The sequence below is a fragment of the Cupriavidus necator N-1 genome (assembly GCF_000219215.1).
In the GTDB taxonomy this organism is placed as follows: Bacteria; Pseudomonadota; Gammaproteobacteria; order Burkholderiales; family Burkholderiaceae; genus Cupriavidus; species Cupriavidus necator.
Genome location: NC_015723.1, coordinates 793337 through 849212 on the forward strand (window position 1 = coordinate 793337; position 55876 = coordinate 849212).

The following is a 55876-nucleotide window of genomic DNA, read 5'->3' on the forward strand; positions in this document are numbered from 1 at the left end:
GCCTGCGTTATAGGTGGTGATCTGCGGCGACTGGCCCGCCGCGCGCAGCCGTTGCGGCAGCCGCTGCGAGACCATGCCGGCATTGCCCTCCACCGTGGGGAATTGCGCCGCGCGCTCGATCTGGTACAGCGCGCGCGCTTCGTCAATGGCAAGCGTGGCCATGCGCAGGTCGCGGTTGTTGGCCAGCGCCAGTTCGATCAGCTGCCGCAGTTGCGGGTCGATGAAAACATCGCGCCATCCCAGGTCCGCGGCCGAAGGGCCGGCGGGTTGGGCCGGCTGACCCGGCTGTGCCGCACTGGCCTGCGGGGTGCGGTAGGCAGCGCCCTCCGGCCACGCCGACGGGACCGGCGCGTCGGGGCGCTGGTATTGCGGTTCGAGCGAGCAGGCCGCAAGGGCCAGCACGAGCGCGGCGGGCAGCAGCAGGCGCGGCGGGGGCAGGGTACGGGGGCGTGGCAAGCTTCGCATGGATGGTTCCGGAGAGTGGGGATTGTTATCTGGCATGGTTCAGCCCAGCAGCGCGCGCCGCACAAAGCGCGACAGCGCCAGCTTGGGCCGCCCCTGCCGGGCGATGTTGTGTGCGGGATCGGTGAACAGCAGCCGGATCAGCGCGTGGCGCGCCGCCATGCCGGCGTTCAGGGCGATGCCCAGCAATTGCCCGTCGCGGCGCACCACGCGGCACGGGATCCAGCCGGTCTGCTCCAGCCACAGCGCGCCCTCGGTGCCGGCGGGGATGGCCGGCGCCAGCGGCGTGGTGACGGCAACGCCGTTGCAGGACAGGTCCCTGGTGGTCACGCGGTATTCCTTGCCATCCACGCGCAGCAGCGCTGCCGCGCGGTGCGGGAAGCGCTCTTCCTTGCGCGGGCGCGGCAGTTCCACGCAGACCAGCAGCGAGGCCAGGTACAGCATCAGCGCCACCCCGGTCCAGATCGTGTTGAAGGCGAGCCCTTGCGCATCGGGGTCCACCACCAGGGCGCGGCCCAGTCCCAGCGCGGAGAAACCCAGCAACCCCGCGTACAGCGCAACGAACTTGCCGTGGATCACCAGCTTGGAGCGGTCCAGCCCCTTGTTTGTCACCTTGAATGGCCGCCCGAATGGCTTGAACATCGCGCTCACCAGCGATGCGGTGACGGCCAGCGCCGCCACGATCTGCGTGACTTCGGTGAAGATCGGCAGCGCGCGCTGGCCGGTGATCCAGATGCTGTACGCCCAGTACGCCACCAGCGCCGGCAGGCCGTAGGCGAGGAACTGCAGCGGCTCGCCGTACAGCGTGGAGACGCCGAGGTACCAGTACAGCAGCGGCCCTGCCAGCAGCATCAGCGTGAACGGCCGCGACAGCCAGTGCAGCAGGCCGTGCACGTAGTGCAGCCGCTGCATCCCGGTGTAGCCGCGCCCGCGCAGTGGCCCGTCCGCGGTCAGCGCCACCTGGATCGTGCCCAGCCCCCAGCGGCTGCGCTGGCTGATGTACTCGGGCAGGCCTTCGGCGGACAGCCCCACGCTCAGGCGCTCATTGAGCCAGCGCGTGAGATAGCCGTGCGGCAGCAGCCGGTAGGTCAGGTGGATGTCCTCGGTCACCGTGCCGGTGGGAAAGCCGCCGATCAGGTCGATCAGATCGCGCCGCACCACGAACGAGGTGCCGATGCAGAACGCCGCGCCCCAGGCGTCCTTGGCTGGCTGCATCACGTCGAAGAAGGCGCGTTGCTCATCGACCCAGCATTCGGTGGCGCGCAGGTTGTACTGGATCGGATCCGCGTTGTAATAGAACTGGGGCGTCTGCACTACGCCCACGCGCGCATCGCTGAACAGGCCCACGGTTCGCAGCAGGATATTGCGATGCGGCGCGAAGTCGGCGTCCAGCACCAGGATGTAGGGCGCGCCGCCGGCCGCGGCGCTGTGGCGCAGGCCGTTGTTGAGATTGCCGGCCTTGGCGTGGGCATTGTCCGGGCGCGTTACGTAGTGCGCGCCGACGCGTTCGCAGAACTCGCGCAGCCAGTCGCGGCGGGTGTCGTCCAGCACCCAGACGCGGAAGTCCGGGTAGTCGATCGCCAGCGCCGAGACAATGGTCTTCTCCAGGATGTCCAAGCCTTCGTTGTAGGTGGCAATGAAGATGTCCACCGGCGGCACCTGCTTGGCGCGGCGCAAGGCGGCCTCGCCCGCGTCGGCGTCGGGGGTGTGGTTGCTGGTGCGCGCCAGCACCACGATCGACAGCAGCGTATAGGCCAGCGTCATGCATTCGAAGGTAAAGAACACATGGGCCCACACGCTGGCGAAGGTCATCTGCCAGTCCGGCAGTGTTTCGCGGATGCGCCAGGTCAGGTACACCACCAGCAGCAAGGCGGCGACGCCGCCGAACAGCACGCGGTCCGCCGGCCGGTCATGCCGGCACAGCATCGAGAGCAGCACCATCGCCAGCAGCACGCCGCCGTTGATGACCAGCAGCGTCTGGTTTTCCAGGAAGAGGGCGAACATCGTCAGTCCTTGGTGGTGTTGGTGCTTGCATTGGCCGGCGCGGCCGCAATGGCCGGCGGCGGGCAGGATGGTTCCAGGCATCCGCCCGGACGGAAGGGGTTCCAGCGCGCCGCGGCCAGCACGGCCCATGCGGTGGCGCCCAGGTGGGGCAGGTGGAAGTAGTGGAAGTCCTCCGTGGTCGAGGTGGGCCCGATCGACAGCCCGGTGCTGATGCGTGCCTCGGGCGTGGCGTAGAGCATCCCGGACGGCGCCCGCTGCGACAGCAGCAGCTGCCACAGTGGCTGCGACTGTTGCGCCTGCCCGGCGGCCTGCAGCACCAGCGCGGCCTGCCCGGTGCCTTCGGTCCAGATGCCGTCGGGGCCGCCCTTGAAGCCGTAGCCTGCGCCGGCGCGGTGCTTGGCCTCCACCCACGCCAGGTTGCGGCGCCAGTCCTGCGGCGGGTCCGGGATCGCGATCAGCGGCCACAGCACCGCATCCAGCGCGGACGGGCCGGCGTTTGGCACGCGCCCATCGTCGCGCGTGCCGATGATGAAGCGGCCCTCGCGCGCCTGCCACATGGCGCCGACAAAGCCGCGCGAGCGCGCCGCGCCATCGCGCCAGCGCGGATCGTTGCGCTGGCTGGCGAGCCAACTGAAGGCGGCATAGGTATCGACGTTGTGCTCGGTCGATTTCCACCCCTGGCGGGTCTGCTTCGGCTCATGGCCGAAGAAGCCGCCGATATAGCCGGCGGGCGCGCCCGTGTCGGGCACGGTGGCATGCACCCAGCCCATCAGCGCGGCGGCGCCATCCAGGTAGCGTGGATCGCGCGTGGCGTCATGCACGGCCAGCAGCAGCAGCGCGGCCCAGGCCACGTTGCCGGTGGCGGTGCCGGCCTGGTAGGCATCTTCAAACCAGCGCTTGCTGGGTTCGTCCCACCAGCCTGGCAGCGGCACCGGGCCAGCCGGCAGCGGGCCGGCGCGGTAGGCGTTGCGCAGGCGCGCATCGCGGAAGTGGCGGTCCTGGCGGGTCGCCTGCAGCACGGCGTCGGCAATGCGGCGCGCTTCGGCGGGGCGCTTGCAGGCCACCAGCGCGATGCCGGCCAGCGCGTTGTCGTAGACGAAGGCGGCATTGCGCAGCGCCGGGGCCAGCGGCTCGCCGCCCGGCGCGGGTTCATAGCTGGCGAGGAAGACGGGGCCGTTGCCGCTTTCACGGCTGACGCGCTCGGCCAGCGTCTTGCAGCCGTCGGCCAGCAGTGTCTGCTGGGCAGGCTCGGCAGCGCGCGCCGCGCATGGCGCCAGCGCGAGCATGGCGGGAAGCAGCGCGCCGGCAACCAGGCGGGGCAGGCGTGCGGTCGGGATCGGCAGTCGCATCCGGGTCTCCTTTGCCTGCGTCGGCGGTTATATCAGCGATGCCCGCAGCTGGCCCAGCCAGCTCTGGTTCAGCGTCACGCGCGCCCAGCGGCCCATGCCGCAATGGCCGGATTGGCTTGGCCCTGCCGCTGCCCCTGCCGCTGCCCGTGTTGCAGTCCCTGAGGCAGCAGCCTTGCCCGGCACGTTGTCCAGCGGGCGGTCGAGCTTGGCGATCACATAGATCTCGTTCTTCTCGATCGGCGGGAATGGCACGAAGTAACGCGCCTGGTCGCCGTCCGGCGCGCGCGGCAGCACCTCTGCCACCGATGCCGGCAACGCCGTGGGCACGCCGTCGACATGCACGTTCAGCCGTGCACCGGGCAGCAGGTTGTCGCTGAGGCTGCGCGGGAACACCGCCACCACGCGCGTCTGCGCGCAGTTGCTGGCGCGCGCCAGGGTGGCGCCGGCGGCCACGCGCATGCCAGGCTGCGCGATCAGGTCTTCGATGGTGCCGGGTTCGGTCGAGCGGATCTCCAGGTTCGAGAGCCGGTCGAGGCGTTCCTGTTCCGTGGCGATCATCTCGTCGACCGACTTGCCATAGGCCTCCAGTTGTTCCAGCTCTGCCGTCAGCTGTGCCGATTCCGCGCTCAGTACCTGGCGCCGCTGGGCCAGCGTGGCACTGGGGCCGTCGGTGGACGAGGCATAGACCTTATTGCGCGCGGCCTCGCTCACGCCGACGGCGTTATCCAGCTCGGCCTTGGCCGCAGCTTTGGCATTGGAGAGCATCGACAGCTGGTAGCGCGAGGCATTGGTGTAGGCCTCGCTGACCGCGCCGGCCCACTGCATGCTCTGGTTGCGGTTGACCACTTCCTGCTGCTGGTCTTCCTGTGCCTTGGCCGATGCCAGGCGCGCCTCCAGCGCGCGTACGCGCGCACCGTGCTCGCGTTGCGCAGCGCTGTTGTAGCGCTGCAGGTCCTGCTCGGTGGCGGCCATCAGCCGGCGGTTGCTTTCCAGCCGCGCCTTGGCAGAGTCATACCGCTGCTGGTTGTCGAGCTTCTTGCCGGTCAGGTCGACCAGCAGCGAACGGTCGATGTTCGGGTTCTGCACGATCATCAGCGCCTGGTTGGCCGAGAACGGCTGGTCCGCGGCCACCATCTGCTTCATCACGATGCCTTCCACGGGAGACGTCACCAGGCTAACCGGGCTGTTCACCACGGCCCGCTCCGACGAGCGCGTAAACACATTTGGAAACATGATTGTCAGTACGGCCCAGATGATGAACAGCACCACGCCGTAGCCCGCCATGCGCGGCACGATGTGCCACAGCGGCACCGGAACGGGCTGCGGGCGTTGCACCAGGCCGTCGCCGTGGGGCTGGCGCAGCGGTGCCGGTGTCAGCGGGTGTTGTCTGGGTGGCGGATTATTGCGCTGGTCGGCCATGGTGTTGTTCTCCGGCAAGCAAAGTCAAAAAAGCGTCCCAGCCGGCATGCACAGGGTGCAGGTCGGATGAGCGAAATTCCAGGCAAGCAGGTAGCGTTGCGCAAGGGCTGTCGCGCGGTGCCCGGCTTGCATGTCCCCAATTCAGTTTGTTGTCTGCAGCACGCGCGATGTGGCCAGGCCGTATCGGCGCACCTTGCAATTGGGCCGACAAGCAGCCCGTGGATTAGCCCGGCTTCATCCGGGCAGAATTGAACAATGGCCAGTCAATGACCAAGAAGTGGCAGCCCGCTGACGCAAAGATTCATGCACTCAGGCCGCCGCGTGTGAGTTAAAGGCTAGTCAGTTGCCCCGTCCCTTGCTGTAAAAATGTGTAAGGGGAGGCTGTAGCACTGCTTAACACGGCGGTAACATGGCATGCGATGAACGACGAATGCAGCACACATTGACGGGGTTTTGACCAGGTGCGCGGCAAGCCTTGGCGTTTAGCAGGCTGCTGAAGTACTCACCATGGAAGCGGCGGAGCTTCCCCCAAAAGGGCTGGTGTGTTCGCTACATTTCACATCCGGAAGCCGGGCTTCACTGCGTCGTTTTTTTTCCGCGTTTTGGCGCTCATTTCCGGCCTCATTACCGCGATTACTGCAACCGCGGACGGATTTGTCCCAGCGAGCGCATGCGCACGAGGTTGTAGGCAGCCATGCTCAGCACAAACATCTGGTCGACCTTCTTGAGTCCGCGCACCATCACCTGACGCATGCGGCCAACGGTCTTGATCCATCCAAAGCCTTGCTCGATCAGCTTGCGCTTCTGCTGCGAGACGGCATAACCGGCGCTGCAAGCAATGGCATCAGGAACGGCCGAGCACCGCCCCGAGGTGTTCTGTGCCACGTGGGGAGTCACCTTCATTTCCAGGCACGCCTGGATGAACTCCTGCGCGTCGTAGCCCTTGTCCGCGCCGACAGTCACTTCCACATTCGGGTCTTCAGTTACCTGCCTGGCATCGTTGAGCATGACCTTCGCGGCTTCGCGTTCGGCGTGTCCGTCCGCATTGGTCACCATGGCGCTCACCACCAGGCCGTGGCGGTTGTCGCTCAGAGTATGGCCCATGTAGCGCAGCTCGCTGGCGGTCTTGCCCTTGCGGTACAGCTTGGCATCGGGATCGGTCTTGGACTCGTGCGTCTCGTTGCTGCGTTTGCGACCCCTGAAGTCGCCGCTATCGTCGTCGCTGCCATCCTTGCGCACGAAGCTCTTGTGACCTGCCTACGCCTGAATCAGCGTGCCGTCCACGCTGAAGTGCTCGCCAGACAGCCAGTCCTTCTTCTGCGCAATGACCAGCACCTCGTTGAAGAACTCGATCACGGCATCGTGCTTGATCAGCCGTTCGCGGTTCTTGGTGAAGACCGTAGGCACCCAAACTCTGTCGTCCATCGACAGCCCGATGAACCAGCGAAACAGCAGGTTGTACTGCGTCTGCTCCATGAGCTGGCGCTCGGAGCGAATGCTGTAGAGCACCTGCAGCAGCATGGCTCTGAGCAGCTTTTCCGGCGCGATGCTGGGCTGGCCACCTTTGATATCGGCCTCGTACATCTGCGCGAACAACCGGTCCATCTTCACCAGCGCCTGGTTGGCCATGGTGCGGATAGAGCGCAGCGGGTGGGACTTCGGCACGAAATCTTCCAGCCGCCTCATGGTGAATAAGCTTTCCGTGAAGGTGTCAGCGCCGCGCATGAATCTGGGGTTGGGTGGAGTCCTCAGATCAACGCTTCAGCCTGTCGTGGCGCCGACATTCCCTGGAGGTATTTCAGCGGCCTGTTAGGCCGGGGAAGGATAGCGCGGACGCCGTCGGCGTCCTTTCAGCGGCTAATGCGGCGTCTGTTGTTGCTCAATGTATTGGCGGATGATCTCGATGGGCGCACCGCCGCAGCTCCCTGCGAAGTAAGACGGCGACCACAGCGCACCGCCCCATAGCTTCTTGCTGATGCTCGGGTAGTTCTTCTTTCGGATCATACGGCTGGATACCCCTTTCAAGCTGTTTACCAGTGCGGACACCGCGACCTTTGGCGGGTAGTTCACAAGAAGGTGAACGTGATCGTCCTCCCCATCGAACTCCACCAGTTCAGCTTCGAAATCTGCGCAAACGCCGGTAAATATGTCGCGCAGGTCCTCTGCCGAATGTCATTGTCGTCGCTCATAGGCCAAGAGTATGATTGGGCCATGCAGCGTCTTCAAGCCTTCAAATACGAATTGATGCCGAACGGCGAGCAGCAGCGCAACATGCGCCGTTATGTTGGATCGTGCCGGTTTGTCTATAACAAGGCGCTGGCGTTGCAGAAACAGCGTTACGATCAAGGCGAAAAGAAGCTCAGCTATGCCGGTCTGTGTAAGCAACTCACGGAGTGGCGCAACAGCACGGAAACAGCATGGCTGGCCGATGCACCAGTCCATCCTCTTCAACAGACGCTCAAGGACTTGGAGCGGGCCTACACAAATTTCTTCGCAAAACGGGCCGACTTCCCGCGTTTCAAGAAGAAGGGTCTGGGCGACAGTTTCCGCTATCCCGACCAGAAGCAAATCAAGCTTGATCAGACCAACTCGCGTATCTTTTTGCCCAAGCTGGGCTGGCTGCGATACAGGAACAGCCGCGACGTACTCGGTGAGGTACGCAATGCCTGCGTCAGCCTTTCGGGCGGCAAGTGGTTTGTTTCGATCCAGACTGAGCGGAAGGTCGAACGACCTGTGCCGAAAGCCACCAGCGCCATCGGCATCGACATGGGCATCGCTCGCTTTGCCACCATGAGCGATGGCACTTTCCTCGCGCCGCTCAACAGCTTTAGGAAGCACGAAGCCAGACTGCGCCGTGCGCAGCGGGCGATGAGCCGCAAGACGAAATTCAGCAACAACTGGAAGAAGTCCAAGGCCCGAATCCAGCGTATCCACGCACGCATCGGTAACGCCCGCCTCGACTACCTGCACAAAGCCACGACCACGATCAGCGAAAATCAAGCGATGGTGTGTATCGAGGACCTGAAGGTACGGAACATGTCCAAGTCAGCGGCCGGTTCAAGCGGGCAACCGGGCAAGAACGTCAGGGCCAAGTCCGGCCTGAACAAGGCCATCCTCGATCAGGGTTGGTACGAGTTCGGGCGTCAACTGGAATACAAGCTAGCGTGGAATGGCGGCTGGCTAATAGCTGTGCCGCCACAGCACACCAGTCGCACGTGCCCTTGCTGCGGGCATGTATCTGCCGAGAACCGGCAGAGCCAGGCGAGCTTCGCCTGTGTGGCATGCGGCTATGCGAATCACGCCGACGTGGTCGGCGCGATCAACGTTTTGGCGCGGGGGCACCGCGTTGCAGCCTGTGGAGAGTCGGCGTAGTCAAGCCGCTCTACGAAGCAGGAACCCACCGAAGTGACTACGTAGAGCATCACGTAGCGCCGTAGGAATCCTCGTCCTTTCCGCCGTAAGGCGGCAGCCGAAGGCGGTGTTCATATAAGGATGTCAACAGCGCTGCGGTGATGCGGCTAATCGTCGGCAGCGAGCGGCGGCGCGATGTGCTCCAGCGGCCGGCGTTCGGCGTCGATGCCGAAGCGCAACGCCAGCAGCCCGGCAACGATCACCAGCACCGCGCCGAAGCCGTAGCCTGCCGCCACGGCTTCGCGGCTGCCGCTTTCAATCAGCGCGCCCAGCAGCACCGGCGCGATAAAGCCGCCGGTGCCGGTGCCCACGGCATAGAAGACCGAGATCGCCAGCGCGCGCATTTCCAGCGGGAATACTTCGCTGGCGGTCAGGTAGGCGGAACTGGCCGCGGCCGAGGCCAGGAAGAACACCGCTGACCAGCACAGCGCCTGGGCGCGCGCATCGAGCCAGCCTGCAACGAAGGCCCAGCCGGTCAGCGCCAGGCCGATGCCGGACAGCACGTAGGTGGCGCCAATCATGCGCCGGCGCCCGATGTGGTCGAACAGCGGGCCAAGCAGCAGCGGTCCCAGGGCGTTACCCAGCGCAAAAGGAAAGATATACAGCGCCACGCGCGCTTCCGGCACGGCATAGAAGCGCGTCAGCACCAGCGCATAGGTGAAGAAGATCGCGTTGTAGAAGAAGGCTTGCGCCACCATCAGCGCCAGCGTGATCACGCTGCGGCGGCGGAAGCGCCGCAACAGCAGGCGCATGACTTCGCCCACGCCCGGCGCGGCGCGCCGGCGCATGGTCATCGCCACGCAATCGGGTGCCACCGGCGGCAGCGGGCCGTGGCGGGCGCGCACCTCGGCCTCGATCGCGGCGATCACGCGCTCGGCCTCTTCCAGGCGGCCGTGAGTGGCAAGCCAGCGCGGGCTCTCCGGCACATGCCTGCGCACCAGCACGATTGCCACGGCCAGCACCGCGCCCAGCGCGAAGCAGACGCGCCAGCCCCAGACCGGGCCGAACACGCGCGCATCGAGCAGCACCAGGCTCAGCCCCGCGCCGAGCGCCGCGCCCAGCCAGAAGCTGCCGTTGATGGCCAGGTTGACGCGCCCGCGCACGCGCGCGGGGATCAGTTCGTCGATGGCGGAGTTGATGGCCGCGTATTCGCCGCCGATGCCAAGGCCGGTGAAGAAGCGGCAGGCCGCAAAGAAGGCAAAGCCGGGTGAGAACGCGGTGGCCAGCGTCGCCACCATGTAGACCGCGAGCGTGGCCAGGAACAGCCGCTTGCGCCCGAGGCGGTCGGCCATGCGCCCGAACACCAGCGCCCCGAGCACCGCGCCGGCGATATACAGCGACCCCGACCAGCCCACCTGCGTCGCGGTCAGGCCCAGCGTATCGGGGCGCTCCAGCACGGCGCCGACCGAGCCCACCAGCGTGACTTCCAGGCCATCGAGCACCCAGGCAACACCCAGCGCAATCGCCACGCGCCAGTGCCAGCGCGACCATGGCAGGCGGTCCAGCCGCCCGGGAATGTCGGTGCGGAATGCGGTGTCGACGGGAAGGCTGGCGAGGGCGGTTTCGGTTGGCATCGCCAAGCAGTATAGGAAACGGGTGCCGCCGCGCTCAGCGGTACAGCACCGTGGGCTGCCAGAGGCCGATGCCGGGGAAGACGTAGAGCAGCAACGGCCAGCACACCATGGCGCTGGTCTTTGCGCCCGCGCACGTTTTAGGCGGAATCCGCCGATGCCGCGGATACGGGCCCGGGCGGCTCAGGGGCGGGCGATGCCGACCGTGAACTCGGCCTCCAGCAGCCCTGCTGCATCAGCGGCCTGGCGCACGCGCATCTGGTTCGGGTGGGATCCCGCGATCGGGTCCTGCGCGGTGGCGCGCGACGGCACGCCGTGCGCGCGGTAGGCCGGGTGGCTGCTCAGCACCTCGCGGTTTAGGGTATCGCTGAAGTACAGCTGGCTGGTCAGAGCTTCCGACTGCCCGAGCAGCACCTTGAAATGGATATGGATGGCGCGCGGCGCGTACCAGCCGGGATAGATCGACATGAACGTTGCCACGCCGTCCTGGCTGGTGGGCTGGACGCCGCGCAGGAACCGCGCCTGGCGGTTGCCGCGGCCTTCGCCGCTGTAGCTGCCGTCAGCATCGCAATGCCAGATGCTGACCAGCGCCCCCGGCACTGGCGTGCAGCCGCGCCCGGCATCCACTACCCGGATGCGCAGGCGCAAGGGTTGTCCGGGCCGGTCGTCGCGGATGTCGGCGCGTACCTGGGCGTCGTCAAGATAGAAGGGGCCTTCGGTGGCGGCGGGCGTCAGCAGGCAGGCGGCGGGGGTGGCTGCTGCCGCGCCGGGCGCGATGCCGGCCGCGGCAAGCAGGCCGCCCAGCTCATGCAGGAATCGGCGGCGCGCCGCGTCAGTGTCTGCCGTGCCGTCGGCGCCAACTGCTGGGCGCTCCGTCATCGTGGGCTCCGTGGTGTTCCGGGTGCGCCTTGCGGCGCGTGGTACTGCCGGGCTGGCTTTGGGGGCGTCAGCGTCTCATCGCCTTGAGCATCGAGTAGCCGTGGCTGGTGATGCGCGGCTCCTGCCGGCTGCCGTGCAGGATGTCAAGTTGTACGAGTTGCTTTTCGACCAGTGCCTTCAGGTCGATGGGATCGATCTGGCGGGAATCGCTGGAATCGAGGGAATCCGGACCATCGCTCAACAATAGCAGTGTGGCAAGTTCATGCGGGCTCAGCACGTTCGTCTCCTTGGCTAGAGGGGGGCGTTTGCTGGGAGTCTGCGCGGCGCAGCGGCGCCGGCGCGGGAAGAGGTCAAAAAGTCCTGGAGACGATGCAGCACATGCCGCGTGCATGTGCTGCGCCGCGGTGGAATGCTGCGGCGCCGCATCCTGTCTCCGGCGACTAATTTGTTTGACGAGGCCGGCAGCACGCGGTTCCGTGCAACGGCTCACCGTTACATGTGACCGGGCGTAGCACCGCCGGCATCGTGATTCACTATTAACCTGTCACGATGACAATGTGATGGCCATGCCGATGCTGTGCAATTGGGGCGGCAGCCTCCCGCCCTTTGCACCGGCTGCACCGCTTGCGCCGCATGGTGGCGTCTATTGGCCCTGCTGCTCGCGCCACGCCTCGTACAGGTCGATGCCCTCGTCGCGCGCCGGCACATAGGCCAGCGTCATCTCCCGTTGCTCCAGCGGCCGGGCCAGTTCGATATAGCCGCGCTCCGCGGACAGGTCGTAGGGTTCGCCGTCTTCATTGGAGTAGGCGTAGTAGACCGCCTTCACGCCGGCCAGGTACATCGCCGACAGGCACATCGGACAGGGGTAGCCGCTGGCGTACACCGTGCAGCCGCTCAGGTCCGGCTTGCCCAGCGCCCGGCTGGCGGCGCGCACCGCCTGCATTTCGGCGTGCGCGCTCGGGTCGCAGTTGGCCTCCACCTCGTTTACCGCGCGGGCCAGCACCTTGCCGTCCCTGACGACCACGGCGCCAAAAGGCCAGGTATTGCGTTCGCGCACGTTCTCCATGGCGAGGCGGATGGAATCAAGCAGATAGGCTTCTGTCGTGGACACGCGTTGTCTCCAGTGAGGCCTGGCCCGTGCAGGCGGACGATGGTTCGGGCCTCGGGAATATAGGCCAGCGCGCGCCGGCATGGTGGCGTGGGTTGTTATAGGGCGTATTTGGGCCGTGCGCGTGCAGTACCGGCTATTGGCGATGGCACTGGCGCGCATTCGAATCCATCACTTCGCGCGGCGTGGCCGGCATGACAGAATGCACCCGACCGCATCGATACCCCGATACCCCTTGCGCACCTGACGCATCCGCACGGAGGAAAGAGCATGCTGGCGGCGCGCCTGTCCATCTGCCTTGCCCTGGTCATTGCCATGCTGACACCCACCTTAGCCGCCGCCGGCGGCCCGCCCGAACAACAGCTGCGCGAGGCCGCGGCCAGCGGCAACGCCGCGCAGGTCACCGCATTGCTTGGCCAGGGCGCCAGCATCGATGACCGCGATGCGCAGGGACGTACGGCGCTGCTGCTGGCCACGCACCACAACCGCGTGCAGGCGGCCAGGGTCCTGATCGATGCCGGTGCCGACGTGAATGCGAAAGACGCCATCCACGACAGCCCCTACCTGTACGCCGGCGCGCGCGGCTACAACGAGATCCTGCGCCTGACGCTGGCCCATGGCGCGGACCTGCGCAGCACCAACCGCTATGGCGGCACCGCGCTGATTCCCGCCGCCGAGCGCGGCCATGTCGAGACCGTGCGCACGCTGATCGCTGCCGGCGTGGCCGTGAACCACGTCAACAAGCTCAAGTGGACGGCCTTGCTCGAGGCCATCATCCTCGGCAACGGCGGGCAGGCCCTTACCGAGATCGTGCGCCTGCTGCTCAAGGCGGGCGCCGACGTGAACCTGGCCGACGGCGACGGCGTCACGCCGCTGCAGCATGCGCGCCAGCGCGGCTATACCCGGATCGAGCAGATTCTCAGCGCCGCCGGTGCACGCTGATCCTTGCGCCGCAAGGCGGCTCGCTCTCGTCTGCCTCATATATACTGTCAGTGTGCATACAAAATGGTGAGAGCGATGTCTGCGAGAGCGAAACGCAACGCAACGAGCGGCAGTAGTGAGGCGGCGGATGCCGTGCCGGAAGCCGATCCGGCAAAGGAGTTGCTCTGGGCACGTCCGGGGTTCCTGGTGCGGCGCTTGCACCAGATCCACGTCGCGATGTTCTTCGAGGAGTGCAAGTCGCCGAACATCACGCCCGTGCAATATGCCATCCTGACGGTGCTGTCGGTGCTGCCGGGGCTGGACCAGACCTCGCTCGGGCAGGAGGTCGGCCTGGACCGGACCACGACCGCCGATGTCGTGCGCCGGCTCGAAGAGCGCGGACTGGTAGAGCGCCGCGACAACCCCGCCGACCGGCGCACCCGCCATGTCTACCTGACGCGGGAAGGCAAGAGCGTGGTCACGGCGCTGCGTGCCGACATGGCGCGTGCGCAGGAGCGCATGCTGGCGCCGCTGAAGCCCGCTCAGCGCGAAGTGTTCATGGACCTGCTGGCGACGCTGGTGGAAGCCAACAACCAGTACAGCCGCACCGTGCTGCGCAGCATGTAAGCCCGACGGCGGGCGCAAGGCCCGCCGTGCGCAGGCGCATCAGACCGGGTAGACCAGGTCGTTGGCGATGATGGTGGTGTCGTAGACGACCTGCCGCTCGCGCAGCAGCAGCCTGCCACCCTGGCGGCGGAACCGGTCGTAGTAGGTCCCCGCCAGGTGGATCGTGGTGGGGCCCTCCACCAGCGTTTGCAGCAGCATGTAGTTGGCCTGTGCCAGGATATCGCCGTCCGCGGTTTCGTCGCTGACGCGCGTGTTGGTCACCAGGTGCAGGTTGTAGCGCGGCGCGAACATCTGCGTATTGGCAATCGCAGCGGCGCGGTCGCGCATCATGCCCACCCCTTCGGCGTAGACCAGCCCCACCGGCAGGTTGCGCTCGGCATTCTCGCGCGCGGTGATCCTGTAGAGCGCGTCCTCGGTGAAGAAGCGGGGCCATTGCTCGACCAGGCCGGCGTCGAGCACCGCGCAGTATTCCGCGTGGAAGGCCTCGATCTCCAGCCGCAGTTCAATGGCGCGCGCGGTGCCGAGGGCGCTCTCGCAATAGAGGGAATAGTTCATCGGTTTCATATTCTGGGAATCCCGTTAGCCGCCGTTCAGAACCCCATCACGCCGCGGTAGTACTGGTACATCGCACGGATGGCGGATTCGGAGATCAGGGAGTTGGAGGTGCCGACCTGGTCCGGATCCAGCTTGAGCACATTGAGGTCGCTGCTGGAGCGGCGCACGCCTTCCTGCACGAACTTCATCGCCTCGTTGTCCTCCAGCCCCAGGAAGCCTGCGGGGCCCATCAGGTTGCCCTGGCGCAGGCGGTGCTGCGTCATCTCCTCGGTATCGTCCTCGTAGCCGAACATGGTCCACAGCATCAGCATGCTGTCGGGGCCGTTGGGCACGATCTGGCGCACGCCGAGGGTGTTCATTTCGCGCTGCACGATCAGGTTCGGCCAGATCGTCTGCATCGTCACCGACCACGGCGAATCGAACTCTTTCACATACTCCAGGAAGCGTTCGTCTTCCAGGCGCATGCCCTCATGGTATGAGCGCATCTCCTTCTTGTTCTCGTCGCTGACGGCCGCGTACTTGTCTTCCTTTTTCGCCGACGCCATGGTGCCGTGCCGCCCGTGCACCGGATCGGCGATCATGGCACTTTCATTGCCCGCCACCAGCAGCCCGAACACCACCAGGAAGGAGTGCAGCAGCGTGGCGTGGTACGGGTCCTTGAGGTTCTCGTGGTACATCTTCCAGTTGCACGGGAGTTCGTTCTTGTAATACCCGAGCACCTTGAGCGGCTTGCCGTTGAAGACGATGTCGAAGTCCTTGAGGATCTCCGGCGTCAGATAGTCTTCCAGGCTTTCCATGTCCGCCGCGTACGAGGCGAAGACCACGCCGTTGCGCGTGGCCACGTTCAGCTTGACCAGGCCGTGGTCCTCGTTGCGGAAGTCCCTGGGCATGCCGCCCGCACGATTGACGCCGCGCTTGAACGGAACGCCCTGCAGGTTGCCCTTGAGGTCGTAGGACCATTGGTGATAGGGGCAGACGAATTCCTTCGCATTGCCCTGGCTGTGGCGGCAGAACTCGGCGCCGCGGTGCGCGCAGCGATTCTCGAAGACGTTGACCGAGCCGTCTTCGGCGCGCGACACCACCACGGGCGTCGCGCCGACATAGGAGCGCTTGTAGTCGCCGGCGTTGGGGATCTCCGCTTCGAGCGCGACGTAGTTCCAGGAGCGTCCGCGAAAGATCTTCTGCAGCTCCAGGTCATGCACCTCCTTGCTGGTGTAGACCCAGTCCGGGATGTAGTGCAGGCTGTCTTCGGGCCAACGGCAGTCGGCCAGGCCGGCGTCTTTCTTGCCCAGCGTGTGCTGGATCACCGCTTGTGTCTGGTACATGTGGGAGTCCTTTCAGAGTGTAGTGGGGCTGGCCGCTGCCGTCGGGAGGTCGCGCACCAGCTGTCGCAGCGGCAAGGCGTCATCGCACAGCCGTGGTAGCAGGTCTTCGACGGCATGGCCGAAGAGCACGCGCAACGGCCGCAAGTCGCCGCCGGCATTGATGGCAATGGCGTGGCTGAGCCGGCCGTGCCGGGTGCCGAGCAGCATGAACCTGGGGGAGGGCGCGTCGCTGGCGGCGATGCCGCGCCAGGCGTAGCGGGTATCGGGAGTGGCCGCGCCGAGCATCTGCACGTTGCAGCCGAACTGGTCGGTCCAGAACCACGGCATCGCCGCGGGTTCGGCCTGCACGCCCAGTATGGCCGCGGCGGCGATGCGCGCCTGCTCGTTGGCGCTTTGCCAGGATTCCAGCCGCATGTGGGCGCCGAACAGGGGCTGGTACTGGCTGCAGCAGTCGCCCGCGGCATAGATGCCGGCCGCGCTGGTGTGGCCCTGCTGGTCGACCTGGATGCCGCCGTTGGCGGGATCCAGCGCCAGGCCGGCGGCGGCGCCGAGCGCCACCTCGGGCGTCAGCCCGATCGCGACCACCACCAGCGGCGCCTGCAACGCCGCGCCATCCGCCAGCCGGACCTGCACGCCATCGGCCTGCGGCACCAGGGCCGCGATGCCGCAGCCGAGCCGCAGTTCAACGCCTTGCGCTAGCACGCGCTGCGCCAGCCAGCTGCCAAGCTCGGGCGGCAGCGCGCGGCCGAGCAGCCGGTCGGCGCTTTCGATCAGCGTGACCCGGAGGCCGATGCCGGCCGCGGTCGAAGCCGTTTCCAGGCCAAGGAAACCGCCGCCGATCACGATCACCTCGCGCGCACGCTGCATGGCATCGCGCAGGCGAGCGGCGTCGTCGAGTGTGCGCAGGTAGTGCACATGGGGCGTGCCTGGCGGCAGCGCGGGCAGGACGCGCGCATTGCCGCCGGTGGCGAGCAGGCAGGCGGCGTAGCGAATGGCCTCGCCATCTGCGCAGTGCGCCACGCTGTGCGCGGGGCCCAGCGCGGTGACCGTGGTGCCAAGCCGTAGCTCGATGTCCTGCCCGGCATAGAAGCCGGCGGGGTGCACGCCGATCTTGCCGTCCTGTGCGGCGTCGGCGAGCAAGGACTTGGACAGGGGCGGGCGTTCGTACGGTGCATGGCGCTCGCCGCCGGCCATGACGATGCGGCCACGATGGCCGAGCCTGCGCAGTTCGGCAGCGGCCATCGCGCCAGCCTGGCCGGCGCCGACAATCAGGATGGGCGTGTCTTGTGGCATGCTCGGCTCCTTCAAAGCTCGACCCACACCCGGCTGTCTTCGAACTTGACCGGGTAGGTGCGGATGTCGCTGGTGGCAGGCGCGCACATGGCCTTGCCGGAGCGGATGTCGAAGCGGGCCTGGTGCAGCGGGCACTCGATGCAGCCGTCTTCCAGGTAGCCGTCGGACAGCAGCGCGTACTGGTGCGTGCAGACGTTGTCGGTGACGAAGTACTGGTCGTCGCTGCGATAGACGGCGAGCTGGCGGTCCCCCAGCGTGAGCGGCATGACCTCGTCGTTCTGCAGGCCGTGCGCGGCGTCGATTTCAATCCATGCCATGGCGATCTCCGTGAATTGTATTTGTCAGTATGCTGAATATATAAGATCAGTGTACTGATGTTTTTCGCTCGCAGTATTCTGGTTAACCCTGGCCGGGGTTGGCCGCGCCGGATCTGGCTGGCCCCACCGCGGGCGCGCCGGCCTGCAGCGACGGGCGGGCCTGCCAGCGAGCCAGGATCTCGCCCATGATGCCGCGGCGGAACGTCAGCACGCATACCACGAAGATCAGCCCTGTCACCATGCTGACCGATTCGCCCAGCGCTTCGAACCAGCCGATGCCGGTCATGGCCGCGAGCGCGTTGCCGGCGTCGCCCAGCTTGTTTTCCAGCGCCACGATCACCAGCGCGCCGACCAGCGGGCCCGACAACGTGCCCATGCCGCCGACCAGCGTCATCAGGATGACCGTGCCCGACATCATCCAGTGCACGTCGGTGAGCGTGGCAAAGCCCAGCACCAGGGTCTTGAGCGCGCCCGCCAGCCCGGCCAGTGCCGACGACAGCACGAACGCCAGCAGCTTGAAGCGGTCCGCGTCATAGCCCAGCGAGATGGCACGCGGCTCGTCCTCCTTGATCGCGCGCAGGATCTGCCCGAACGGCGAGTTGACGATGCGCATGATGCCGAGGAAGGCCGCGGCGGTGATCAGCAGCACGACGTAGTACATGGTGTGGTCCGACGCCAGCGGCAGCACGCCGAACAGGTCGCCCCGCGGCACCGCCTGGAGGCCGTCTTCGCCACCGGTCGCGGGCGTCTGCAGGCAGAAGAAGTAGAACATCTGCGCCAGCGCCAGCGTGATCATGGCGAAGTAGATACCCTGCCTGCGTATCGCCAGTGCACCAAACACCAGGCCGAGCAGGGCCCCGAACGCGGTGCCGGCCAGCAGGCCCAGCTCCGGCGTCAGCTGCAGGGACTTCATCGCATAGCCGCAGGCATAGGCGGCGCCGCCGAAGAAGGCCGCATGGCCGAACGACACCAGCCCGGTGTAGCCCAGCAGCAGGTTGAAGGCGCAGGCAAAGAGCGCGAAGCACAGCAGCTTCATCACCAGCACCGGGTAGGCGCCCAGCCAGGGCGCGAGCAGCAGGACCGCCAGCAGCAGTCCGTAGGCGAAGGTTGCACGCTTTCCGCTTGCCATCATTTTTCCTTTCCAAAGAGCCCGGCGGGGCGCACCAGCAACACGCACACCATGGCGACGAAGACCACCGTCGCGGAGGCTTCGGGGTAGTAGACCTTGGTGATGCCCTCGAAGACACCCAGCCCAAGTCCGGTGAAGATCGAGCCCAGGATCGAACCCATGCCGCCGATCACCACCACGGCGAAGACCGTGATGATCAGGTTCTGGCCCATCAGCGGCGAGACCTGCATCACCGGCGCGGCCAGCACGCCCGCCAGCGCGGCCAGGCCCACGCCGAAAGCGTAGGTCAGCGTCACCAGCAGCGGCACGTTGACGCCGAACGCCTCGACCATGCGCGGATTCTCGGTGCCGGCGCGCAGGTAGGCGCCCAGCCGGGTCTTCTCGATCATGAACCAGGTGGCAAAGCACACCGCCAGCGACGCCAGCACCACCCATGCGCGGTAGTTGGGCAGCACCATGAAGCCCAGGTGGCTCACGCCAGACAAGGCTTCGGGCGTGGGGTAGGGCAGGCCGGAGACGCCGTAGACCGAGCGCAGCGCGCCTTCGATCAGCAGGCAGATGCCCAGCGTCAGCAGCAGCCCGTACAGGTGGTCGAAGCGGTAGAGGTGGCGCAGCATGGTGCGCTCAAGCACCACGCCGAGCGCGCCGGCCACCACCGGTGCCAGCACCAGCATCAGCCAGTAGTTCAGCCCGAGGTAGTTCAGGCCCATCCAGGCCAGCACCGCGCCGAGCATGAACAGCGCGCCGTGCGCAAAGTTGATCACGTTGAGCAGGCCGAAGATCACGGCTAGCCCCAGGCTCAGGATCGCGTAGAACGAGCCGTTGACAAGCCCCAGCAGCAACTGGCTCAGCAGCGCGGGCAGGGGCACTCCAAACAATTCCATGCAAATCTCCTTAAACGCCCAGCAAGGCGCTGAGCGTGGGCATCTTTCGTTCGAGCTCATCGGCGCCGAGCGCCTCGACGATGCGGCCGTGCTCCATCACGAAGAAGCGGTCCGCCAGTGGCGCGGCAAAGCGGAAGTTCTGCTCCACCATGACGATGGTGTAGCCGCGGCTGCGCAGCATGGCGATCATCTTCGCCAGCTTCTGCACGATCACGGGCGCCAGGCCTTCCGAGATCTCGTCGAGCAGCAGCACGCTGGCACCGGTGCGCAGGATGCGGGCTACCGCCAGCATCTGCTGCTCCCCGCCCGACATGCGCGTGCCCTGGCTCTTGCGCCGCTCATGCAGATTGGGGAACATCTCGTAGATCTCGCCCAGCGCCATCGGCTCGCGCAGTCCGACTGCGCCCGGGGTGCAGGCGAATTGCGGCGGCAGCAGCAGGTTCTCCTCGCAGGACAGGCTGGCGAAGATGGCGCGCTCTTCCGGGCAGTAGCTCAGCCCCAGCGGCGCGATGCGGTGCGTCTTCATGCCGATCGTTTCCTGGCCGTGCACGCACACCGAACCCTTGCGCATGCCGACCAGGCCCATGATGGCGCGCAGCGTGGTGGTGCGCCCGGCGCCGTTGCGGCCGAGCAGCGTCACCACCTCGCCCGGGTTGACGGTCAGGTCCACGCCGTGAAGGATGTGCGATTCACCGTACCAGGCGTGCAGGCCGCGCAGTTCGAGGGCAGGGGAGGCCGTCCTGGTCATGATGCCTCCGCGCTCAGGGCCGCCGCGGCTGCATGGCGGTCTTCGGGTTCGTCGGTGGTTCCCATATAGGCTTCCCTTACCTGCGGATTGCGTGAGATCTCGTCATAGGTGCCTTCTGCCAGCACCGCGCCGCGCTGCAGCACGGTGATGCGGTCCACGATGGACGACACCACGCTCATGTTGTGCTCCACCATCAGCACCGTCCGCCCTGCCGAAACGCGCTTGATCAGGGCGGTGACGGTCTCCACGTCTTCATGGCCCATGCCTTGCGTCGGTTCGTCCAGCAGCATCAGCTCCGGATCGGTCGCCAGCGTGGTGGCAAGCTCCAGCGCGCGCTTGCGCCCGTAGGCCAGCTCCGCCGTGCCCAGGTCCGCGAAGCCTGCCAGGCCGACCGCATCTAGCAGTTCCATGGCGCGGCCGTCCAGCCGCGACAGGGAGCGCTTGCCGCGCCAGAAATGCCAGGACGTCCCGAGCCGGCGCTGCAGCGCGATGCGCACGTTCTCCAGCACCGTCAGTTGCGGAAATACCGCCGAGATCTGGAACGACCGGATCACCCCCATGCGGGCGATCTGGGCCGGGCGCAGCGCGGTGATGTCCGTGCCGTTGAAATGGATCGAGCCGGACGAGGGGGCATGGAACTTCGTCAGCAGGTTGAAGCAGGTGGTCTTGCCGGCGCCGTTGGGCCCGATCAGCGCGTGGATCGAGCCCCGCCGCACGGACAGGCTGACATCGCTGACTGCGGTAAAGCCCTTGAACGCCTTGGTCAGTCCCTGCGTCTGCAGGATTACATCGGTGTCAGGCATGGCGCGCTCACTTCTTTACCAGGGGGCATTCGCTGGCCGACAGCGGTCGGAAGGCCTCGTCGCCGGGGATCGTGCCGATATACCTGACCAGGTCCCACGGGCCCTTGGACTCGGCCGGGGTCTTGGCCTGGGCCAGGTACATGTCATGCACCATGCGGCCGTCGACACGCACCTTGCCGTTGCGCACGAAGGCATCGTTGACGGGCAGCGCGCGCATCTTCTCCGCCACGGCCGGGCCTTCCACGGTCTTCGCTGCCTCCACCGCCTTCAGGTAATGCAGCACGCCGGAGTAGACGCCGATCTGGCCATGCGTGGGATAGGCCTTGTGGCGCTTGTAGTAGCGCTCGACGAAGTCCTTCGACTTGCCATCCAGGTCGAGCTTGAACGGGTCGACATAGGTCAGCCCCTGCGCGGCGTTCAGGCCCAGGCTCTTGAGATCGGTGATGAAGGTGGAGGGCGTGATCACGGTCTGGCCGGCCTTGATCAGGCCGAATTCGCCGGCTGCCTTGACGCCGTTGATCATGTCGTTGCCGGCGTTGGCCAGCACCACCACCTTGGCCTTGGAAGCAGAGGCGGCCACCACCGGGCTGCTGAAATCGCTGGCGTTGAGCGGATGCCGGGTAGCGCCCACGTTCTTGCCGCCGCCGGCGTCCACGGCCTTGCGGAAATCTGCTTCCAGCGACTGGCCGAAGGCGTAGTCCACGGTGATGTAGTACCAGCTGTTGCGGCCCTGTTCGATCATGCGGCGCACCAGCGGGTAAGACACCGAATACGTGTCCCAGGCCCAGTGAAAGCCGGTGGGCGAGCAGTTCTGGTTGGTCAGCGCCATGGCGCCACCGGTCGAGACGATGTCGATCTTCTGCTTCTGCCGCGCCACCTCCTGCACCGCCAGCGCGGTCGAAGAGTTGGGGAAGTCGATCACCATGTCGACGCCATCGGTATCGAACCAGCGGCGCGCCAACGACGACGCGATATCGGCCTTGTTCTGGTGATCGGCGGAAAGCACCGTCACCGGTTTGCCGAGGGCCTTGCCGCCGAACTCTTCCACGGCCATCTGCGCGGCAAGCACGGAGCCCTTGCCGGAGAGGTCGGCATAGGAGCCGGACATATCGGTGATGACGCCGATCTTCACGCCATTGGTGTCGGCCAGTGCGGGCGTGGCGGCGGCCAGGCCCAGCAGGGCGGAGGACGCAGCGAGGGTGCGGAGGATGCGAGAGGTGGTCATCAGGGGCTCCAGGTTGTCTACGCGAAAGATTCGAATGGTTGCGATGGCTGCGTCGGCAGACCGCGGCGCCATCGCTGCGCCGCAGTAGCGCGGATAAACTCAGTATGCTGAATAGTTGGCTGTGAAAAAGGGCGGAGAGATCCGCCCTTCAGCTTCACCCGTAGTGCCGCTCAGGTGGCCAGGTCGCGGCCGCGCGTCTCCGGCACGAACAGCATGCCGATGACGAAGGCCAGGCCGGCGATGATCACCGGGTACCACAGGCCGAAGTAGACGTCGCCGCTGGCCACGTTCATGGCCGTGACCACGAAGGACAGCATGCCGCCGACCCAGCCCGCGCCGAGGTGGAAGGGCAGGGACAGCGAGGTGTAGCGCACCCGGGCCGGGAACAGTTCCACCATGAAGGCCGCCATCGGCCCATACACCATGGCCAGGAACAGGATCGGGACCAGCAGCAGCACGAATACCATCGGCGTGTTGATCTTCGAGAGATCGGCGCGCTCCGGCCAGCCGGCCGCCACCAGCGCGCCCTTGATGGCGTCGCGGTCAAAGCCCTGCAGCGTGCGATCCGCAATGCGCACTTCCGCCTGCGCCGGATTGCTGGCCGGCACGAAGGTGTAGCCCACGCCCAGGTCGGTCAGGTAGCCGCGGATCTTGTCGCAGGCGGATACCGGCTCGCCGAACAGGCGCGCCTTGCAGTCGCCGGCCGTCACCTGCACGGCGCCTTGCTGCTGGAATTGCTCGAGTGCCGGATTGGCATAGTGCGTCAGGCCCTTGAACACCGGCTGGATGCACACCGCCGCCAGCAGGCAGGCGGCCATCATGATGTACTTGCGGCCGATGCGGTCGGACAGCCAGCCGAACAGCAGGTAGCAGGGCGTGGCCACCACCAGCGCGATCCCGATCAGCTTGTGGACCGTTTCGAGCGGCACGTGCAGCGTCTTGTTGAGGAAGAACATCGAGTAGAAGTGGCCGGTGCCGAAGATGGCGCCCAGGCCCGCCGCCACCACGAACAGCAGCAGCACGGACCTGAGGTTCTTCCAGTTGGTGAAACTCTCGCGGATCGGCGCCCTAGAGGTGGTGTTGGCGGCCTTCATCCGGGCAAAGACCGGCGATTCATGCAGCTTGCCGCGGATGTAGACCGAGATCACCAGCATCACCAGCGACACGATAAAGGGAATGCGCCAGCCCCACTCACGGAATTCGGCCTCGGTCAGGAAGGTCTTGAGCAGGTAGACGACCAGCAACGAGGACAGCAGGCCCAGCGTTGCCGTGGTCTGCAGCGAACTGGTGTACAGCCCGCGCTTGTGCACGGGGGAGTGCTCGGCCACGTAGGTGACCGCGCCGCCGACCTCGCCGCCCAGCGCCAGGCCTTGCAGCAGCCGCAGCAACACCAGCAGCACGGTGGCGGTGATGCCGATCTGCTCATACGTGGGCAGCACGCCAACGCCGACGGTGGCAACACCCATCAGCAGGATGGTGACCAGGAAGGTGTACTTGCGCCCGATCAGGTCGCCCAGGCGGCCGAACAGCAGCGCGCCCACCGGCCGTATCAGGAAGCCTGCGCCGAAGGTAGCCAGGCTGGCCAGGAAAGCGGCAGTCTCATTGCCCTTGGGGAAGAACAGTGCGCCGAAGTACACCGCCAGTGCGGCGTAGATGTAGAAGTCGTACCACTCCATCAGGGCGCCGAAGGAAGAGGCAAGGATGACCTTGCGCTCCTCGGCTGTCATGCGGGAGGCGGGGGCGCGTGTCTCGCTGCGAGTCAGGCTGATCGTCATGGCGGGGGTCCTTTGGTGTAGCTATTGTCTCTATATGTCTGCTCGTCCCGGCGGTGCCGGCGCCGCTGGCCAGGGCCTGTCGGTCCCTCGCGCAGTGCAGCGCCGCATCCTTCCGGTGCATCAGTCAGTATGCTGATGAGAAACGCAGTATGCTGAGCAAAATGTGGGCCAGTCCACAATGTGCCGGAATGCCCGAAATCGCCTATTTAAATGGTCTTTTAATATCGTCAGCATACTGAGCATCTGCGCTCAGTGTACTGAGGGTGTATGGCCATCGTTATAGGTGTTAACCCTCCGCGCCGCTTCTAGACTTTTGGAATTTCGCTGACTAGAATCCGAAACTAATCAGTGTACTGATCAATTGCATCGGCGCACGCCGCATGCCGTGCGGGACGCGCCCGCAGCGAAGCGATTTCACCAATCAGGAGCCCCACCAGCATGACCAAAGTGAAGAAGATCGCCCTCGAAGAGCATTTCATGACGCCGGGTTTCCAGGCCTATTCCAAGGCGTTCACGCAGCATATCGATCCAGCAGTTTTTGCCGAACTGGGCCGCCGCCTGGCCGATTTCGACGAGGACCGCCTCGCCGAGATGGACCGCGCCGGCATCGACATCACGGTGCTGTCGCAGACTGGTCCGGGCGTGCAGGGCGAGTCCGACTCCGGCCTTGCCGTGGCGCGGGCACGCGAGAGCAATGACTTCCTGGCCGCGCAGATCGCGCGCCACCCCACGCGCTTTGCCGGCTTTGCCGCGCTGCCCATGCACGACCCGGAGCAGGCCGCGCGCGAGCTGGAACGCGCCGTGCGCGAGCTTGGCTTCAAGGGCTCGCTGGTGAACGGCCATACCCACGGGCGCTACTACGACGACCCTGCATACGATGCTTTCTGGGAACGCATGCAGGCGCTGGACGTGCCCATGTACCTGCACCCGACCGATGCGCTGGTTCAGCCGCAGGTCCTGGCGGGCCACCCCGAGCTGACCGGCGCGGCGTGGGGCTGGGGCGTCGAGACCGCATCGCATGCGCTGCGGCTGCTGTTCGGCGGCGTGTTCGACCGCTTCCCGCGCCTGAAGATCATCCTCGGCCATATGGGCGAGGGCTTGCCGTACCAGCGCTGGCGCTTCGACAGCCGCTTTGCGGTCTATTCGCACGGGGTCCGGCTGGCGCGCGCGCCTTCGGAATATATCGGCACCAATATCGTCATCACCACCTCGGGGGTGTGCTCGCACGGTGCGCTGGCCGGTGCCATTGCCGAGCTCGGCGCGGAGGCCGTGATGTTCTCGGTCGACTATCCCTACGAATCCACCGAAGTCGCGGCGAAGTTCATCGAGGACGCGCCGCTCGACGACACCACGCGCGCGCTGGTCTGCCACGGCAACGCGCAACGCCTGCTCAAGCTGTAACCGTACAACCCGAGGACCCTCATGCAAAAAGTCTTTCGCATCGGCCAGATCGTTCCCAGCTCGAACACGACCATGGAAACCGAGATTCCCGCCATGCTGCTGGCGCGCCAGCAGCTCCGTCCGGAGCGCTTTACCTTCCACTCCAGCCGCATGCGCATGAAGAAGGTGGTCAAGGAAGAGCTGGCCGCCATGGATGCCGAATCCGACCGCTGCGCGGTGGAGCTCAGCGACGCCCGCGTCGACGTGCTCGGCTACGCCTGCCTGGTCGCCATCATGGCCATGGGCCACGGCTATCACCGCAAGTCGGAGCAGCGCCTGAAGGCCCACACCATCGAGAATGGCGGCGACGCGCCGGTCATCACCAGCGCCGGTGCGCTGGTGGATGCGCTGCGCGTGATCGGCGCGCGCCGCATCGCCGTGGTGGCGCCATACATGAAGCCGCTGACCGAGCTGGTGGTGGACTACATCCGCAACGAAGGCTATGAGGTGGTGGACTACCGTGCGCTGGAAATCCCGGACAACCTGGAGGTCGGCCGCCACGATCCGGCGCGGCTGCCCGGCATCGTGTCGCAGATGAACCTGGCGGATGTCGATGCCATCGTGCTGTCGGCCTGCGTGCAGATGCCGTCGCTGCCGGCCGTGGCAAAGGTGGAGGCGATGACGGGCAAGCCGGTCATCACCGCGGCCATCGCCACCACCTACGCCATGCTCAAGGCGCTGGACCTGGAGCCGGTCGTGCCGGGCGCCGGCGCGCTGCTGTCGGGCGCCTACTGAGGGCATGCCATGACCACCTTCCTTTATGGCGGCCATGTCCATGCCAACGGCATTCGCCAGCACTACCTGCGCTATGGCGGCAACGACGGTGCGCGTGCCGCGCGCGATCCCGTGATCATCGTGCCGGGCATCACCAGCCCGGCAATCACCTGGGGCTTCGTCGGCGAGCGCTTTGGCGCCAGCTTCGATACCTATGTGCTGGACGTGCGCGGGCGCGGCCTGTCGTCGGCTGAGGCCGGGCTGGACTACAGCCTCGACGCCCAGGCCCGCGACGTGGTGGCCTTTGCCGAGGCGCTCGGCCTGCGCCGCTACAGCGTGGTTGGCCATTCGATGGGCGCGCGCATCGGCGTGCGCGCCGCGGCGGGCCGGCCTGGCGGCCTGGCCAGACTGGTGCTGGTCGATCCGCCGGTGTCGGGGCCCGGGCGCCGCGCGTATCCCGCGCAACTGCCGTGGTATGTGGATTCCATCCGCCTGTCGCGCCAGGGCACCGACGTGGAAGGCATGCGCTGCTTCTGCCCGACCTGGACCGACGAGCAGTTGCGCCTGCGCGCCGAATGGCTGCATACCTGCAACGAAGACGCCGTGATGCGCAGCTTCGAGGATTTCCATCGCGACGACATCCATGCCGACATGCCCAGGATCACGGTGCCGGCGCTGCTGGTGACTGCCGGGCGCGGCGACGTGGTGCGCGCCGAGGACGTGGCGGAGATCCGCACGCTGCTGCCGGGGGTGCTGGTCAGCCACGTTGCTGGTGCCGGCCACATGATCCCGTGGGATGACGAAGCGGGCTTTTACGCGGCGCTGGGGGACTTCCTCGGCGCGCCGCTGACGCAATGACCAGCAAGGAGCGGACATGCCGGTAAGTGACCACCAGATGATCGAGGCCTGGCGCAAGGTGCTGAAGCTGTCCCGGCTGGAGCCGGGGCAGACCGTCACCATCCTGACCAGCGCCGCGACCCACCCGCAGACCCTTTCCACCGCGCTGATCGCCACGCAGGCGATGGGTGCCATCGTCAACCGGCTCGACCTGCCGCCCGTCAACGGCGAGAAGGCGCTGAGCCGCGACGCGCTGGCCTACCTGGGAACGACCCCGCTCACGGGCAACCGAGCCGCGATTGCCGCGCTCAGGGAAAGCGACCTGGTGCTGGACCTGATGACGCTGCTGTTCTCCCCCGAGCAGCACGACATCCTGAAGGGCGGCACCAAAATCCTGCTGGCCGTCGAGCCGCCCGAGGTGCTGGCGCGCCTGGTGCCTTGCGAGGCCGACCGCGAGCGCGTCAAGGCCGCCTCCGAGCGGCTGGCCCGCGCAAAGGAAATGCATGTGGTGTCGCCGGCCGGCACCGACCTGCGCTGCCCGCTGGGCGAGTTCCCGGCCATCAGCGAGTATGGCTTTGTCGACGAGCCCGGGCGCTGGGACCACTGGCCCAGCGGCTTCGCGCTGACCTGGCCCAACGAGGGCGCGGCCAACGGTACCATCGTGCTGGCGCGCGGCGACATCCTGCTGCCGCAGAAGACCTACGTCACCGAGCCGGTCATGCTGACGGTGGAGGGCGGCTTTGCCACGCGCATCGAAGGCGGCCTGCACGCCGAGTTGCTGAGCGAGTACATGGCCTCCTTCAACGACCCGCAGGCCTATGCCATCTCGCATATCGGCTGGGGGCTGCAGCCGCGCGCCCACTGGTCCACGCTGGGGCTGTACGATCGCGAGGCCACCATCGGCATGGACGCGCGCGCCTTCGAGGGCAACTTCCTGTTCTCGCTCGGCCCCAATAACGAAGCCGGCGGCAGCCGCACCACGGCTTGCCATATCGATATTCCCGTGCGCAACTGCACCGTCCGCCTGGACGGCGTGGATGTGGTGACCCGCGGCAAGGTCACGGACGGGTTCCGCTACCCGGAGGAGAAGTAGCCATGCACAAGGAGATCGGCGCGTACCAGCGCCAGGGCTTCGGCAACGACCTGGAACTGGCGGGCCCGTTCGGGCTGCTGGTGGTCGATTTCGTCAACGGCTTTGCCGATCCGGAGGTGTTCGGCGGCGGCAATATCCGCGAGGCCATCGCCAACACCGTGCCGCTGCTGGCCGTGGCACGGCGCGAAGGCTGGGCGATCGCGCACAGCCGCATCGTCTTTGCGGACGATGGGTCGGACCACAACATCTTCGCCATGAAGGTGCCGAACATGCTGTCGCTGAAGGAGCGCGAGCGCAACAGTGCCATCGTCGAAGAACTGGCACCACGGGCGGGCGAGCTGGTGGTGCGCAAGACCGTGCCGTCGGCATTCTTCGGTACGTCGCTGGCCGCGTGGCTGACGCAGCGCGGCGTGCGCACGCTGGTGGTGGCCGGCGCCGTGACCAGCGGCTGCGTGCGCGCCAGCGTGGTGGACGCCATGCAGTACGGCTTCCGGCCGCTGGTGCTGTCGGATTGCGTCGGCGACAGGGCGCTCGGCCCGCATGAGGCCAACCTGTTCGACATGGGGCAGAAGTATGCGACGGTGGCCTCGCGCGCAGAGGGGCTGGCTGCTATCGGGGTGCGCGAATGAGCGCTTGCATGAATCATCGGGACGGATAAGACAATGACATCGTCGATGGAACCGGATCATTCGGAAGAAGGACGCGGCCAGGGCGTGGGAGCCCGGGTGGCGCGAAAGGAAGACGCCAGGCACCTGCATGGCAAGGGGCGCTTTGTCGCGGACATTGCCATGCCGGACCTGCAGGAGGTGGCCTTCCTGCGCAGCCCCGTGGCGCATGCCAGGCTGTTGTCCGTGAGCAAGCCCGCGCGCCACGCGCAAGCGGTGATCGTGCGCGAGGACATGGCGGCGGCGCGCGACATCGTCGCGGATTCGGCGTTCCCGTCCTACCAGCCGTCGGCGCAGGCGCCGCTGGCCAGCGGCAAGGTGCGCTTTGTCGGCGAGCCCGTTGCCATGGCCTTTGCCCCGACGCGCGCCGAAGCCGAGGACATCGCCGAGCAGGTGGTGGCCGAGTTCGACGAGCTGCCCGCGCTGACCGACGTCGCGCAGGCCCGCCAGCTCGCCGGCGAGGTGCGCGTGCACGAACACTGGCGCGACAACACCTTCCTGACGCTGAATATCGACAAGAACTTCGAGGCGCGCCAGCGCGAGGCCTCCGTCGTCGTCCACCGCAAGGTCAACCTGGCGCGCCAGTGCATGGTGCCGATGGAAGGCAAGGCGGTGCTGGCCTACTGGGACCACCAGTTCGACCAGCTGGTGGTGTACAGCGCCACTCAGGTGCCGCATATGATCCGGACCATCCTGAGCCATTGCCTGGACCTGGACCAGGCGCGCGTGCGCGTGATCTCGCCGGACGTGGGCGGCGCCTTCGGCTACAAGTGCGTGCTGCAGCAGGAAGAGCTCTGTATCGCCTGGCTGGCGCTGACCTACAAGCGGCCGTTCCGTTTTGTCGAGGACCGGCGCGAGCACCTGACCGCCGGGGCCAACTCGCGTGAGCATCACTACGAGCTTACCGCCTATGCCGACCAACGCGGCCGGCTGCTGGCGCTGGACGCGAAGATCGCCATCGATGGCGGTGCCTATTCGGTCTGGCCATTCACCGTCGGGCTGGAGCCGGGACAGGCGATCGGCAACCTGCCCGGCCCTTATGCCTTTGACGGGTACCGCTGCGAAACTACTTGCGTGGCCACCAACAAGCCAGGTTTCGTGCCGTATCGCGGCGTGGCCCGGACCGGCGTCTGCTTCGCCATGGAACTGATGATGGACGCGATCGCGCGCGAGGTGGGGCGCGAGCCGTGGGAAGTGCGCTGCGAAAACCTGGTGCCGCCGCAGGCCATGCCTTACGTCAACGTGACCAACAAGCACTTCGACGGCGGCGACTACCCGGCCAGCGTGCGCCAGGCGATGGAGATGATCGACCTGCCCGCGATCCGCGCGCGGCAGCAGGCGGGTCCGCAGGGCAGCCGCTATGTCGGCGTGGGCTTTGGCACCTACACCGAGCAGTCGGCCCACGGCACATCCGTGTTCGCGGCCTGGGGCACGCCGGTGATCCCCGGCTTCGACTCGGCCACGGTGCGCATCACGCCGGATGGCGGGCTCGAAGTGCGGGTCGGCGTGCATTCGCACGGGCAGGGCATGGAGACCACGTTCGCGCAGATTGCCCACGAGATCCTGGGCATCGACATCGGACGGATCAAGCTGGTGCACGGCGATACCGGGCTCACGCCGTTCTCGACCGGCACCTATGCCTCGCGCTCGCTGGTGATGTCGGGCGGCGCGGTGTCGCGGGCATGCAAGGCGCTGCTGCCGCGGCTGCAGAAGATTGGCGCGCATATGCTGGGGCAGCCGGTGGAGGCGGTAACGCTCGAAGCCGGCGCGGTTCGTGCAGGCGATGCCACCGTCATCGATATCGGCCGCATTGCCGACGCCTGGTACATCAATCCCCACCTGTTGCCGCACGACGTGGATGCGCAAGGGCTGGAGGTCACTATGGGCTTCAAGCCCGCGGTCGATACCGGCAGCTTCACCTACGCCACGCATGCGGTCGCGGTGGAAGTCGACATCGATTCTGGCCATGTCGAGATCCTGGACTATGTGGTGGTGGAAGACTGCGGCACCATGATCAATCCGATGGTGGTCGAGGGCCAGACCTACGGTGGTGTGGCGCAGGGTATCGGCACAGCGATGTTCGAAGAGATGCGCTATGACGGCAACGGGCAGCCGCTGGCCTCCACGCTGGCGGACTACATGCTGCCCGGGCCGACCGAGATTCCATCGATCCGCATCCATCATTTCGAGACGCCGTCGCCGCACACGGAATTCGGCGCCAAGGGGATGGGCGAGGGCGGCGCCATCGCACCGCCGGCGGCGATCTTCAACGCGGTGAACGACGCCTTGCGCGACTTCGGTGTCGAACTGCAGGAAACGCCGCTGACCCCGAGAAAGATCCTTGAAGCGCTGGATGCGGCAGTGGCCGGCGCACAAAGCAAGAAGGCAGCCTGACCCATGAAAGCCGTCGCTTTTTCCTATCATGCGCCCGGCTCGCTGCCGGAGGCGCTGGCCCGCCTTGGCGCGGGCATAGATGTGGCCAAGACCATGGGCGGAGGCCAGTCGCTCGGCCCGATGCTGAACCTGCGGCTGACCCGTCCCGACACGGTGGTCGATGTGTCGGGGCTGGCCGAACTGCGGCAAGTCGCGTCCACCCCCGATGACATCCGCATCGGCGCCTGCGTGACCCATGCGCAGATCGAGGACGGCGTGTTCGCGCCGCTGCAGGGCACCATGCTGCAGGACGTGGCGGGCGGCATTGCCTACCGCGCGATCCGCAACCGCGGCACCGTGGGCGGCAGCCTGGCCCATGCGGACCCGGCCGCGGACTGGGTGGTGGTGATGACCGCGCTGGGTGCGCGCATCGAGATTGCATCCGGCATCGGCACGCGCGATGTGCCCATGGAAGCCTTCATGATCGGCGCCTACACCACGGTGCTGGCCGACGGCGAGCTGATCGCCGCCGTGCGCGTGCCGCATGCCACCGCGCACAGCCGCTGGGGCTACCAGAAGCTGTGCCGCAAGACCGGCGAGTTCGCCGAAGCCAGCTGCGCCGCGTACTTCGATGCCAGCCGCCGCTTTGCACGCATCGTGCTCGGCGCGCTGGACGGGCCACCGGTGGTGCTGCCCGGACTCAGCGCGCGGTCGCCGCGCAAGGCGCCGCGGCGCTCACGGCCAGTGCCGTGGACGAAGCGGTGGCGCAGGCCGCGCCGGGCAAGGACGCCATCGACCGCAAGCTTTACCGTACCGTCGTGATGCGCTGCGTCACGCAAATGCTGAACTGAGGAGCGCCCGTGCAGACCATCGAATTCAATGTCAACGGCCGCCGGGTTTCTGGCGCGTGCGCGGACCGGACGCACCTGGGCGACTTCCTGCGCGACACGCACAGCCTGACCGGCACCCACCTCGGCTGCGAACACGGCGTGTGCGGCGCCTGCACCGTGCTGCTCGACGACAAGCCGGTGCGGTCGTGCATCACCTTCGCGGCTGCCTGCCAGGGCGCTGACATTGTCACCGTCGAAGGCTACCAGGACGATGCCGTGATGGCCGACCTGCGCGCGGCGTTCAACCAGCATCATGCCCTGCAATGCGGCTTCTGCACGCCGGGTATGCTGGCGACCGCACGCGACATCGTGCTGCGCCTGCCCGATGCGGACGACGCCACCATCCGTCACGAGTTGTCGGGAAACCTGTGCCGCTGCACCGGCTATATGGGAATCGTCGCCGCCATCCGCTCGGTACTGGACGCACGCCGCGACGCAGCCGGCGTGATTGCGCGGCACGTCGCGGGCGCGGCGCCGGCCGAAGCGCCGTTCACCGGTTTTGCCGTTGCCGACGAAGCGCTCGGCACGCTGCCGCACCTGGCCGCCGGCACCGGCGCCGAGGCGGAACGGTCAGCCGACCGCAAGGGCTGGTCGCGCATCGAAGGCAGCTTCACCGTCCCCTACGCGCTCGACTCGGTTTGGGCCTTCATGGCCGACCTGCCAGCCGTCGCGGGCTGCCTGCCGGGCGCGGTGCTCACTGAAATTGCGGGGGAGAAGGTCAAGGGTCATATCGCCATCAAGTTCGGCCCGATGTCCGCCAGGTTCGACGGCGCCGCGCGCCTGCAGCGCGACGACGCGCTCAAGCGTGGCGTGCTGAAGGGCGCAGGCCAGGATTCGCTCAGCAACTCCAAGGCCGCCGGCGACATCGCCTACCAGCTGAAGGCGCTCTCCGCGCACGAGACCGAAGTCGCGGTCGACCTGCAGTATTCGCTGCAAGGGCCGCTGGCGCAGTTCTCGCGGTCGGGGCTGGTGCGGGATTTCGTGCGGCGCATGATTGCCGATTTCGGCAAGTCGGTGGCGCGCCGGATGGACCCGACGCTGAGCGATGCCGAACGCAACCAGGCGGTACGCCTCAATCCGGTGGCGATGTTCTTCGGCGTGCTGTGGGAGCGGGTCAAACGATGGTTCGGCGCCCGCTGAACCCGCCCGCCGGGCTGTCGCAACCCTTGCCCGCGTCAGCCCGGATGCACTACAACCAGTAGTGCGGTGGCAGTGGTCTTGCCGCCATTGGAGATCGCATGTGCGACATCGGCCGCATAGCGCGCGGTCTCGCCGTGCCTCAGCTTCTTCTCATCGACGCCCGCGCGCACCGTCATCGATCCGCTCAGCACCGACAGGTGTTCCTGGGTGCCGGCTTCGTGCGGCTCGGAGGCCAGCACGCCGCCGGCCTGGATGGTCAGCTCATACCACTCGAAGCGGCCGGCCAGGTCGATCGGGCCCAGGATGCGCAGGTCGCAGCGGGTATCGGGGCTTTTCAGCGATGGCGTGGCATGTGGCTGGATCACGGTGATGCCGCCGCCCGGCCGCTCTGCCGCGCCGCCGGCCAGGAAATCCGTCAGGCTGACGCCAAGCGCATTGGCCAGGCGCCACAGCACCGCCACGGTGGGGTTGGCCAGGTTGCGTTCGATCTGCGACAGCATCGACTTGGATACGCCGGCACGGCGCGACAGTTCATCGAGCGACAGGCGCTGCTGCTGGCGCAGCGCCTGCAGCGCCATGCCGACGGCGGGCGGCCCGTCGGCCTGCGGCATTTGGGCAAGGGCTTGCGTCATGGGGGAATGTTCGTTATATTGCGCAAAACGTTCGATATAGAGAACGCGTTCGATTTATCGATCGAATCCTAGCATATCCCTCGCACACCAACGGGAGCCAAGCCATGTCGAATGCCGAGGCATTCTATGCATCCATCCGTACCGAACTCGAAAGCATCCGCGCGGCGGGGCTGTTCAAGAATGAGCGCGTGATCGCCACGCCGCAGGGTGCGCGGGTGCGCACCACCGACGGCCGCGAGGTCATCAACCTGTGCGCCAATAACTACCTTGGCTTGTCGTCGCACCCGCAGGTGATCGAGGCCGCGCACGAGGCGCTGCGCACGCATGGCTTCGGGCTGAGCTCGGTGCGCTTTATCTGCGGCACGCAGGACCTGCATAAGACGCTGGAGGCGCGGCTGTCGGCCTTCCTCGGCACTGAGGACACCATCCTCTATGGCTCGGCCTTCGATGCCAATGGCGGTTTGTTCGAAACGCTGCTGGGCGCGGAAGACGCGGTCATCAGCGATGCGCTCAACCATGCCTCGATCATCGACGGCATCCGCCTGTCCAAGGCACGCCGCTACCGCTACCAGCACAACGACATGGACGACCTGCGCGTGCAGCTGGAGCAGGCGCGGGCCGACGGTGCGCGCTACACGCTGGTGTTTTCCGACGGCGTGTTCTCGATGGACGGCACCGTGGCGCGGCTGGACCAGATGCGCACGATCTGCGATGAGTACGACGCGCTGCTGGGCATCGACGAATGCCATGCCACCGGTTTCATGGGCCAGCGCGGGCGCGGCACGCATGAGGCGCGCGGCGTGTTCGGCAAGATCGACATCATCACCGGCACGCTGGGCAAGGCGCTGGGCGGCGCCTCGGGCGGCTTCACCAGCGCGCGCAAGGAAGTGGTGGCGCTGCTGCGCCAGCGCTCGCGGCCCTATCTGTTCTCCAACACGGTGGCGCCGGCCATCGTGGGCGCGTCGATCGCGGTGCTCGATATCCTGGAAGCCAGTACCGAGCTGCGTGACCGGCTGGAGGGCAATACCAGGTTCTTCCGCGCGGGACTGGACCAGCTGGGATTCGACGTCAAGGCGGGCGACCACCCCATCATCCCGATCATGGTCTACGACGCCGACAAGGCGCAGCAACTCGCGCAGCGCCTGCTGGAGCTGGGCGTGTACGTGGTCGGCTTCTTCTACCCGGTGGTGCCCAAGGGGCAGGCGCGCATCCGCGTGCAGATGAGCGCGCTGCATGACGAAGCCGCGCTGCAAGAGGCGCTGGAAGCCTTTGGCCAGGCTGGCCGCGAACTGGGGCTGATCTGATGGAAGATGGCAAACCGAAGATCCTGATCGTCGGCGCCAACGGCCAGATCGGGTCTGAACTGGCACTGGCGCTGGCCGAGCGCTACGGGCGCACCAACGTGATCACCTCCGACGTGGTGCCCACCGGCCGGCACGTGCACCTGACGCACGAGATGCTCAACGCGACCGACCGGGGCGAGCTGGCCACCGTGGTCGAGCGCCATGGCATCACACAGGTCTACCTGCTGGCCGCCGCGCTATCCGCCACCGGCGAAAAGGCGCCGCAGTGGGCCTGGAACCTCAATATGACCAGCCTGCTCAACGTGCTGGAGCTGGCACGGCAGACCGGGCTGGAGCGGGTGTTCTGGCCAAGCTCGATTGCAGCCTTTGGCCCGACCACGCCTGCCGGACAGACACCGCAGAAGACCGTGATGGAGCCCACCACCGTCTACGGCATCTCCAAGCAGGCGGGCGAGGGCTGGTGCCGCTGGTATCACGCCAACCACGGCGTGGATGTACGCAGCGTGCGCTATCCGGGCCTGATCTCTCACAAGACCCCGCCCGGCGGCGGCACCACCGACTATGCGGTCGACATCTTCCATGCGGCGGTGAAGGGCGAGCCCTACACCTGCTTCCTGAAGGAAGACGAGGCCCTGCCGATGATGTACATGCCCGATGCCATCCGCGCCACCATCGAACTGATGGAAGCGCCAGCGGACAAGCTCGGCGAGCGCGGCAGCTACAACATTGCCGGGATGAGCTTCACGCCCGCGCAGATTGCAGCGGCCATCCGCGAGCAGGTGCCGGGCTTCCAGATCCGCTATGAACCCGACTATCGCCAGGCGATTGCGCAGGGCTGGCCGGATTCGATCGACGATTCGGTCGCGCGCGCGGACTGGGGCTGGAAGGCCGAGTACGGCTTGAAGGAGATGGTGGCGGACATGCTGGCCAACCTGAAGGTGACGCTGCCCGCCTGAGCCACTATGGCGCGATCGTGCCGTCGATAGCGATGCGGATGCCCTCGGTGCCGACTGCCACCGGTCCGGTGCGCCCCACCAGGTCCCCGGCCTTCGGCAAGGCGCTGCCGCTGGCCGAGATCCGCGCTTCAAGCATGACCTGTTGCTGTCCGGACAGCCGGTGATCGGGCCGCATCGCCATCGCATCCTCCAGCGTGAACGACAGCGGCAAATCGCGCGCCTGCCGGCGCAGTACTGCCAGCGGCATGCGTGAGCCGTCAGCGGGCAACGCGTAGACAAAGAGCGTGTCGCCCGGTTGCGGCGTACGCCCGGCCTTTTCGCTGAGCGTGACCATGCCGGTGATCTTCGGGGTTTGCGCCGCGGCAGCCGTGCCGCGCGCGGCCGCAAGGTTGGCGGCGATGCGCGCCGCTGTCTGCGAATCCGCGGGCAGCAGCCGGTACAGGTGCTCCCAATATCCGATCGCCGCCTGTTTATCGCCGCGTTCGGCCGCGGCGCTGGCCGCAAGCGCCAGCGCTTTGGGGTCGTCCGGGTCCAGCGCCAGGGCCTGGCGCACTTGCGCCATGGGCGGGCCTTCCAGCGAGCCGCCGTTCAGGCTGGCCAGCACATCGGCGTAGTCGGAGCGCAGCGCGGCCACGTCCGGCGCCAATTCAACAGCCCGCGCGTAGGCCGCGGCGGCGTCGGCATGGCGTTCCATCACGCTGTATGAGCGCGCCAACATGGCCCAGCCCTGCGCGTCGCCGGGCGACTCGCGCAGGCGCTGCGCGAGCTGGTTCACCATGCCCTCGACCTGCGCGCCGCTCAGCTGGTGCTGGTTGCCGGTGCTTTCGGGCAGGTCGTCGGCGCGCCAGAGCGCGACCGGGTTGCCAAGGTGCAGGTAGAGCAGGATGGCGGCGCTGGGCAGTACTGCGAGCAGCAGCGCGGCGAGCAGCGGCGAGGTGCCGGCCCGTCCCGTGCCGGTGGCGGCGCCGGCGGCGTCATCGAGCAGCCGGCGGCCGAGTTCGTCGCGGGCTTCGGCGTGGCGCGCCGCGGTGAGGGTGCCGCCGCGCAGGTCGGTGTCCAGCTCGCGCAACTGGTCGTGGTACAGGTCAACCAGCAAGTTGCGTTCCGGCGTGCCCGGGTCTGGCACCGCCCGGCGGCGCAGCAGCGGCCACAGCAGGCAGGCCGTGGTGGCGGCGATCAGGGCGGCGGCGAGCAGCCAGAAGGTGGTCATGGCTGGCGGTGCTCCACGGATGTTGTGGCCGATTCGTCCAGCAAGTCCGCAAGCTGGCGCTGCGCGCTGGCGTCCAGCGTCGCATCCGCCTGGCGATTGCGCGAGCGCGCACGCACGATCGCGGCCGCCACGCCGGCCACCAGCAACAGCGGACCGAACCACAGCAGCCACGTCAGCGGCCGCAGCGGCGGCTTGTACAGCACGAAGTCGCCATAGCGCTGCACTAGGTAGTCCTTCACCGCCTCGTCGCTGGCGCCGCCGCGCAACTGCGCGCGGATCTGGCGTCGCAGGTCGACGGCAAGGTCGGCGTTGGAGTCGGCCAGGGTCTGGTTCTGGCAGACCAGGCAGCGCAACTCGTTGGACAGCGCGTGCACGCGGGCATCGAGTTCCGCTTCCGTCAGCGCCGTCGCCTGCAGCGAAACGCAGCAAAGCCACACGGCAAGCATCGTGCGGATCCGGCTACGCATGGCTGCCTCCCTGCCGTTCCAGCTGCTCGATCAGCGGGATCAGCTTGCGCTCCAGCACCTCGCGCGTGACCGGGCCCACCTGGCGGTAGCGCACCACGCCGTGCTGGTCGATGACAAAGGTCTCGGGCACGCCGTAGACGCCGTAGTCGATGCCGACGCGGCCGTCGGCATCGACCAGCGAAGCCGCATAGGGGTTGCCCAGCCGCTGCAGCCAGTCGCGCGCGGCGCCGGTCTCGTCCTTGTAGTTGAGGCCATACAGCGGCACCGGCGAGCGCGCGGCAAAATCCACCAGCAGCGGATGCTCGGTGCGGCAGGCCGCGCACCACGACGCCCACACATTCAGCAGCCAGACCTTGCCGCGCATGTCGGCGCTGGCCAGCGTGCGGCCTTCGGGTTCGAGCAGCGGCAGGCGGAACGCCGGCGCGGCCTTGCCGACCAGCGGCGAGGGCAGTTCGCGCGGGTCGTGGCGCAGCCCGGCGGCCAGCGCGACCGCAAGGGCGAGGAAGGCGGCCAGCGGCAGCAGGAAGCGCGTCATGCGGGCGTCTCCTCATGGGCGGAGGCCAATGCCGGCACTGCGGGCACATCCGGCGCGGCTGGCGCGGTGGCAGGATTGGCGGCACGGCGGCGAAGCCGGTAACGCTTGTCGCAGACGGCCAGCAGCCCGCCCAGCGCCATCAGCACGCAGCCGGCCCAGATCCAGTCGACAAAGGGCTTGACGTGGATGCGCACGGCCCAGGCGCTGCCATCGACGTTCTCGCCCAGCGCCACGTAGAGGTCGCGCGCCACGCCGCTGTCGATCGCGGCCTCGGTGGTGGGCATGTCCTGGCTGCGGTAGATGCGGCGCTCGGGGTGGAGCAGTGCTACTCGCTTGCCATCGCGCGCGGCCACCAGCGTGCCGCGCAGCGCGTCGTAGTTGGGCCCGCCGCCCTGGGTCACGCCGGCAAAGCGGAAGTCATAGCCGCCCACGCTGACGCTCTCGCCGGCGCGCATCGGCAGTTCGCGCAGGCTTTCCTGGCCGGATACCAGCGTCACGCCGGCGATGAAGACGCCCACGCCGGCGTGGGCGAGCAGCATGCCCCAGTAGCTGGGTGTGAACTGGCGCAGCGCGGCCAGGCGGCGCCCCTGTTGTTGGCGCAGCCGCGCCGCCAGGCTGGTCACGGCGCTCAGCACGCACCAGGCCGCCAGCAGCAACCCCAGCCCGCTCAGCGCCGAGGCATTGCGCAGCACCAGCAGCAGCCCCAGCCCGATGGCCGCGCTGGCCACGGCGCCCCAGCGCAGGCGGCGCGCCATGTCGGGCAGGCTGCCGTGGCGCCAGCGCGCCAGCGGCGCGGCGCCCATCAACGCACCGGCGGGGGCCATCAAGGGCACGAAGACCTGCTCGAAGTAGGCCGGGCCGACCGAGATCTTGCCCAGCCCCAGCACATCGACCAGCAGCGGGTAGAGCGTGCCCAGCAGCACCGTGGCGGCGGCCACCGCCAGCAGCACGTTGTTGGCCAGCAGCATCGACTCGCGCGAGACCGCCGCGAACGCCACGCGCCGCGCCAGTCGCGGCGCGCGCCACGCATACAGTGCCAGGGCCAGCCCGGTAACCAGCCCCAGCAGCGCCAGGATGAAGATGCCGCGCTTCGGGTCCACGGCGAAGGCGTGGACGGAGGTCAGCACGCCGGAACGGACCAGGAAGGTGCCCAGCAGGCTCAGCGAGAAGGTGAAGATGGCGAGCAGCACGGTCCAGGCGCGCAAGGCGCCGCGCTTCTCGGTGACCGCCAGCGAATGCATCAGCGCGGTGCCGGCCAGCCACGGCATGAACGAGGCGTTCTCGACCGGGTCCCAGAACCACCAGCCGCCCCAGCCCAGCTCGTAGTAGGCCCAGGCGCTGCCCAGCATGATTCCCAGCGTCAGGAAGGCCCACGCCACCGTGGTCCACGGCCGCGACCAGCGTGCCCAGGCCGCATCGACGCGCCCGGCCAGCAGCGCCGCCACGGCAAAGGCAAAGGTCACCGAGAAGCCCACGTAGCCCATGTAGAGCAGGGGCGGGTGGAACACCATGCCCGGGTCCTGCAGTAACGGGTTGAGGTCGCGGCCTTCCATTGCGGGCGGCAGCAGCCGCACGAAGGGGTTGGAGGCGAACAGCAGGAACGCCAGGAAGCCGGCGCTGATCGCGCCCATCACGGCCAGCACGCGGGCCACAGCGGCCAGCGGCAGCTGCCGGCTGCACGCGGACACCGCCAGCGACCACAGGCCCAGCATCAGCGTCCACAGCAGCATCGAGCCCTCGTGCCCGCCCCAGACCGCGGCGATGCGGTACGCCAGCGGCAGCGCACTGTTGGCGTTGGCGGCGACATAGCGCACGCTGAAGTCGTTGCTGACGAAGGACCAGGTCAGTGCGGCGAAGGACAGCGCCACCAGCAGGCACTGCACGCGCGCGGCGGGGCGCGCCAGCGCCATCCACGCCAGCTGGCCGCGCGCGGCCCCGGCCAGCGGCACCACGGCCTGCACCAGCGCGACCAGCAGCGCCACGATCAGCGCGAAATGGCCGAGTTCCGCGATCACTGGCGTACTCCCTGTGCCGGCGCGGCTTCGGCCATGCGGCGGTTCACCTGCGCGGCCTGCTTGAGCGCGTCGGCGGCTTCAGGCGGCATGTAGTTTTCATCGTGCTTGGCCAGCACCTCGCTGGCGATGAAGGTGCCGTCCGCCTGCAGCTGGCCGCGCGCGACCACGCCCTTGCCTTCGCGGAACAGGTCGGGCAGCAGGCCGCGGTAGCGCACCGGCACCTGGCGCGCCGTGTCGGTGACGACGAAGCGCACCGTCATGCCGTCGCCCTCGCGCCGGATCGAGCCGGGCGCCACCAGCCCGCCCAGCCGGAAGCTGCGTGCCACCGGCGCCTCCTGCGCGGCGACCTGGCTGGGACTGAAGAAGAACACCAGGTTGGAGCGGAAGGCATTGAGCACCAGCGCCGCCGCGATGCCGCAGCAGGCCAGCGCCGCGGCCAGCAGCCCGAAGCGGCGCTGGCGCGGCGTCATTGGCCGGCTTCCTGGCGCGTGGCACGGCAGCGGCGGGCCAGCAGCACCAGCTCCAGCGCCAGCAGCAGCGCGCTCACGCCGAAGGCGCCGGCGATGAAGATGCCGTGATGCCCGTAGGGCAGCAGCGAGGACAGCGTCATGAGGTCTCTCCGGGAACCATGGCAGGGCCGTGCGGCACCTCGCCGCGCTCGCGCAGGATGCAGCGCACGCGCACCAGCGCCACCGCCACCGTGTACATCCAGCACGCCATCGTCATCAGCAGCATGCCAGCCAGCATGGTGGCCGCCATCGACGGCGCCGCGGTCAGGCTGACCGATGCGCCCTGGTGCAGCGTGTTCCACCACTGCACCGAGAAATAGATCACCGGGATATTGACCACCCCCACCAGCGCCAGCACCGCGCAGGCGCGCTCGGCCCGGCGCGGCTCGTCGATGGCCGCTTCCAGCGCGATAAAGCCGAGGTACAGGAACAGCAGGATCAGCTCGGAGGTGAGCCGCGCATCCCAGACCCACCAGGTGCCCCAGGTGGGCTGCCCCCACAGCGCACCGGTCCACAGCGCCAGCGCGGTGAAGAGCGCGCCGGTGGGCGCCAGCGCCGAGGCCATCATCGACGACAGCCGCGTGCGCAGCACCAGTGCCAGCGCGCAGTAGCCGGCCATGACCAGGTAGATGAACATCGACATCCACGCCGCCGGCACGTGGATGAAAATGATGCGGTAGACCTCGCCCTGCTGCGCATCGGTGGGGGCCACGCCAAAGCCGAGCCACAGTCCCGCCAGCGCGAACAGCGCCGCCGCGGCAAAGAACCATGAGGCCATGCGCCCGGCCAGCGGATAGAAGCGCACCGGCGCGGCATAGGCCAGCCAGCCGCCGCGGACCGGGGGCCGCGGCGCGGCAGCGGGGTGGACGGATGGCAGCGGCTGGCTCATGCCGGCGTCTCCATGGCAATGCGCAGCCCGGCGGCGGTGGCCAGCGGGCACAGGAACAGCGACAGCGCCAGGCAGGCGCCCAGCAGCGAGAACTGCGGCATCACGTCAAGCCCGGCATCGGCAGCGGCCGCGGCGCTGGCGCCGAACACCAGCACCGGCACGCACAGCGGGAGCACCAGGATGCACAGCAGCACCGCGCCGCCGCGCACGCCCAGCGTCAGCGCCGCGCCGACCGCGCCGATCAGGCTCAGCGCCGGCGTGCCCACCAGCAGCGACGCCGCCAGCAGCAGCGATGCGCCCAGGGGCAGCCCATACTGCTGTGCCAGCAGCGGTGTCAGCAACAGCAGCGGCAGGCCGCTGGTGAGCCAGTGCGCGGCGATCTTGGCCAGCACCAGCAGCGCCAGCGGATGCGGCGACAGCAGCAGCTGGTCCAGGCTGCCGTCGGCATGCTCCTGCGCGAACAGCCGCGACAGCGACAGCATCGACGCCAGCAGTGCCGTCACCCACAGGATGCCGGGAGCCAGCGCGCGCAGCTGCTGCGGCTCGGGGCCGATTGCCAGCGGGAACAGGCTGGCGGCGATGACAAAGAACACCACGCCGCCGAGCAGGCTGCCGCGCCGCCGCCAGGACAGCGAGACATCGTGCGCGACGATGGCGGCGAGCATGCGCATCATGCCGGCGCCCCCAGTTGCAGCACCGCGCCGCCCGCGGGCAGCAGCTGGTGCGTGGCGATCACGGCCATGCCGCCGGCGGCGAGGTGCGTGCCGAGCTGCGCATCGAAGCGCGCGCAGGCATCGGCATCCAGCGCGGTCACTGGTTCATCCAGCAGCCACAAGGCGCGCTGCGCCAGCGACAGGCGCGCCAGTGCGACGCGCCGCCGCTGCCCTTGCGAGAGCGTGCGCACCGGCGCGTTTGCGAGCCGCTCCAGCCCTTGCGCGGCGAGGGCGCGCGCGACGCCATCGGCACTGTCGTCCGATCCGGCGAGGCGCGCGGCAAAGCGCAGGTTTTCCGCCGGGCTCAGGTCAGGGTCGATGCCATTGGTGTGGCCGACATACGCCAGCGCCAGCTGATAGTCAGGGTCGGCGGCGCGCACCGGGCGGCCGCGCCAGTGCAGCGTGCCGGCATCGGCCATGGCCAGCCCGCACAGCACGCGCAGCAGACTGGTCTTGCCGCTGCCGTTGGGGCCGAGTACCTGCAGCAGGCCGCCGGGGGCGAGGTCGAGGTCGATGCCGCGCAACACCGGGCGTCCGGCGCGCGAGATGGCCAGCCCGCTCGCGCTCAGCACGGGGGCGGCGCAACGTGGGGATTCAGGCGGAAGCTCGGATGGCGGCGCGGGCGAGCGGACTGGCACGCGTCATTTCTCCTCGGCCTTGGAGATGTCGGGAAGATGGTGCGCGATGCCCTTGTGGCAGTCGATGCAGGTCTTCTCCTTGTTGGCCAGGTGGGTGGAATGCATGGCCTGCGCGCGCGGGCTCTGCCGCGTGAAGTCCATCGACTGGTAGTCGTGGCAGTTGCGGCATTCCAGTGAATCATTGGCCTTGAAGCGCGCCCACTCGTGCTGCGCCAGCGTGAGCCGGTGTGCCTGGAACTTTTCGCGGGTGTCGACGGTACCGAAGATCTTGGCCCAGACCTCCTTGGACGCCTGCATCTTGCGCGCCATCTTGGTGGTCCAGTTGTGCGGCACGTGGCAGTCCGAGCATTTGGCGCGCACGCCGCTGCGGTTGGTGAAGTGGATGGTGCCCTGCAGCTCCTGGTAGACGTTGTCGCGCATCTCGTGGCAGCCGGTGCAGAACTGCTCGGTATTGGTCAGCTCCAGCGCGGTGTTGAACGCGCCCCAGAACACCACGCCGGCGACAAAGCCGCCGAGCGTCAGGAAGCCCAGGCTGAAATACGCGCTGGGCCGGTTGATGGTTCGCCAGTAACGCTTGATCAGGTCGAGCATGGCGCGCATCCGCTAGTTGGATGAGCCCTTGACGCCGGGCTTGCGCTTGAGCATCTGCTCGACGTCAACGAAGGTGTTGCCCACCAGCGGCTTGGCGTCGGCCTGCGGCACATGGCATTGCGTGCAGAAGTAACGGCGCGGCGAGACGTCGGCCAGCACGTTGTTGTCGCGGTCCATGTAGTGCGTGATGCTGACTGGGATCGCCTGGGTTTCCTCGGTGCGCGTGCGGGCGTGGCAGAACATGCAGCGGTTGAAGTCCTTGTCGACCTGGTAGCCGTCGATCTTGTGCGGGATCGTCGGCGGCTGCATGGTGTAGTTGCGGGTGCGGCGGATGTCCTTGTTCTCGGTCGGGTACATGATGGGTGCCTTGGTCTCGCTGGCGATGGGTGTGGGCCCGCGCATCGCGTCGACCAGGCCCTGGGCGTGCGCCGGCATTGCCAGCACGGCCAGCAGCAGCGCACACAGGGCCAGCAGGGGCTTCCAGGATCGGCTTGGTTTCATGGCGTCTCCCTGTTCGATTCCGGGCTAGACCTTGACGATCTTGACCGCGCACTTCTTGAAGTCCGTCTGCAGCGAGATTGGGCAGGTGGCGTCCAGCGTCACCTTGTTGATCAGCTGGCTGGCATCGAACCACGGCACGAACACCAGCCCGCGCGGCGGCGCGTCACGCCCGCGGGTCTCCACGCGCGAGCGCATGCGCCCGCGCCGCGACACCACTTCCACCTCAACGCCGCGGCGCAGACCCATTGCCTTGGCGTCTTCCGGATGCATGAACACCACCGCGTTGGGGAAGGCGCGGTACAGCTCCGGCACGCGCCGCGTCATCGAGCCGGAATGCCAGTGCTCCAGCACACGGCCGGTGGCCAGCCAGAACGGGTATTCCTTGTCGGGCGATTCGGCTGCCGGCTCGTAGGGCAGGGCGAAGATCACCGCCTTGCCGTCGGGGTTGCCGTAGAACTGGTAGCCGGTGCCGGCCTTGACGTAAGGGTCGCTGCCCTCGCGGTAGCGCCAGCGGGTCTCCTTGCCGTTGACCACCGGCCAGCGCAGCCCGCGCGCCTCATGGTAGGCGTCGAACGGGGCCAGGTCGTGGCCGTGGCCGCGGCCGAAGCTGGCGTACTCTTCAAACAGGCCTTTCTGCACATAGAAGCCGAAGGCCTTGGCCTCGGCGTTGTGGTACTCGGCGTTGACTTCCTTGAGCGGGAACTTGTCGACCTGGCCATTGCGGTAGAGCACGTCGAACAGGGTCTTGCCGCGGTACTCCGGCTTCTTCGCGATCAGCTCGGCGGGCCAGACGTCCTCGACCTTGAAGCGCTTGGAGAATTCCATCAGCTGCCACAGGTCAGAGCGCGCGTCGCCCGGCGCATCGACCAGCTGGTGCCAGAACTGCGTGCGGCGCTCGGCATTGCCGTAGGCGCCTTCCTTTTCCACCCACATCGCGCTGGGCAGGATCAGGTCGGCGGCCAGCGCGGTCACGGTGGGATAGGCATCGGACACCACCACGAAGTTCTGCGGGTTGCGGTAGCCCGGCAGGCCTTCTTCCATCAGGTTGGCGGCGGCCTGCATATTGTTGTTGACCTGCACCCAGTAGGCATTGAGCTTGCCGTCCTTGAGCATGCGGTTCTGCAGCACGGCGTGGTAGCCCGGCTTTTCGGGGATGGTGCCAGCCGGCAGCTTCCAGATGCGCTCGGCCTCTTCGCGGTGCTTGGGGTTGGTTACCACCATGTCGGCCGGCAGCCGGTGCGAGAAGGTGCCAACCTCGCGCGCAGTGCCGCACGCCGACGGCTGCCCCGTCAGCGAGAACGGGCTGTTGCCCGGCGTGGCGATCTTGCCGGTCAGCAGGTGCAGGTTGTAGACCATGTTGTTGGCCCAGCTGCCGCGCGTATGCTGGTTGAAGCCCATGGTCCACAGCGACATCACCTTGACGTTGGGGTCGGCATACAGTTCTGCCAGCTGGTCCAGCTTGGCCTTGGGCACGCCCGACAGCTTGCTGACGTAGTCGGCGTCGTACTTGGCCACGAAGCGTGCGAAGTCATCGAAGGTGATCGGGCGCGAGGCACCGGGATCGGCAGCGTTCTTGGCCGCCTTCTGCAGCGGATGTTCCGGGCGCAGGCCATAGCCGATGTCGGTCACGCCTTCCTTGAAGACCGTATGCTTGTTGACGAAGTCCTTGTTGACCTTGTTGTTCTTGATGATGTAGTGGGCGATGTAGTTCATCATCGCCAGGTCCGTCTGCGGCTTGAAGATGACCGGGATGTCGGCCAGGTCGAAGGAACGGTGCGTGAAGGTGGACAGCACCGCCACGCGCGTCTTGGGGTAGCTCAGGCGCCGGTCGGTGATGCGGGTCCACAGGATCGGGTGCATCTCGGCCATGTTCGAGCCCCACAGCACGAAGGCATCGGCGGCCTCGAAATCGTCGTAGCAGCCCATCGGCTCGTCCATGCCGAAGGTACGCATGAAGCCCTGCACTGCCGATGCCATGCAGTGGCGCGCGTTTGGGTCGATATTGTTGGAGCGGAAGCCCGCCTTGTAGAGCTTGGACGCGGCATAGCCTTCCCACACCGTCCACTGGCCGGAACCGAACATCCCCACCGCGGTCGGCCCTTTTTCCTTCAGCACGCGCTTGAACTGGCGTTCCATCTCGTCGAAGGCGCGCTCCCACGTGACCGGGGCGAATTCGCCGTTCTTGTCGTACTTGCCGTTCTTCATGCGCAAGAGCGGCTTGGTCAGCCGGTCCTGCCCGTACATGATCTTCGACAGGAAATAGCCCTTGACGCAGTTCAGACCCTTGTTGACCTCGGCCAGCGGATCGCCCTGCGTGGCCACTACCTTGTTGTCCTTGACCGCCACGGTCACGCCGCAGCCGGTGCCGCAGAAGCGGCAGGGCGCCTTGGACCACTTCAGCTTGGTCATGTCGCTGTCAGTGACAAAGTTGGCGGCCCCGGCCGGCAGCGTCACGCCGGCGACCGATGCGGTCGCGGCGACAGCGGTCTGCTTGATGAAATCACGACGAGAGATGGTCATGTGCCTGCCTCCTCGTTCATTGCCGGGTCCATCGCTTCGTGCATTGCCTCGGCGTCTTCGTTGTGCTGGTAGACGAGCGCGGCCGACAGCACGCCCTCGAGCTGGTGCAGGTACGTCAAGTGCGCGGCAATGGCGCGCGAGGTGGGCGCTTCGATGGTGACCACGAGCTTGCCGGCATCGCTGGCAGCGTGGACTTCGGCGCCGGTAATGGCTTCGATCGCGGCGCGCACCTGCGCCAGGCTGTCGGGAATGGCATGCACGACGATGCCGGCGATATGCCACTCTTCGCTCGCGGGCAGCGGCTGGATGGGGATGGCACGTCTTGCTGCGGGCATGCGCAAGCTCCGGTTCGATGCCGTTTCAGTCTGTGCTGCAGCTTGTTTTTATTTGTCAAATGCCGCCCCGGTCGCGGCAGTATTGCGCACCGGGCTTGCCGGGCCGCTCAATGCGACGGCGGACCGCTGATCAGTTGGGTCATCCAGACAATGAACCCATAGCCCGCCACGATGATGACGGAGAGTACCGGCACCATCACGGCGGTCAGGAAAAGGAAGCTGCGCAGTTCTTCTTGCTTGCGCTGCGGATCGTGGGCTTCACCGGTTTCCATCATGGCTTGAAGTAATCGGCAAAAGTGATCAGGCAAGACACCTGATGCGTTACACCATTAAAGGAAGCAGGAGCCAAGGTGTCAAGACTGCACTCGCTTATCCGTGCCCACGGCTCACGGGATCAGGCCGCGCGCGCGGCCCAGTGCCACCGCTTCTGTGCGGCTTTGCGTCGCACAGCGGTGCGCTCAGCTGGCCCAGCACGCTGGTTTCCAGCAGGAAGGCGCGGCACGCGTCGGACTGCCGCGCCAGGATGTCCTCGGCGAGGAACTCGCCCAGTTCCAGGTGGGTGCCGGAAAACGCGGTGACAAAGGCGGCGTGGTCGCTGCGCTGCTGCAGCGACAGCGCGGCCAGGCCGGCGTCCAGGTGGACCAGCAGCCGTTCCAGGTCATTGTCGCCCGCATCCAGGCGCAGCCATACCGTGGCGTGCTGCTGCGCTGCGCAGGACTCCGCGTATTGCTGCATCAGCGTGGTCTTGCCAAAGCCGGCCGCGGCCCGCACCAGGATCACGCGGGCCGCGCGGTCCGCGCCATGCGCGCGACCAGGTGCGGCCGGCCGATCGTGGCGGGGTGCGCCACGGGGGGGGCGAGCTTGGAGGCGAGCACCGTCGGCAGCGGGCCGCCGCTCACGGCGTGGTTGGCAAAGGGATGCAATGCACTCTCCTTGGGGGCGATGCCCGTCACCGCCACCCTTGCCCGCCTGCGGCGGACAGGATCATAAGTGCTGTATCGGCAATATTTCTGCGGAAGGGCGTCAGGTCGGGGCGATCTTCTTAAGGGTTATGACACTTTTGTGACAATTGACCTTGGGGGCGGCCGCTGTCCTATCGCAGGATCAGCCGCGAGCGGGCAAAGCCTGCGTGAGTGCGCAGCGCCTGCATCAACTGGTCTGACGGCACGCGGTCGAGGTCGGTGACCACATAGCCGGTGTGGCCGCGCGTCTGCAGGTGCTGGCCGGTGATATTCACGCTCTCCTGCGCCAGCAGCGTGTTCAGTGCCGCCAGGGCGCCCGGCGCATTGCCGTGCACGTTGAGCAGTCGCGCCGGCGCGTGCAGCGGGCCGGGATCGACCTCGGGGAAATTGACGGCGCCGATGGTGCCGCCGGTGGCCAGGAAGTGCGCCAGCTTGGCCGCCACTTCGGTGCCGATATTCTCCTGCGCCTCTTCGGTGCTGCCGCCCACGTGCGGGGTCAGCAGTACGTTGGGCAGGTTCTGCAGTTCGCTGACGAAGGGGTCGTTGTTGGTCTTCGGCTCCTCCGGGAACACGTCGATGGCCGCACCGCCCAGGCGCTTCTCGCGCAGCGCCGCGGCCAGCGCGGCGATGTCCACCACGCTGCCGCGCGAGGCATTGATCAGGATCGCGCCCGGCTTGCAGGCGGCCAGGATGCGCGCATCGATCATATTGCGCGTGCGCGGCGTGGCTGGCACATGCAGGGTCACCACTTCGGCCTGCGACACCGCTTCTTCCAGCGATCCCGCAGCGCGCGCAGAGCCGTGCGAGAGCCGCGCCAGCACGTCGTAGTACACCACGCGCATGCCCATCGATTCGGCCAGCACGCCCACCTGCGAGCCGATATTGCCGTAGCCGACGATGGCAATGGTCTTGCCGCGCGCCTCGAACGCGCCGGCGGCGCCCTTGGCCCACTTGCCGGCGTGTGCCAGGGTGTTCTTCTCCGGGATCCGGCGCAGCAGCATCACCGCTTCGGACACCACCAGTTCGGCCACCGAGCGGGTGTTGGAGAAGGGCGCGTTGAACACCGGGATGCCGGCGGCGGTGGCGGCTTCCAGGTCCACCTGCGAGGTGCCGATGCAAAAGCAGCCAACCGAGAGCAGCCCGGGCGCGCTGCGGATGTCGTCGGCGCGCAGGTGGGTGGCAGAGCGGATGCCGACCACGTCGTGGCTGGCCAGCACCTGGCGCAGTTCGGCACCGGCCAGGGCGCCGGTGCGGCGCTCGACCTGCAGGCCGGCTTCAGTCAGCCGGGCGTTGGCGCTCTGGTGGATGTTCTCGAGCAGGATCGCAGTGGTCACGTTCGTTTTCCGCATGGAGGGTTGGCGGCGGTTGCCGCATCGCCACCATTCTGCGCGCAAAAAGGCCCGTGGGCCGGGGAGCCCCTGCTGCCGGCAATGGCACCGGCTGCCTCGCCGGCCTCGCTTCAGCGCGAGTGGCGCGAGTCGCCGCCGAGCGGGTCGACGATGATCATGGTCTGGCGCAGCACGCCGGCGTCATCGAAGTAGCAACTGAAATGCGCGGTCTGCAAGCCAGTCTTGTACATGCGCCAGGACCAGGCTTCACGCTTCATCAGGGGGTAGTACTGGATGGGCTCGCGCGGCAGGCCAAAGCGCTCCTGCACATCCTTCTTGGTCCAGGTCCCGACCTGGGCGCGGTAGATCTCCGTCTCGGTCAGCATCTGGCGATAGTCGGTGAGCTTGCCGCCGGCGTCGAAATCAGCGGCATAGACCTCATGGCCGAGGGGCTGGCGCGACCAGATCCAGCGGGTGGTGCCGTCGGCGAGGCGGTAGGTCTCGGTGGGGGATCCGAATGTACTGCGTACGGCACTTTCAGGGCTGCCGATCATTTGCTTGCCGGTCTGTTCCGGCTGCAAGGTCGCACAGGCCCCAAGCGAGCCGAGCACGACAGCGGCAACGCACAGTTTGCCGATATACCGGAATGGCGTGCGGGATTGCATGGCGCTCTCCTGCAGGCGAGATGCCCGCATCTCGCCATTCTCCGTCCGTCAGGCCGGCCCGTGCAACACCGGCTGGCGCCAGGCGGCGCCAGCCTGGACCGGCCGCTCGGTGCGGGGCCGGCGCTGGCTCAGCAGCGGCCTTTCTTGGCCTGGCCCGGCGGGCAGAAGGACTCGTTGCCGTACGTGTCGACACGGCAGTTGCCCTTCTTTGCCTGCCCCGGCGGGCAGCCCTGGTGGCCGCTGCCGTAGTCGTCGTAGGGGGCTACCACGCAGCCGCCTAGCAGTGCGCTGCAGGCGACCAGAAGGGCCAGAGCGGATTTCATCGCATTCTCCTTGTTGTGGGGGATTCCGTTTGCGACAGGAGAATAGATGGTGGCAGCGCCTTTGTCTGTAAGGAATAGTGAACGTTGTCCGCTCAGCGTGAATGCCGGCTACTTGCCCGCGGCGTCGGCGGGGCGCTTCCCGGCTGGCCTGGGCCGGCGCACCGCGCGGATCTTGCCGCTGTTGCCGCCGCCGCAGAAGAACTGGTCGCCACCGTCGGACTCCAGCCCCGACACGCCCGCGCCGGCCGGCATGGTGACCGATTCCAGCACCGCGCCCGATTGCGGGTCGATGTGCCGCAGCTCGCTCTGGTCGCCTTCCCAGGTGCCGTGCCAGAGCTCGGCATCGACCCAGGTGACGCCGGTGACAAAGCGGTCGGACGTGATGGTGCGCAGGATCGCCCCCGTCTGCGGATCGACCTGGTGGATCTTCCGCTCCCGGTACTGGCCCACCCACAACGTGCCTTCGGCCCAGGCAAGCCCCGAGTCGCCGCCGCCGCCCGGAGCAGGGATCGTGGCCAGCACGCGGCCGCTTTGCGGATCGATCTTCTGGATGCGGTCTTCGGCAATCTGGTACAGGTGCTGGCCGTCGAAAGCCGTTCCGGCATGGGCGGCGACATCGAGCGAGCGCAAGGTCCTGCCGGTGAGCGGGTCCAGGGCATTGAGCTTGTCTCCGCTGGCAAACCAGACCCGCTGGCCGTCATAGCTGACACCATGGACGTTCTCGACCCCGGGGAAGGGACCATACTCGCGAAGCACTTCGGCTTGTGATCGTTTCATGCTGTCATCCTGGTGGCTTGGGGATGGCTACATGCTAGTCAATCGGCAGCGGCGAGGGGAGTAACAAGGCCGTCGTGAATCCCGGCACCGGCGGCGTCATCCAGCGGCGCGCGCGCCCGTGGCCAAGGGACTGGATCTTGCCCGCGGCCGCCAGCGTTTCCAGTGCCCGTTGCACCGAGCGCTGGCTGGCACCCAGCGCCAGCGCGAGGGCAGAGCTGGACCATGACTCGCCATCGGCCAGCAAGGCGAGCACCGCCGCGTGCTTCTCTTCCACCGGCCGCGCCAGCACCACCACCTCGCGCGCGCGGTCCGGCACCAGCGCGAAGCCGCGCCCGGTTGCGGTGACGCCGGCAAATGCGCCAAGCACCGCGCGCAGCCGCCCGATCTCGACACGCAGCCGCGCGCGGTGCGAAGCATCGGCATGCCTGGTGCGGAAGGCGTGCGCAATCAGCGTGTCCCGGGGCACGTCGGCGGGCCAGGCTTCGGCCAGCGCGCGCGCCAGCGTGAACAACACCGGCCGCCTGGCGAGCGAGACCGTGGTGCCAGCGCAGCGCACGGCATAGCGACACGCATCCACGACCAGCGCTTTCGACGCCAGCAGCGCTTCGACTTCCTCGAGCAGCAGCGGCCGTTCCTCGCCGCGCGCGATGCGGCGTGCCGCGGGGCTGTGCAGCGCCTGGGCCGCGCTTTCGACCTCGGCGCGCAAGGATGGGATGCCGGCGCGCTGCGCCGCGCGCGCGGCCTGTGCCAGTGCGGTGCGCGCCGGCCGGGTCTGCACGCGCCGTATCGCAATGCCCGCCACGATCAGGGCATGGGTTGTGCGCAACGCGGGCGGGAAGGGGGCGGGGTCAAGCCCGGCAAGCGCCTGCTCGGCTTCGTCGATGCGGCCGATCAGCAGCAGCCGGCGGATCGCCAGATAGCGCGCATGGGCGGCGTTGACCCAGTCGCCGTGCGCTTCAAGGGTGGCGCGCGCGCTGTCCAGCGTCTTTGCGGGCCAGCCCAGGTCACGCGAGACAAAGGCGATCTCCGTTTCGGCCACCACGCACCTGGCGCGCGCTACGGCTTCGCGCGGACCGAAGGCGCGCGCCGCGCTGCGCAACAGTGCCCGGGCGCGGATGAAGTCGCCAAGCTGCGCCATGGCGATGCCGCGCAGCGCCAGCGCCGGCGGATCATCGCGCAGCGCAACCCGGTTCAGCGCGCCAAGCGGATCACCCGCGGCGAGCGCGAGCGCCGCGGCGGCAATGCGTGAGTCCATCCGAATCCCGCCAGAAATCCCGCCACACTTGTCACTCCCACCGTTGGAAGCCGGCGCCTAATCTAGCACACGAACACCAACCAACGGAGGGATGCGCGATGACCACACACAGCACCGGAACCCGTGAAGCATGGCTGGCCGCGCGGCGTAAACTGCTCGAGGCCGAGAAGGATCTCACCCGACGCAGCGATGAACTGGCACGGCAGCGCCAGGCGTTGCCGTGGGTTCGAATCGACAAGCCCTACCGGTTCGAGACCGCGGCCGGCAGCGCCTCGCTGGCAGACTTGTTCCAGGGACGTTCGCAACTGCTGGTCTACCACTTCATGTTCGGCCCGGACTACCAGGCCGGGTGCCCGTCCTGCTCCGCGATTGCGGACGGGTTTGACGGCTTTGCCGTCCATCTGGCGCATCACGATGTCACGCTGGCCGCGGTGTCGCGGGCACCGTTGGCGAAATTGCTGGCGTACCAGCGGCGCATGGGCTGGACCTTCCCGTGGGCGTCTTCGCAGGGCAGCGACTTCAACACGGACTTCAACGTCTGGTTCAGCGAAGCGCAACAACGCCAGGGCGATATCGACTACAACTACCGGCGCGAGGCGGCATTCGCCTGGCGCCCCGAGTTGGAGGCCGGCGGCGCTGCGGCCGAGGCCCGCTTTGCTGCCATGTGCGGCACCGATGCCGCGACGTACCAGCGCGACCGGCCGGGCATGAGCGCCTTCGCACTGGAAGATGGCGTTGTGTACCACACCTATTCCACCTACGCGCGCGGGCTGGATGGCCTGTGGGGCATGTACCAGTGGCTGGATCGCGCGCCGCGCGGACGCAACGAGGCCGGGGTCTGGTGGCGCCGCCACGATGAGTACGAGCCGGGCTGAGGCAGGTCGTGTCCAGCGTACTCACCGCGCACAGGCCGGCGCGCTCACGCAGCGCCGGCCCGCGCCTTGCCTTCTTTGGCATCCTTGCCGTGCTATTCATCGCCGGCGTGGCGGCGACACTCGCCTGGCATGCGTCCATGCCCGCAATGGGCGCGATGCCGATGCCAGGCGGCTGGACCATGTCAATGGCGTGGATGCGGATGTGCGGCCAGACCTGGGGCCGCACGGCAATGGCCTTCCTCGGCATGTGGATCGCCATGATGGTGCCGATGATGCTGCCCTCGCTGGCACCGATGCTGTGGCGCTACCGCCAGGCGCTGGCGGCGGCAGGGCAGGTGCGCCCGGGCATGTCGACGGTATTGGCGGGCGCCGGCTACTTCTTCGTGTGGGGCATGGTGGGCCTCGCCGTTTTCCCGGTTGGCGCTGCGCTGGCAGCAATCGCCACGCAGGCGCAGGGCCTGGCGCGCGCGGCGCCGCTCGCTGCTGCGGTGGTCTTGATGATGGCAGGCGTGCTGCAGTTCGCCGCGTGGAAAGCACGGCAGCTTGCCTACTGCACCAGCGCAGCGGGCCGCACGCGCGCACTGCCGGCGGATGCCGGCTCGGCGTGGCGCCATGGCCTGCGGCTGGGCCTGCACTGCATCCGGTGCTGTGCGGGCCTGACCGCGGCATGGCTCGTCATGGGCGTGATGGACCTGCGCGTGATGGCAGCGGTGACATTGGCGATGACGCTCGAACGATGGATGCCCGCGGGTGCGCGCGTGACCAGGCTTGCGGTACGGCTTACCGGGGCCGTCCTGGTCGGCGTGGGCGTGGCTACGCTGGTACAGGCAGGTTGGGGCGGATGACGGGGTGGTGCTAGCCCAGCGCGACCGCGAACAGCGCCGCAATCAGCGGCCGCTCCTTGCGCACCTCCAGGCAGCACAGCGAATAGTCGATCGACAGCAGCGGCTCGTCGACCGGCACCACCTGCAGGCCCGGCAGCGGGATGCATTCGATCTGCGTGACGAAGCTGATGCCCATGCCATTGGCCACCGCATGCAGGATGGCCTCGCGGCTGTTGATCTCCATCACGCAGTTCAGCGCTACGCCATGCTGTGCGCACGCGCGTTCAACCCGGAGCCGGGTCTTCGATCCCGGCTCGCGCACGATCACAGCTTCGCCGGCGACGTCTTGCACCGTGATCGAAGGGCGCGCGGCCAGCGGATGGCCGGCCGGCATCACGGCAACGATGCGCTCGCGGCGATAGGGCGTGATGTGCAGGCCCTCGACGGGATCGGGTTCCGCCAGGATGCCGACGTCGATGTCGAAATCCTGCAACCCGTGCAGCACCGATGCCTCTGAGCCGATGGTGACCGTCAGTTCCAGCGAAGCATGCGCGGTGCGGAAGCTTCGCGCCAGCCCCAGCGCGATCGGCGGCGACACCGCGCCCACGCGCACCAGCCCGGTCTTGAGCTTGTGCGCGCTGTGCAGGAACTGCATGGCCTCTTCTTCCTGCCCGAACAATCCCTGGGTGATGGCGTAGAGCCGCTCGCCGGTGTCAGTCAGGCGCACGGTGCGGCCCGCGCGCAGGAACAGCTCCACGCCGAAACGCGTCTCCAGCGCCTTGACCTGGTCGGTCACGGTCGGCTGCCCAATATGCAGGTATTGCGCCGCGGCAGTGAAGCCGCCCGTCCGGGCGACCGCGTGGAAGCAGCGGATCGACTTGTAGTACTGGTGGAACATGGGGTCTCGATGGGGGCTGACCGCCATTCAGCGCGGCGTGTGCGGCGAGTCTCCCACAGACGCGTGCCGATGCGTACAGGGTTTCCCCGAGGCCGGCAGCGTCCCGGCGATCCATCGGTTTTGGCGCACCTCGCCGTCAAAGATGCGATTGGACCGGGGGGTTGGCGTCTCCCACACTTCAGGCACCAGGGAACGCGGCACAAGCCGCCGTCCAGGCTACCCAGGAATGAAGTGAGGAGACCCCATGATCCATGCCTACCACAACCCCGTGTCGATCCATTGCGGGGCTGGCAGTCTTGACCAGCTTCCGGCCTTGCTGCACGGCCGGCGCGTCGTCGTCGTGACCTTTCCCGAAGCGCGCGCGCTGGGACTGGTGGCGCGGCTTGAAGCCCTGCTGGGCGCAGACCTTGTCGGGATGATCGAAGACGTGCGGCCGAACCCGGATGTCGCCCAGTTGTCCGGCCTGTACGACCGCTTCTGGGAACATGCCGACGCCTGCGACGCCATCGTTGCAGTCGGCGGCGGCAGCGCCATCGATACCGCCAAGGCGCTGATGGTAGGGACCAGGACGGGGCGGTTCGATTCGCTGATCAGCCTGCTGGCAGCGGGAAAGCCGTTCACGCCGGCGCAGGTCAAGCCGCTGATCGCGGTGCCGACCACGGCCGGCACGGGCAGCGAAGTGACGCCCTGGGCGACTATCTGGGACGCCGCGAAGCAGAAGAAGTACTCGCTTCACCTGGAGGCAACCTGGCCCGAAGCGGCCATCGTGGACGCGGAGCTGATGATGTCCGTGCCGCGGGGCACCACGATCTCCACCGGGCTTGATGCCCTGTCGCACGCGCTGGAATCGATCTGGAACGTCAACGCCAACCCGATTTCCGACACCTTCGCGATTTCGGCGGTGGAGGACATCTTCGACACCTTGCCGGAACTGGTGCGCAACCTGGACGACATTGCCTTGCGTGAGCGCATGGCGCTGGCCGCCCTCAAGGCCGGACTGGCGTTCTCCAATACCAAGACGGCCCTTGCGCACTCCATCTCCTACGAAATGACGCTGCGCCATGGCCTGCCGCACGGCATCGCGTGCTCGTTCACGCTGCCGATGGTGCTGGAAAAAGCCTGGGCACGCCGCCCCGACCGCGACCGCACGCTGCAACGCTTGTTCGGGCCGGTGCTGGACCACGGGCAGCAACGGCT

Annotated in this window: 56 protein-coding genes and 3 pseudogenes (2 of these 59 cut by a window edge); 16 read left to right on the plus strand and 43 right to left on the minus strand. The window is 67.4% G+C overall.

The window, feature by feature from the left end:
* From CNE_RS21695 to tnpA, 6 genes and pseudogenes are all read right to left on the minus strand, one after another.
* Window positions 1–465 carry the 5' portion of an efflux transporter outer membrane subunit gene (locus tag CNE_RS21695; protein WP_041228568.1) on the minus strand. Its footprint begins 1341 nt before the window's first position, so 465 of the gene's 1806 nt are visible here — the first part of the coding sequence; its start codon is at window positions 463–465; the stop codon falls past the left edge of the window.
* Between the two features lie 39 nt (window positions 466–504).
* A complete protein-coding gene (locus CNE_RS21700; RefSeq protein ID WP_013952418.1) occupies window positions 505–2466 on the minus strand; it encodes a glycosyltransferase in 1962 nt (653 codons plus the stop codon).
* 2 nt (window positions 2467–2468) lie between these two features.
* On the minus strand, window positions 2469–3815 hold the full coding sequence (locus tag CNE_RS21705) for a hypothetical protein (RefSeq protein ID WP_013952419.1): 1347 nt from the start codon (window positions 3813–3815) through the stop codon (window positions 2469–2471).
* Between the two features lie 27 nt (window positions 3816–3842).
* Complete coding sequence (locus tag CNE_RS21710; protein WP_013952420.1) at window positions 3843–5234, minus strand: HlyD family secretion protein; 1392 nt, start codon at window positions 5232–5234, stop codon at window positions 3843–3845.
* 633 nt (window positions 5235–5867) lie between these two features.
* Window positions 5868–6959, minus strand: a pseudogene (locus tag CNE_RS21715) (IS5 family transposase).
* A gap of 132 nt (window positions 6960–7091) precedes the next feature.
* Window positions 7092–7391, minus strand: a pseudogene (gene tnpA / locus CNE_RS21720) (IS200/IS605 family transposase); the annotation flags it as partial.
* Between the two features lie 54 nt (window positions 7392–7445).
* Here tnpA and CNE_RS21725 point away from each other — a divergent pair.
* Entirely contained in the window at window positions 7446–8606 is a 1161-nt protein-coding gene (locus CNE_RS21725; protein WP_049800668.1) for an RNA-guided endonuclease InsQ/TnpB family protein, read from the plus strand.
* A 146-nt stretch (window positions 8607–8752) separates the two neighbouring features.
* On the opposite strand, the gene CNE_RS21730 is transcribed toward CNE_RS21725, so the two are convergent.
* From CNE_RS21730 to CNE_RS21745, 4 genes are all read right to left on the minus strand, one after another.
* Complete coding sequence (locus CNE_RS21730; RefSeq protein WP_013952425.1) at window positions 8753–10219, minus strand: MFS transporter; 1467 nt, start codon at window positions 10217–10219, stop codon at window positions 8753–8755.
* 180 nt (window positions 10220–10399) lie between these two features.
* The gene (locus CNE_RS21735; protein ID WP_013952426.1) at window positions 10400–11095 is read right to left on the minus strand and encodes an intradiol ring-cleavage dioxygenase; all 696 of its coding nucleotides are present in this window, start codon (window positions 11093–11095) and stop codon (window positions 10400–10402) included.
* A gap of 67 nt (window positions 11096–11162) precedes the next feature.
* Complete coding sequence (locus tag CNE_RS21740; protein WP_041228569.1) at window positions 11163–11372, minus strand: hypothetical protein; 210 nt, start codon at window positions 11370–11372, stop codon at window positions 11163–11165.
* Window positions 11373–11738: 366 nt separating this feature from the next.
* Window positions 11739–12206, minus strand: a complete 468-nt coding sequence (locus tag CNE_RS21745) for a nucleoside deaminase (RefSeq protein ID WP_041228570.1) — start codon at window positions 12204–12206, stop codon at window positions 11739–11741.
* 267 nt (window positions 12207–12473) lie between these two features.
* On the opposite strand from CNE_RS21745, the gene CNE_RS21750 reads away from it, so the two are divergent.
* Window positions 12474–13145: an ankyrin repeat domain-containing protein gene (locus tag CNE_RS21750; protein ID WP_013952429.1), complete on the plus strand. Its 672-nt coding sequence runs from the start codon at window positions 12474–12476 to the stop codon at window positions 13143–13145.
* Between the two features lie 75 nt (window positions 13146–13220).
* Window positions 13221–13751, plus strand: a complete 531-nt coding sequence (locus CNE_RS21755) for a MarR family winged helix-turn-helix transcriptional regulator (RefSeq protein ID WP_013952430.1) — start codon at window positions 13221–13223, stop codon at window positions 13749–13751.
* 39 nt (window positions 13752–13790) lie between these two features.
* On the opposite strand, the gene CNE_RS21760 is transcribed toward CNE_RS21755, so the two are convergent.
* The 10 genes from CNE_RS21760 to CNE_RS21805 all read right to left on the minus strand — a co-directional run bounded on the left by CNE_RS21760 (window position 13791) and on the right by CNE_RS21805 (window position 23805).
* Complete coding sequence (locus tag CNE_RS21760; protein WP_228772516.1) at window positions 13791–14306, minus strand: aromatic-ring-hydroxylating dioxygenase subunit beta; 516 nt, start codon at window positions 14304–14306, stop codon at window positions 13791–13793.
* Between the two features lie 35 nt (window positions 14307–14341).
* Window positions 14342–15631 carry an aromatic ring-hydroxylating dioxygenase subunit alpha gene (locus CNE_RS21765; protein ID WP_013952432.1) on the minus strand — a complete coding sequence of 430 codons (1290 nt, stop codon included), beginning with the start codon at window positions 15629–15631 and terminating at the stop codon, window positions 14342–14344.
* A 12-nt stretch (window positions 15632–15643) separates the two neighbouring features.
* Window positions 15644–16924, minus strand: a complete 1281-nt coding sequence (locus tag CNE_RS21770; protein ID WP_013952433.1) for an NAD(P)/FAD-dependent oxidoreductase — start codon at window positions 16922–16924, stop codon at window positions 15644–15646.
* An 11-nt stretch (window positions 16925–16935) separates the two neighbouring features.
* Window positions 16936–17241 (minus strand): non-heme iron oxygenase ferredoxin subunit, encoded by a 306-nt coding sequence (locus CNE_RS21775; protein WP_013952434.1) that lies wholly within the window; start codon window positions 17239–17241, stop codon window positions 16936–16938.
* An 82-nt stretch (window positions 17242–17323) separates the two neighbouring features.
* Entirely contained in the window at window positions 17324–18370 is a 1047-nt protein-coding gene (locus tag CNE_RS21780) for a branched-chain amino acid ABC transporter permease (RefSeq protein ID WP_013952435.1), read from the minus strand.
* The gene (locus tag CNE_RS21785) at window positions 18370–19254 is read right to left on the minus strand and encodes a branched-chain amino acid ABC transporter permease (RefSeq protein WP_013952436.1); all 885 of its coding nucleotides are present in this window, start codon (window positions 19252–19254) and stop codon (window positions 18370–18372) included. Before CNE_RS21785 ends, CNE_RS21780 begins: the two co-directional genes overlap by 1 nt.
* Before the next feature lie 10 nt (window positions 19255–19264).
* Window positions 19265–20002, minus strand: coding sequence for an ABC transporter ATP-binding protein (locus tag CNE_RS21790; protein WP_013952437.1), 738 nt, complete (start codon window positions 20000–20002; stop codon window positions 19265–19267).
* A complete protein-coding gene (locus tag CNE_RS21795) occupies window positions 19999–20805 on the minus strand; it encodes an ABC transporter ATP-binding protein (protein ID WP_013952438.1) in 807 nt (268 codons plus the stop codon). Before CNE_RS21795 ends, CNE_RS21790 begins: the two co-directional genes overlap by 4 nt.
* 7 nt (window positions 20806–20812) lie before the next feature.
* Entirely contained in the window at window positions 20813–22030 is a 1218-nt protein-coding gene (locus CNE_RS21800; protein ID WP_041228816.1) for an ABC transporter substrate-binding protein, read from the minus strand.
* Between the two features lie 170 nt (window positions 22031–22200).
* Window positions 22201–23805 (minus strand): MFS transporter, encoded by a 1605-nt coding sequence (locus CNE_RS21805; RefSeq protein ID WP_013952440.1) that lies wholly within the window; start codon window positions 23803–23805, stop codon window positions 22201–22203.
* 438 nt (window positions 23806–24243) lie between these two features.
* On the opposite strand from CNE_RS21805, the gene CNE_RS21810 reads away from it, so the two are divergent.
* The 8 genes and pseudogenes from CNE_RS21810 to CNE_RS21845 all read left to right on the plus strand — a co-directional run bounded on the left by CNE_RS21810 (window position 24244) and on the right by CNE_RS21845 (window position 32957).
* A complete protein-coding gene (locus CNE_RS21810) occupies window positions 24244–25206 on the plus strand; it encodes an amidohydrolase family protein (RefSeq protein WP_013952441.1) in 963 nt (320 codons plus the stop codon).
* Between the two features lie 21 nt (window positions 25207–25227).
* Window positions 25228–25980: a maleate cis-trans isomerase family protein gene (locus CNE_RS21815; protein ID WP_013952442.1), complete on the plus strand. Its 753-nt coding sequence runs from the start codon at window positions 25228–25230 to the stop codon at window positions 25978–25980.
* 9 nt (window positions 25981–25989) lie between these two features.
* A complete protein-coding gene (locus CNE_RS21820; protein WP_013952443.1) occupies window positions 25990–26817 on the plus strand; it encodes an alpha/beta fold hydrolase in 828 nt (275 codons plus the stop codon).
* A gap of 16 nt (window positions 26818–26833) precedes the next feature.
* Window positions 26834–27889, plus strand: a complete 1056-nt coding sequence (locus CNE_RS21825) for a M29 family metallopeptidase (protein WP_013952444.1) — start codon at window positions 26834–26836, stop codon at window positions 27887–27889.
* A gap of 2 nt (window positions 27890–27891) precedes the next feature.
* Complete coding sequence (locus tag CNE_RS21830) at window positions 27892–28518, plus strand: N-carbamoylsarcosine amidohydrolase (protein ID WP_013952445.1); 627 nt, start codon at window positions 27892–27894, stop codon at window positions 28516–28518.
* Between the two features lie 33 nt (window positions 28519–28551).
* Window positions 28552–30948: a xanthine dehydrogenase family protein molybdopterin-binding subunit gene (locus tag CNE_RS21835; protein ID WP_013952446.1), complete on the plus strand. Its 2397-nt coding sequence runs from the start codon at window positions 28552–28554 to the stop codon at window positions 30946–30948.
* Window positions 30949–30951: 3 nt separating this feature from the next.
* Window positions 30952–31778 (plus strand): annotated as a pseudogene (locus CNE_RS21840) (FAD binding domain-containing protein).
* A 9-nt stretch (window positions 31779–31787) separates the two neighbouring features.
* Complete coding sequence (locus CNE_RS21845; protein WP_013952448.1) at window positions 31788–32957, plus strand: xanthine dehydrogenase family Fe-S subunit; 1170 nt, start codon at window positions 31788–31790, stop codon at window positions 32955–32957.
* Window positions 32958–32992: 35 nt separating this feature from the next.
* On the opposite strand, the gene CNE_RS21850 is transcribed toward CNE_RS21845, so the two are convergent.
* Window positions 32993–33589, minus strand: a complete 597-nt coding sequence (locus CNE_RS21850) for a helix-turn-helix domain-containing protein (protein ID WP_013952449.1) — start codon at window positions 33587–33589, stop codon at window positions 32993–32995.
* Window positions 33590–33693: 104 nt separating this feature from the next.
* Between CNE_RS21850 and kbl the strand changes: the two genes are divergently transcribed.
* The gene (gene kbl / locus CNE_RS21855; protein WP_013952450.1) at window positions 33694–34893 is read left to right on the plus strand and encodes a glycine C-acetyltransferase; all 1200 of its coding nucleotides are present in this window, start codon (window positions 33694–33696) and stop codon (window positions 34891–34893) included.
* Window positions 34893–35849 carry an L-threonine 3-dehydrogenase gene (locus CNE_RS21860; protein ID WP_013952451.1) on the plus strand — a complete coding sequence of 319 codons (957 nt, stop codon included), beginning with the start codon at window positions 34893–34895 and terminating at the stop codon, window positions 35847–35849. The genes kbl and CNE_RS21860 overlap by 1 nt, the downstream gene beginning before the upstream one ends.
* Window positions 35850–35853: 4 nt before the next feature.
* Here CNE_RS21860 and ccmI read toward each other — a convergent pair whose 3' ends face one another.
* From ccmI to CNE_RS21955, 21 genes are all read right to left on the minus strand, one after another.
* The gene (gene ccmI, locus CNE_RS21865) at window positions 35854–37059 is read right to left on the minus strand and encodes a c-type cytochrome biogenesis protein CcmI (RefSeq protein WP_013952452.1); all 1206 of its coding nucleotides are present in this window, start codon (window positions 37057–37059) and stop codon (window positions 35854–35856) included.
* Window positions 37056–37526 (minus strand): cytochrome c-type biogenesis protein, encoded by a 471-nt coding sequence (locus CNE_RS21870; RefSeq protein WP_013952453.1) that lies wholly within the window; start codon window positions 37524–37526, stop codon window positions 37056–37058. The genes ccmI and CNE_RS21870 overlap by 4 nt, the downstream gene beginning before the upstream one ends.
* Window positions 37519–38061: a DsbE family thiol:disulfide interchange protein gene (locus CNE_RS21875; protein ID WP_013952454.1), complete on the minus strand. Its 543-nt coding sequence runs from the start codon at window positions 38059–38061 to the stop codon at window positions 37519–37521. Before CNE_RS21875 ends, CNE_RS21870 begins: the two co-directional genes overlap by 8 nt.
* Window positions 38058–40076 carry a heme lyase CcmF/NrfE family subunit gene (locus CNE_RS21880; RefSeq protein ID WP_013952455.1) on the minus strand — a complete coding sequence of 673 codons (2019 nt, stop codon included), beginning with the start codon at window positions 40074–40076 and terminating at the stop codon, window positions 38058–38060. Before CNE_RS21880 ends, CNE_RS21875 begins: the two co-directional genes overlap by 4 nt.
* A complete protein-coding gene (gene ccmE / locus CNE_RS21885) occupies window positions 40073–40546 on the minus strand; it encodes a cytochrome c maturation protein CcmE (RefSeq protein ID WP_013952456.1) in 474 nt (157 codons plus the stop codon). The genes CNE_RS21880 and ccmE overlap by 4 nt, the downstream gene beginning before the upstream one ends.
* The gene (gene ccmD, locus CNE_RS38965; RefSeq protein ID WP_013952457.1) at window positions 40543–40686 is read right to left on the minus strand and encodes a heme exporter protein CcmD; all 144 of its coding nucleotides are present in this window, start codon (window positions 40684–40686) and stop codon (window positions 40543–40545) included. Before ccmD ends, ccmE begins: the two co-directional genes overlap by 4 nt.
* A complete protein-coding gene (locus CNE_RS21890) occupies window positions 40683–41474 on the minus strand; it encodes a heme ABC transporter permease (RefSeq protein WP_013952458.1) in 792 nt (263 codons plus the stop codon). The genes ccmD and CNE_RS21890 overlap by 4 nt, the downstream gene beginning before the upstream one ends.
* Entirely contained in the window at window positions 41471–42148 is a 678-nt protein-coding gene (gene ccmB, locus CNE_RS21895) for a heme exporter protein CcmB (protein ID WP_013952459.1), read from the minus strand. The genes CNE_RS21890 and ccmB overlap by 4 nt, the downstream gene beginning before the upstream one ends.
* Window positions 42145–42825 (minus strand): cytochrome c biogenesis heme-transporting ATPase CcmA, encoded by a 681-nt coding sequence (ccmA, locus tag CNE_RS21900; RefSeq protein ID WP_013952460.1) that lies wholly within the window; start codon window positions 42823–42825, stop codon window positions 42145–42147. The genes ccmB and ccmA overlap by 4 nt, the downstream gene beginning before the upstream one ends.
* 3 nt (window positions 42826–42828) lie before the next feature.
* Complete coding sequence (locus CNE_RS21905) at window positions 42829–43416, minus strand: NapC/NirT family cytochrome c (RefSeq protein WP_041228817.1); 588 nt, start codon at window positions 43414–43416, stop codon at window positions 42829–42831.
* A 12-nt stretch (window positions 43417–43428) separates the two neighbouring features.
* Window positions 43429–43917 (minus strand): nitrate reductase cytochrome c-type subunit, encoded by a 489-nt coding sequence (locus tag CNE_RS21910; RefSeq protein WP_013952462.1) that lies wholly within the window; start codon window positions 43915–43917, stop codon window positions 43429–43431.
* A gap of 24 nt (window positions 43918–43941) precedes the next feature.
* The gene (gene napA / locus CNE_RS21915; protein ID WP_013952463.1) at window positions 43942–46437 is read right to left on the minus strand and encodes a periplasmic nitrate reductase subunit alpha; all 2496 of its coding nucleotides are present in this window, start codon (window positions 46435–46437) and stop codon (window positions 43942–43944) included.
* Window positions 46434–46772: a chaperone NapD gene (locus CNE_RS21920; RefSeq protein ID WP_013952464.1), complete on the minus strand. Its 339-nt coding sequence runs from the start codon at window positions 46770–46772 to the stop codon at window positions 46434–46436. The genes napA and CNE_RS21920 overlap by 4 nt, the downstream gene beginning before the upstream one ends.
* Before the next feature lie 107 nt (window positions 46773–46879).
* Complete coding sequence (gene napE / locus CNE_RS21925) at window positions 46880–47047, minus strand: periplasmic nitrate reductase, NapE protein (RefSeq protein WP_013952465.1); 168 nt, start codon at window positions 47045–47047, stop codon at window positions 46880–46882.
* A 94-nt stretch (window positions 47048–47141) separates the two neighbouring features.
* Window positions 47142–47552, minus strand: a complete 411-nt coding sequence (locus tag CNE_RS42170; protein ID WP_041228574.1) for a hypothetical protein — start codon at window positions 47550–47552, stop codon at window positions 47142–47144.
* Entirely contained in the window at window positions 47549–47695 is a 147-nt protein-coding gene (locus tag CNE_RS42175) for a hypothetical protein (RefSeq protein ID WP_228772517.1), read from the minus strand. Before CNE_RS42175 ends, CNE_RS42170 begins: the two co-directional genes overlap by 4 nt.
* A gap of 170 nt (window positions 47696–47865) precedes the next feature.
* Entirely contained in the window at window positions 47866–49083 is a 1218-nt protein-coding gene (serA, locus tag CNE_RS21935) for a phosphoglycerate dehydrogenase (RefSeq protein ID WP_013952468.1), read from the minus strand.
* A 110-nt stretch (window positions 49084–49193) separates the two neighbouring features.
* Window positions 49194–49727: a hypothetical protein gene (locus CNE_RS21940; protein WP_041228575.1), complete on the minus strand. Its 534-nt coding sequence runs from the start codon at window positions 49725–49727 to the stop codon at window positions 49194–49196.
* A gap of 128 nt (window positions 49728–49855) precedes the next feature.
* On the minus strand, window positions 49856–50050 hold the full coding sequence (locus CNE_RS21945) for a hypothetical protein (RefSeq protein WP_013952470.1): 195 nt from the start codon (window positions 50048–50050) through the stop codon (window positions 49856–49858).
* Window positions 50051–50158: 108 nt separating this feature from the next.
* On the minus strand, window positions 50159–50827 hold the full coding sequence (locus CNE_RS21950; RefSeq protein ID WP_013952471.1) for a Vgb family protein: 669 nt from the start codon (window positions 50825–50827) through the stop codon (window positions 50159–50161).
* 34 nt (window positions 50828–50861) lie between these two features.
* Window positions 50862–52082: a hypothetical protein gene (locus tag CNE_RS21955; RefSeq protein WP_013952472.1), complete on the minus strand. Its 1221-nt coding sequence runs from the start codon at window positions 52080–52082 to the stop codon at window positions 50862–50864.
* A 98-nt stretch (window positions 52083–52180) separates the two neighbouring features.
* On the opposite strand from CNE_RS21955, the gene CNE_RS21960 reads away from it, so the two are divergent.
* Both CNE_RS21960 and CNE_RS21965 read left to right on the plus strand, forming a co-directional pair.
* Window positions 52181–52957, plus strand: coding sequence for a DUF899 domain-containing protein (locus CNE_RS21960; protein WP_013952473.1), 777 nt, complete (start codon window positions 52181–52183; stop codon window positions 52955–52957).
* An 8-nt stretch (window positions 52958–52965) separates the two neighbouring features.
* A complete protein-coding gene (locus CNE_RS21965) occupies window positions 52966–53802 on the plus strand; it encodes a DUF2182 domain-containing protein (protein ID WP_013952474.1) in 837 nt (278 codons plus the stop codon).
* Window positions 53803–53812: 10 nt separating this feature from the next.
* Here the strand turns inward: CNE_RS21965 and CNE_RS21970 are convergent, their stop codons facing one another.
* Window positions 53813–54679 carry a LysR substrate-binding domain-containing protein gene (locus CNE_RS21970; RefSeq protein WP_041228576.1) on the minus strand — a complete coding sequence of 289 codons (867 nt, stop codon included), beginning with the start codon at window positions 54677–54679 and terminating at the stop codon, window positions 53813–53815.
* A 244-nt stretch (window positions 54680–54923) separates the two neighbouring features.
* Here CNE_RS21970 and psrA point away from each other — a divergent pair, with 244 nt between their 5' ends.
* Window positions 54924–55876, plus strand: partial view of an iron-containing alcohol dehydrogenase PsrA gene (psrA, locus tag CNE_RS21975; protein ID WP_013952476.1) — the 5' portion only. 139 nt of this gene lie beyond the right edge of the window; only the first 953 of its 1092 coding nucleotides appear in the window; the start codon lies at window positions 54924–54926; the stop codon falls past the right edge of the window.

Coding starts and splice junctions, on each gene's coding strand:
- CNE_RS21700 (WP_013952418.1), bottom strand. CDS start 2,466: ATGTTCGCCCTCTTCCTGGAAAACCAGACGCTGCTGGTCATCAACGGC.
- CNE_RS21705 (WP_013952419.1), bottom strand. CDS start 3,815: ATGCGACTGCCGATCCCGACCGCACGCCTGCCCCGCCTGGTTGCCGGC.
- CNE_RS21710 (WP_013952420.1), bottom strand. CDS start 5,234: ATGGCCGACCAGCGCAATAATCCGCCACCCAGACAACACCCGCTGACA.
- CNE_RS21725 (WP_049800668.1), top strand. CDS start 7,446: ATGCAGCGTCTTCAAGCCTTCAAATACGAATTGATGCCGAACGGCGAG.
- CNE_RS21730 (WP_013952425.1), bottom strand. CDS start 10,219: ATGCCAACCGAAACCGCCCTCGCCAGCCTTCCCGTCGACACCGCATTC.
- CNE_RS21735 (WP_013952426.1), bottom strand. CDS start 11,095: ATGACGGAGCGCCCAGCAGTTGGCGCCGACGGCACGGCAGACACTGAC.
- CNE_RS21750 (WP_013952429.1), top strand. CDS start 12,474: ATGCTGGCGGCGCGCCTGTCCATCTGCCTTGCCCTGGTCATTGCCATG.
- CNE_RS21755 (WP_013952430.1), top strand. CDS start 13,221: ATGTCTGCGAGAGCGAAACGCAACGCAACGAGCGGCAGTAGTGAGGCG.
- CNE_RS21760 (WP_228772516.1), bottom strand. CDS start 14,306: ATGAACTATTCCCTCTATTGCGAGAGCGCCCTCGGCACCGCGCGCGCC.
- CNE_RS21765 (WP_013952432.1), bottom strand. CDS start 15,631: ATGTACCAGACACAAGCGGTGATCCAGCACACGCTGGGCAAGAAAGAC.
- CNE_RS21770 (WP_013952433.1), bottom strand. CDS start 16,924: ATGCCACAAGACACGCCCATCCTGATTGTCGGCGCCGGCCAGGCTGGC.
- CNE_RS21775 (WP_013952434.1), bottom strand. CDS start 17,241: ATGGCATGGATTGAAATCGACGCCGCGCACGGCCTGCAGAACGACGAG.
- CNE_RS21780 (WP_013952435.1), bottom strand. CDS start 18,370: ATGGCAAGCGGAAAGCGTGCAACCTTCGCCTACGGACTGCTGCTGGCG.
- CNE_RS21785 (WP_013952436.1), bottom strand. CDS start 19,254: ATGGAATTGTTTGGAGTGCCCCTGCCCGCGCTGCTGAGCCAGTTGCTG.
- CNE_RS21790 (WP_013952437.1), bottom strand. CDS start 20,002: ATGACCAGGACGGCCTCCCCTGCCCTCGAACTGCGCGGCCTGCACGCC.
- CNE_RS21795 (WP_013952438.1), bottom strand. CDS start 20,805: ATGCCTGACACCGATGTAATCCTGCAGACGCAGGGACTGACCAAGGCG.
- CNE_RS21800 (WP_041228816.1), bottom strand. CDS start 22,030: ATGACCACCTCTCGCATCCTCCGCACCCTCGCTGCGTCCTCCGCCCTG.
- CNE_RS21805 (WP_013952440.1), bottom strand. CDS start 23,805: ATGACGATCAGCCTGACTCGCAGCGAGACACGCGCCCCCGCCTCCCGC.
- CNE_RS21810 (WP_013952441.1), top strand. CDS start 24,244: ATGACCAAAGTGAAGAAGATCGCCCTCGAAGAGCATTTCATGACGCCG.
- CNE_RS21815 (WP_013952442.1), top strand. CDS start 25,228: ATGCAAAAAGTCTTTCGCATCGGCCAGATCGTTCCCAGCTCGAACACG.
- CNE_RS21820 (WP_013952443.1), top strand. CDS start 25,990: ATGACCACCTTCCTTTATGGCGGCCATGTCCATGCCAACGGCATTCGC.
- CNE_RS21825 (WP_013952444.1), top strand. CDS start 26,834: ATGCCGGTAAGTGACCACCAGATGATCGAGGCCTGGCGCAAGGTGCTG.
- CNE_RS21830 (WP_013952445.1), top strand. CDS start 27,892: ATGCACAAGGAGATCGGCGCGTACCAGCGCCAGGGCTTCGGCAACGAC.
- CNE_RS21835 (WP_013952446.1), top strand. CDS start 28,552: ATGACATCGTCGATGGAACCGGATCATTCGGAAGAAGGACGCGGCCAG.
- CNE_RS21850 (WP_013952449.1), bottom strand. CDS start 33,589: ATGACGCAAGCCCTTGCCCAAATGCCGCAGGCCGACGGGCCGCCCGCC.
- kbl (WP_013952450.1), top strand. CDS start 33,694: ATGTCGAATGCCGAGGCATTCTATGCATCCATCCGTACCGAACTCGAA.
- CNE_RS21860 (WP_013952451.1), top strand. CDS start 34,893: ATGGAAGATGGCAAACCGAAGATCCTGATCGTCGGCGCCAACGGCCAG.
- ccmI (WP_013952452.1), bottom strand. CDS start 37,059: ATGACCACCTTCTGGCTGCTCGCCGCCGCCCTGATCGCCGCCACCACG.
- CNE_RS21870 (WP_013952453.1), bottom strand. CDS start 37,526: ATGCGTAGCCGGATCCGCACGATGCTTGCCGTGTGGCTTTGCTGCGTT.
- CNE_RS21875 (WP_013952454.1), bottom strand. CDS start 38,061: ATGACGCGCTTCCTGCTGCCGCTGGCCGCCTTCCTCGCCCTTGCGGTC.
- ccmE (WP_013952456.1), bottom strand. CDS start 40,546: ATGACGCCGCGCCAGCGCCGCTTCGGGCTGCTGGCCGCGGCGCTGGCC.
- ccmD (WP_013952457.1), bottom strand. CDS start 40,686: ATGACGCTGTCCTCGCTGCTGCCCTACGGGCATCACGGCATCTTCATC.
- CNE_RS21890 (WP_013952458.1), bottom strand. CDS start 41,474: ATGAGCCAGCCGCTGCCATCCGTCCACCCCGCTGCCGCGCCGCGGCCC.
- ccmB (WP_013952459.1), bottom strand. CDS start 42,148: ATGATGCGCATGCTCGCCGCCATCGTCGCGCACGATGTCTCGCTGTCC.
- CNE_RS21905 (WP_041228817.1), bottom strand. CDS start 43,416: ATGCTCGACCTGATCAAGCGTTACTGGCGAACCATCAACCGGCCCAGC.
- CNE_RS21910 (WP_013952462.1), bottom strand. CDS start 43,917: ATGAAACCAAGCCGATCCTGGAAGCCCCTGCTGGCCCTGTGTGCGCTG.
- napA (WP_013952463.1), bottom strand. CDS start 46,437: ATGACCATCTCTCGTCGTGATTTCATCAAGCAGACCGCTGTCGCCGCG.
- CNE_RS21920 (WP_013952464.1), bottom strand. CDS start 46,772: ATGCCCGCAGCAAGACGTGCCATCCCCATCCAGCCGCTGCCCGCGAGC.
- napE (WP_013952465.1), bottom strand. CDS start 47,047: ATGATGGAAACCGGTGAAGCCCACGATCCGCAGCGCAAGCAAGAAGAA.
- serA (WP_013952468.1), bottom strand. CDS start 49,083: ATGCGGAAAACGAACGTGACCACTGCGATCCTGCTCGAGAACATCCAC.
- CNE_RS21940 (WP_041228575.1), bottom strand. CDS start 49,727: ATGCAATCCCGCACGCCATTCCGGTATATCGGCAAACTGTGCGTTGCC.
- CNE_RS21945 (WP_013952470.1), bottom strand. CDS start 50,050: ATGAAATCCGCTCTGGCCCTTCTGGTCGCCTGCAGCGCACTGCTAGGC.
- CNE_RS21950 (WP_013952471.1), bottom strand. CDS start 50,827: ATGAAACGATCACAAGCCGAAGTGCTTCGCGAGTATGGTCCCTTCCCC.
- CNE_RS21955 (WP_013952472.1), bottom strand. CDS start 52,082: ATGGACTCACGCATTGCCGCCGCGGCGCTCGCGCTCGCCGCGGGTGAT.
- CNE_RS21960 (WP_013952473.1), top strand. CDS start 52,181: ATGACCACACACAGCACCGGAACCCGTGAAGCATGGCTGGCCGCGCGG.
- CNE_RS21970 (WP_041228576.1), bottom strand. CDS start 54,679: ATGTTCCACCAGTACTACAAGTCGATCCGCTGCTTCCACGCGGTCGCC.